Annotated in this window: 42 protein-coding genes, 2 tRNA genes, 3 rRNA genes and 1 pseudogene (1 of these 48 running past the window's edge); 32 read left to right on the forward strand and 16 right to left on the reverse strand. The window is 41.3% G+C overall.

Translation table 11 applies throughout. The features are described from left to right. The 5 genes from dnaA to cybC all read left to right on the forward strand — a co-directional run bounded on the left by dnaA (nt 1) and on the right by cybC (nt 6,692). On the forward strand, nt 1–1,404 hold the full coding sequence (gene dnaA / locus ACN19N_RS00005; RefSeq protein ID WP_005219063.1) for a chromosomal replication initiator protein DnaA: 1,404 nt from the start codon (nt 1–3) through the stop codon (nt 1,402–1,404). 90 nt (nt 1,405–1,494) lie between these two features. Then, nucleotides 1,495–2,643 carry a DNA polymerase III subunit beta gene (gene dnaN / locus ACN19N_RS00010; RefSeq protein WP_420001730.1) on the forward strand — a complete coding sequence of 383 codons (1,149 nt, stop codon included), beginning with the start codon at nt 1,495–1,497 and terminating at the stop codon, nt 2,641–2,643. 27 nt (nt 2,644–2,670) lie between these two features. After that, nucleotides 2,671–3,753: a DNA replication/repair protein RecF gene (gene recF / locus ACN19N_RS00015; protein WP_420001731.1), complete on the forward strand. Its 1,083-nt coding sequence runs from the start codon at nt 2,671–2,673 to the stop codon at nt 3,751–3,753. A gap of 48 nt (nt 3,754–3,801) precedes the next feature. Then, entirely contained in the window at nt 3,802–6,270 is a 2,469-nt protein-coding gene (gyrB, locus tag ACN19N_RS00020) for a DNA topoisomerase (ATP-hydrolyzing) subunit B (RefSeq protein WP_420001732.1), read from the forward strand. Nucleotides 6,271–6,305: 35 nt separating this feature from the next. Continuing rightward, nucleotides 6,306–6,692: a cytochrome b562 gene (gene cybC / locus ACN19N_RS00025; RefSeq protein WP_293735377.1), complete on the forward strand. Its 387-nt coding sequence runs from the start codon at nt 6,306–6,308 to the stop codon at nt 6,690–6,692. A 109-nt stretch (nt 6,693–6,801) separates the two neighbouring features. On the opposite strand, the gene ACN19N_RS00030 is transcribed toward cybC, so the two are convergent. Further along, the gene (locus ACN19N_RS00030; RefSeq protein WP_293735375.1) at nt 6,802–7,359 is read right to left on the reverse strand and encodes a VTT domain-containing protein; all 558 of its coding nucleotides are present in this window, start codon (nt 7,357–7,359) and stop codon (nt 6,802–6,804) included. Nucleotides 7,360–7,670: 311 nt separating this feature from the next. Further along, nucleotides 7,671–9,599 (reverse strand): ATP-binding cassette domain-containing protein, encoded by a 1,929-nt coding sequence (locus tag ACN19N_RS00035; RefSeq protein ID WP_420001733.1) that lies wholly within the window; start codon nt 9,597–9,599, stop codon nt 7,671–7,673. A gap of 212 nt (nt 9,600–9,811) precedes the next feature. Here ACN19N_RS00035 and ACN19N_RS00040 point away from each other — a divergent pair, with 212 nt between their 5' ends. From ACN19N_RS00040 to erpA, 6 genes are all read left to right on the forward strand, one after another. Continuing rightward, complete coding sequence (locus ACN19N_RS00040; protein WP_420001734.1) at nt 9,812–10,819, forward strand: putative solute-binding protein; 1,008 nt, start codon at nt 9,812–9,814, stop codon at nt 10,817–10,819. Between the two features lie 51 nt (nt 10,820–10,870). Next, a complete protein-coding gene (locus tag ACN19N_RS00045; protein WP_420001735.1) occupies nt 10,871–11,884 on the forward strand; it encodes a putative solute-binding protein in 1,014 nt (337 codons plus the stop codon). Between the two features lie 209 nt (nt 11,885–12,093). Next, complete coding sequence (locus tag ACN19N_RS00050; protein ID WP_269229241.1) at nt 12,094–13,095, forward strand: putative solute-binding protein; 1,002 nt, start codon at nt 12,094–12,096, stop codon at nt 13,093–13,095. A gap of 215 nt (nt 13,096–13,310) precedes the next feature. Next, on the forward strand, nt 13,311–14,318 hold the full coding sequence (locus ACN19N_RS00055) for a putative solute-binding protein (protein WP_269229242.1): 1,008 nt from the start codon (nt 13,311–13,313) through the stop codon (nt 14,316–14,318). A gap of 284 nt (nt 14,319–14,602) precedes the next feature. Then, the gene (locus tag ACN19N_RS00060) at nt 14,603–15,607 is read left to right on the forward strand and encodes a putative solute-binding protein (protein WP_269229243.1); all 1,005 of its coding nucleotides are present in this window, start codon (nt 14,603–14,605) and stop codon (nt 15,605–15,607) included. A gap of 122 nt (nt 15,608–15,729) precedes the next feature. Continuing rightward, nucleotides 15,730–16,065, forward strand: a complete 336-nt coding sequence (erpA, locus tag ACN19N_RS00065) for an iron-sulfur cluster insertion protein ErpA (protein WP_005158950.1) — start codon at nt 15,730–15,732, stop codon at nt 16,063–16,065. 50 nt (nt 16,066–16,115) lie between these two features. On the opposite strand, the gene ACN19N_RS00070 is transcribed toward erpA, so the two are convergent. Continuing rightward, entirely contained in the window at nt 16,116–17,243 is a 1,128-nt protein-coding gene (locus ACN19N_RS00070; RefSeq protein ID WP_420001736.1) for an anhydro-N-acetylmuramic acid kinase, read from the reverse strand. 61 nt (nt 17,244–17,304) lie between these two features. Here ACN19N_RS00070 and tyrS point away from each other — a divergent pair, with 61 nt between their 5' ends. The 8 genes from tyrS (at nt 17,305) to ACN19N_RS00110 (ending at nt 25,574) form a co-directional block, all read left to right on the forward strand. Next, nucleotides 17,305–18,537, forward strand: coding sequence for a tyrosine--tRNA ligase (gene tyrS / locus ACN19N_RS00075; protein WP_293735357.1), 1,233 nt, complete (start codon nt 17,305–17,307; stop codon nt 18,535–18,537). 498 nt (nt 18,538–19,035) lie between these two features. Beyond that, nucleotides 19,036–20,572 (forward strand): 16S ribosomal RNA (locus ACN19N_RS00080). A 59-nt stretch (nt 20,573–20,631) separates the two neighbouring features. Further along, nucleotides 20,632–20,708, forward strand: a tRNA-Ile gene (locus ACN19N_RS00085). A gap of 36 nt (nt 20,709–20,744) precedes the next feature. Beyond that, nucleotides 20,745–20,820 (forward strand) — tRNA-Ala (locus ACN19N_RS00090). A 436-nt stretch (nt 20,821–21,256) separates the two neighbouring features. Continuing rightward, nucleotides 21,257–24,147 (forward strand): 23S ribosomal RNA (locus ACN19N_RS00095). 174 nt (nt 24,148–24,321) lie between these two features. Then, nucleotides 24,322–24,436, forward strand: a 5S ribosomal RNA gene (gene rrf, locus ACN19N_RS00100). Together the 16S, 23S and 5S rRNA genes with 2 tRNA genes alongside form the textbook arrangement of a ribosomal RNA operon. 115 nt (nt 24,437–24,551) lie before the next feature. Beyond that, complete coding sequence (locus ACN19N_RS00105; RefSeq protein ID WP_420001737.1) at nt 24,552–25,244, forward strand: tetratricopeptide repeat protein; 693 nt, start codon at nt 24,552–24,554, stop codon at nt 25,242–25,244. Between the two features lie 18 nt (nt 25,245–25,262). After that, nucleotides 25,263–25,574: an ankyrin repeat domain-containing protein gene (locus ACN19N_RS00110; RefSeq protein WP_420001738.1), complete on the forward strand. Its 312-nt coding sequence runs from the start codon at nt 25,263–25,265 to the stop codon at nt 25,572–25,574. 279 nt (nt 25,575–25,853) lie between these two features. On the opposite strand, the gene ACN19N_RS00115 is transcribed toward ACN19N_RS00110, so the two are convergent. After that, the gene (locus tag ACN19N_RS00115) at nt 25,854–26,549 is read right to left on the reverse strand and encodes a TIGR04219 family outer membrane beta-barrel protein (protein WP_269238768.1); all 696 of its coding nucleotides are present in this window, start codon (nt 26,547–26,549) and stop codon (nt 25,854–25,856) included. A 132-nt stretch (nt 26,550–26,681) separates the two neighbouring features. Between ACN19N_RS00115 and ACN19N_RS00120 the strand changes: the two genes are divergently transcribed. The 3 genes from ACN19N_RS00120 (at nt 26,682) to ACN19N_RS00130 (ending at nt 30,130) form a co-directional block, all read left to right on the forward strand. Beyond that, a complete protein-coding gene (locus ACN19N_RS00120; RefSeq protein ID WP_293744005.1) occupies nt 26,682–28,124 on the forward strand; it encodes an aldehyde dehydrogenase family protein in 1,443 nt (480 codons plus the stop codon). Between the two features lie 373 nt (nt 28,125–28,497). Further along, nucleotides 28,498–29,976, forward strand: a complete 1,479-nt coding sequence (locus tag ACN19N_RS00125; RefSeq protein WP_269238766.1) for a sodium-dependent transporter — start codon at nt 28,498–28,500, stop codon at nt 29,974–29,976. Nucleotides 29,977–29,986: 10 nt separating this feature from the next. Then, complete coding sequence (locus ACN19N_RS00130) at nt 29,987–30,130, forward strand: methionine/alanine import family NSS transporter small subunit (protein WP_241334418.1); 144 nt, start codon at nt 29,987–29,989, stop codon at nt 30,128–30,130. A gap of 40 nt (nt 30,131–30,170) precedes the next feature. On the opposite strand, the gene rsmB is transcribed toward ACN19N_RS00130, so the two are convergent. Together rsmB and fmt are read right to left on the reverse strand one after the other, a co-directional pair. After that, nucleotides 30,171–31,478 (reverse strand): 16S rRNA (cytosine(967)-C(5))-methyltransferase RsmB, encoded by a 1,308-nt coding sequence (rsmB, locus tag ACN19N_RS00135; RefSeq protein WP_420001739.1) that lies wholly within the window; start codon nt 31,476–31,478, stop codon nt 30,171–30,173. Beyond that, nucleotides 31,475–32,437 (reverse strand): methionyl-tRNA formyltransferase, encoded by a 963-nt coding sequence (gene fmt, locus ACN19N_RS00140; RefSeq protein WP_420001740.1) that lies wholly within the window; start codon nt 32,435–32,437, stop codon nt 31,475–31,477. The genes rsmB and fmt overlap by 4 nt, the downstream gene beginning before the upstream one ends. Before the next feature lie 210 nt (nt 32,438–32,647). On the opposite strand from fmt, the gene ilvD reads away from it, so the two are divergent. The 3 genes from ilvD (at nt 32,648) to ACN19N_RS00155 (ending at nt 36,402) form a co-directional block, all read left to right on the forward strand. After that, complete coding sequence (gene ilvD / locus ACN19N_RS00145; protein ID WP_420001741.1) at nt 32,648–34,477, forward strand: dihydroxy-acid dehydratase; 1,830 nt, start codon at nt 32,648–32,650, stop codon at nt 34,475–34,477. Nucleotides 34,478–34,641: 164 nt separating this feature from the next. After that, nucleotides 34,642–35,928: a hypothetical protein gene (locus ACN19N_RS00150; protein ID WP_269229254.1), complete on the forward strand. Its 1,287-nt coding sequence runs from the start codon at nt 34,642–34,644 to the stop codon at nt 35,926–35,928. A gap of 66 nt (nt 35,929–35,994) precedes the next feature. Further along, on the forward strand, nt 35,995–36,402 hold the full coding sequence (locus ACN19N_RS00155; protein WP_269229255.1) for a DUF4259 domain-containing protein: 408 nt from the start codon (nt 35,995–35,997) through the stop codon (nt 36,400–36,402). A 45-nt stretch (nt 36,403–36,447) separates the two neighbouring features. Here ACN19N_RS00155 and ACN19N_RS00160 read toward each other — a convergent pair whose 3' ends face one another. The 3 genes from ACN19N_RS00160 to ACN19N_RS00170 form a co-directional block, all read right to left on the reverse strand. Then, on the reverse strand, nt 36,448–37,743 hold the full coding sequence (locus ACN19N_RS00160) for a solute carrier family 23 protein (RefSeq protein WP_293744018.1): 1,296 nt from the start codon (nt 37,741–37,743) through the stop codon (nt 36,448–36,450). A gap of 293 nt (nt 37,744–38,036) precedes the next feature. Beyond that, on the reverse strand, nt 38,037–40,718 hold the full coding sequence (gene ppc / locus ACN19N_RS00165) for a phosphoenolpyruvate carboxylase (protein ID WP_420001742.1): 2,682 nt from the start codon (nt 40,716–40,718) through the stop codon (nt 38,037–38,039). Nucleotides 40,719–40,802: 84 nt separating this feature from the next. Beyond that, complete coding sequence (locus ACN19N_RS00170; protein WP_269229258.1) at nt 40,803–41,426, reverse strand: TetR/AcrR family transcriptional regulator; 624 nt, start codon at nt 41,424–41,426, stop codon at nt 40,803–40,805. A gap of 152 nt (nt 41,427–41,578) precedes the next feature. On the opposite strand from ACN19N_RS00170, the gene ACN19N_RS00175 reads away from it, so the two are divergent. The 6 genes from ACN19N_RS00175 to ACN19N_RS00200 all read left to right on the forward strand — a co-directional run bounded on the left by ACN19N_RS00175 (nt 41,579) and on the right by ACN19N_RS00200 (nt 49,248). Beyond that, on the forward strand, nt 41,579–42,679 hold the full coding sequence (locus ACN19N_RS00175) for an efflux RND transporter periplasmic adaptor subunit (RefSeq protein ID WP_269229259.1): 1,101 nt from the start codon (nt 41,579–41,581) through the stop codon (nt 42,677–42,679). A gap of 2 nt (nt 42,680–42,681) precedes the next feature. Then, entirely contained in the window at nt 42,682–45,810 is a 3,129-nt protein-coding gene (locus ACN19N_RS00180; protein WP_269229260.1) for an efflux RND transporter permease subunit, read from the forward strand. A 132-nt stretch (nt 45,811–45,942) separates the two neighbouring features. Beyond that, nucleotides 45,943–46,320 (forward strand): hypothetical protein, encoded by a 378-nt coding sequence (locus tag ACN19N_RS00185; RefSeq protein ID WP_269229261.1) that lies wholly within the window; start codon nt 45,943–45,945, stop codon nt 46,318–46,320. Nucleotides 46,321–46,463: 143 nt separating this feature from the next. Beyond that, complete coding sequence (gene dnaJ / locus ACN19N_RS00190) at nt 46,464–47,579, forward strand: molecular chaperone DnaJ (RefSeq protein ID WP_420001743.1); 1,116 nt, start codon at nt 46,464–46,466, stop codon at nt 47,577–47,579. A gap of 107 nt (nt 47,580–47,686) precedes the next feature. Further along, nucleotides 47,687–48,508 (forward strand): 4-hydroxy-tetrahydrodipicolinate reductase, encoded by an 822-nt coding sequence (dapB, locus tag ACN19N_RS00195; RefSeq protein ID WP_269238757.1) that lies wholly within the window; start codon nt 47,687–47,689, stop codon nt 48,506–48,508. A gap of 92 nt (nt 48,509–48,600) precedes the next feature. Further along, complete coding sequence (locus ACN19N_RS00200; RefSeq protein WP_269229264.1) at nt 48,601–49,248, forward strand: START domain-containing protein; 648 nt, start codon at nt 48,601–48,603, stop codon at nt 49,246–49,248. A 64-nt stretch (nt 49,249–49,312) separates the two neighbouring features. Here the strand turns inward: ACN19N_RS00200 and ACN19N_RS00205 are convergent, their stop codons facing one another. Continuing rightward, a complete protein-coding gene (locus ACN19N_RS00205) occupies nt 49,313–52,159 on the reverse strand; it encodes an ImpA family metalloprotease (protein ID WP_420001744.1) in 2,847 nt (948 codons plus the stop codon). Nucleotides 52,160–52,456: 297 nt separating this feature from the next. After that, nucleotides 52,457–52,855 (reverse strand): annotated as a pseudogene (locus ACN19N_RS00210) (hypothetical protein). 90 nt (nt 52,856–52,945) lie between these two features. Here ACN19N_RS00210 and ACN19N_RS00215 point away from each other — a divergent pair. After that, the gene (locus ACN19N_RS00215) at nt 52,946–54,373 is read left to right on the forward strand and encodes a PLP-dependent aminotransferase family protein (protein WP_269238751.1); all 1,428 of its coding nucleotides are present in this window, start codon (nt 52,946–52,948) and stop codon (nt 54,371–54,373) included. Here ACN19N_RS00215 and ahr read toward each other — a convergent pair. The 5 genes in view from ahr to mutY are tightly spaced (at most 35 nt apart) and all read right to left on the reverse strand, a layout consistent with a single transcriptional unit that may run on beyond the window. Continuing rightward, the gene (ahr, locus tag ACN19N_RS00220) at nt 54,370–55,395 is read right to left on the reverse strand and encodes an NADPH-dependent aldehyde reductase Ahr (protein WP_420001745.1); all 1,026 of its coding nucleotides are present in this window, start codon (nt 55,393–55,395) and stop codon (nt 54,370–54,372) included. The genes ACN19N_RS00215 and ahr overlap by 4 nt on opposite strands. A 34-nt stretch (nt 55,396–55,429) precedes the next feature. Next, nucleotides 55,430–55,984, reverse strand: a complete 555-nt coding sequence (locus ACN19N_RS00225) for a DNA-3-methyladenine glycosylase I (protein WP_269229269.1) — start codon at nt 55,982–55,984, stop codon at nt 55,430–55,432. Between the two features lie 35 nt (nt 55,985–56,019). Beyond that, complete coding sequence (locus ACN19N_RS00230; protein WP_269229270.1) at nt 56,020–56,265, reverse strand: hypothetical protein; 246 nt, start codon at nt 56,263–56,265, stop codon at nt 56,020–56,022. A gap of 9 nt (nt 56,266–56,274) precedes the next feature. Further along, nucleotides 56,275–56,811, reverse strand: a complete 537-nt coding sequence (locus ACN19N_RS00235) for a M23 family metallopeptidase (RefSeq protein WP_269229271.1) — start codon at nt 56,809–56,811, stop codon at nt 56,275–56,277. Between the two features lie 31 nt (nt 56,812–56,842). Then, nucleotides 56,843–57,671, reverse strand: partial view of an A/G-specific adenine glycosylase gene (mutY, locus tag ACN19N_RS00240; protein ID WP_420001746.1) — the 3' portion only. Its footprint extends 218 nt past the window's final position; the window shows 829 of its 1,047 coding nt (coding positions 219–1,047); its start codon lies beyond the right edge, outside the window; it ends in the stop codon at nt 56,843–56,845.

Genomic DNA, 57,671 nt, shown 5'->3' on the forward strand with positions numbered 1-57,671 from the left:
ATGCTCTGGACAGACTGCTTAACTCGCTTGCGACAAGAGCTCTCTGACAACGTCTTTGCGATGTGGATTCGTCCTTTGGTTGCTGAAGAAGTTGACGGTGTGATGCGTTTATATGCACCTAATCCATATTGGACACGTTATATTCAAGACAACCATTTAGAGTTAATTTCAATTCTTGCTGAGCAATTATCGGAAGGTCGAGTACGTCAGGTTGAAATCTTGGTTGATTCGCGTCCAGGTACTATTTTGTCTTCTCATGAGCAACCTGCAACCACGACTGCGGCTTTAAGTAACACCTCAACCACTCCAATTGTTCCTATTAAAGCTAAGAAAGAAACTGATTTGGTGCAACCAAGTCAAAATGTCACGAAAATACCAAAGAAAAGACAACTCAACCCATTATTTACATTCTCTTTATTTGTTGAAGGCCGTTCTAACCAAATGGCTGCTGAGACTTGCCGTAAGGTATTAACCCAATTAGGCGCATCTCAGCACAATCCTTTATTTTTATATGGTCCAACAGGTTTGGGTAAAACACACTTGATGCAAGCCGTAGGGAACGCACTTTTACAAGCCAAACCGAATGCACGTGTCATGTATATGACCTCGGAAAGTTTTGTACAAGACTTTGTCAGTTCATTGCAGAAAGGTAAGGTTGAAGAGTTTAAGAAAAATTGTCGTTCTTTAGATTTATTGTTGGTTGATGATATTCATTTGCTTGCTGGTAAAGAAGCAAGTCTTGTTGAATTCTTTTATACATTCAACGCCTTATTAGACGAATCTAAACAAATTATTTTAACTTCAGACCGTTATCCAAAAGAACTCACGGAACTGGATCCGCGTTTGGTTTCCCGATTCTCTTGGGGATTATCTGTTGGTGTTGAGCCACCAGATATTGAAACCCGTATCGAAATTTTGCTAAAAAAAGCTGAAAATAGTGGGGTAGATTTGCCACGAAATTGTGCTTTATTCATTGCACAACAAGTGGTCGCAAACGTTCGTGAACTTGAAGGTGCCCTCAATAAGGTGGTGGCCATCTCACGTTTTAAAGGCACTGCGATTGATTTGGATGTGGTGCGCGAGTCATTAAAAGATGTTTTAGCGATTCGTGCACGCACCATTAGTGTGGAAAATATTCAGCGTGTCGTCAGTGAATATTTCCGCATCCCATTAAAAGAATTAATTGGACCTAAGCGTACCCGTATTTATGCACGTCCGCGCCAATTAGCGATGGGGCTAGCTCGAGAGCTAACAGGGGATAGTTTTCCTGAGATTGGAATGGCATTTGGTGGTCGTGATCATAGTACCGTGATGCATGCCTGCGAAAAAGTGGTCAGCTTGCGAGAACAAGATCCAATTTTTAATGAAGATTATAAAAACTTACTTCGACTGTTACAAAGTTAATCTATTTTTCAGAGTTGCAAACTACTTTTAACTGCAGCATAGTACACTGCTAACATTCATATCAGCTTCTGTTGTAAGAGGAATAAAATCGTGCGTTTGAAAATCGCTAAAGAAAGTTTAATCAATGTTTTATCACATGTGGTGGGGGCTGTTGAGCGTCGCCATACCTTGAATATTCTTTCAAATGTCAAAATTCAAACCACTCAACAGGCCTTAACGATTACGGGTTCTGATTTAGAAGTTGAATTAGTCGCAAGCACAACTTTATCTGAAGGTGCTTGTTTAGAGGTAGGAGAAACAACAGTTCCTGCACGTAAACTCGTTGAAATCTGTAAATCCCTTCCGACAGCAGCCTTGATTGATTTGCAAATAACAGAAGACCAACGCTGTATTTTAAAATCAGGCAATAGCCGTTTCGTATTAGGTACCCTTCCAGCAGAAGATTATCCATTACTCACGACTGACAATAGTCAAGGTACTCAGGTTCAAGTCACTCAGCGTGAATTAAAACGTTTATTTGAAAAAACAGCCTTTGCGATGGCAGTTCAAGATGTACGTTTTTACTTAACCGGTACTTTGTTGGAAATTGATCAAAATCAATTGCGTACAGTAACAACAGATGGTCATCGTTTAGCTTTGTGTGAAGTTGCTGCTTCATCAACTGCATCTGCACCGATTCAAGCGATCGTACCTCGTAAAGCGGTTGGCGAGTTACAACGTTTACTGAGTATTGAAGATGAACAGTTGACCCTGTTGATTGGACGTGAATTGTTGAATGTCACCATCAATACGCCAAGCCGTGATAAAGAGCAGGGCGATATTACCGTGCGTTTCACCACGAAGTTAATCGATGGAAAGTTCCCTGATTATCGCCGTGTGATTCCTAAAAATGGTGATAAGCATGTCTCTATCGCTCATGATGTCTTTAAGCAATCTTTACAACGTGTTGCCATTTTAAGTAATGAAAAACTTCGTGGTGTTTTCTTGAATTTTAATCAAGATTCATTGCAGTTGCGTGCCAATAACCCAGAACAAGATGAGGCGGTCGAAGATATTGCAATTCAATATCAAGATGCACCTTTAGAAATGTCATTTAATGCGCAATATATCCTTGAAGTACTTGGTGTGCTGGATGGTGATGACGTGAAAATGAGCATGAGTGAAGCCAATCAGTCGGTGCTTGTTCAAGATCCAGCGCATCCTGATCAAACCTATGTCGTGATGCCAATGCGAGTTTAATGAAGATTGATGTTTGAGTTCTAAAGCATGCAAATCACGCGTTTAAATATCGAACGTGTACGTAATTTAAAGACGGTTGCACTCCATGAGTTGCAACCGTTTAATATTTTTTACGGCGCAAATGGTTCTGGAAAAACTTCAGTTCTAGAGGCTATTCATTTACTAGCAACAGGGCGTTCATTTCGCACCCATATTCCAAAACATTACATTCAATATGAAGCAGGGGATGCGATTGTTTTTGCGCAATCTGCCACTGAACGTATTGGTATGCAGAAGTTGGCTTCGGGCGAACAGGTGATTAAGGTCAATGGCGATACCATTGCGACTCAAGGTCAACTGGCAAAATTATTACCTTTACAGCATATCGATCCACAAAGTACCGATATTATTGATCATGGCGCAAAGCCAAGACGACAATTATTAGACTGGTTAATGTTCCACGTGGAACCTGAATTCTATTTTGCATGGCAGTATTATTCTCGCGCACTTAAACAACGGAATAGTTTACTCAAAACACGGCGTAATCTGACTTTGGCTGATTTAGAGCCTTGGAATAAAATGCTCAGTGATTATGGTGAAATGTTGCATTCACAGCGGGTCAGTATCGTTGAGCAATGGAACCAATTTTTCCATGAAGATTTAAAAATCCTGCTACCTAATCTTGAGATAGAACTGGAATACAATCCTGGTTTTCATACTGAGCAAGGTCTATTGCAAGACTTGGTTCAGCAGCATCAAAAAGATCTGGATCGGCGTTATACTGAGTATGGTCCGCATCGTGCTGATTTACGTTTAAAAACACCTTTTGGCAATGCTGATGATGTACTCTCTCGTGGGCAAAAAAAGTTGTTAATCATGGCATTAAAACTGTCACAAATTGCAATGCTACATGCGAGTAATAAGGAAACTGTGGTATTATTAGATGATCTGACAGCAGAGTTAGATGAGACCGCACAACAACGGTTAATTGAGCGATTGAGTCAGTTAGGAAGTCAAGTTTTTATGACCACCTTAGACCATGCGTCGGTATTAAAACACTTACAGGATTTGTCGATTTCTTTTCAATTATTCCACGTTGTTCACGGTCAAGTCAGTCTTGCTGCACTATAATTTTATTTCCTCATTTTTGGATAGATTAATATTTACTAGGGAGTAACCATGAGTTCAGAGTCTCAATCAGTCTCTCAAACAGAACAATCAAATGAAAAAGCTTATGATTCCTCTAGTATCAAAGTTTTACGTGGATTAGACGCGGTTCGTAAACGTCCTGGTATGTATATCGGTGACACTGATGATGGTACAGGTTTACACCATATGGTGTTTGAGGTGGTGGATAATGCCATCGATGAAGCATTAGCTGGTCATTGTGATGAAATTTTAGTCACGATTCATGAAGATGAATCTGTCAGTGTGTCGGATAATGGTCGTGGTATTCCAACAGATATTCACCCAGAAGAGGGGATATCTGCGGCAGAAGTGATTTTGACCATTCTGCATGCAGGTGGTAAGTTTGATGATAATAGCTATAAGGTGTCAGGCGGTTTACACGGTGTAGGTGTTTCAGTTGTAAATGCTTTATCAAAAAAATTACAACTTACGATTTATCGCGCTGGACAAATTCACGAGCAAGAATATCAGCATGGTGATTCACAATATCCATTACGTGTGATTGGTGAAACAGATAAATCGGGTACAACAGTTCGTTTTTGGCCAAGTGAGCTAACGTTTAGCCAAACTATTTTTAGTGTCGATATTTTGGCACGTCGTTTAAGAGAGCTATCTTTCTTGAATGCTGGTGTTCGAATCGTTTTGCGTGATGAGCGTGTCAATCTTGAGCATGTTTATGACTATGAAGGCGGTTTATCTGAATTCGTTAAATATATTAACGAAGGTAAACACCATTTAAACGATATTTTCCATTTTACCGTTGATGCTGATAATGGCATCGGGGTAGAAGTCGCGTTACAGTGGAACGATAGTTACCAAGAAAATGTACGTTGCTTTACAAATAATATTCCGCAAAAAGATGGTGGTACACACCTTGCAGGTTTCCGTGCTGCATTGACTCGTGGCTTAAACAGCTACATGGAAAATGAAAGTTTATTGAAAAAAGAAAAAGTTGCTGTGACTGGTGACGATGCACGTGAAGGTTTAACTGCAATTATTTCAGTGAAAGTACCTGATCCTAAATTCTCTTCACAAACCAAAGAAAAATTGGTTTCGAGCGAAGTAAAACCTGCGGTAGAGCAGGCCATGAACAAAGAGTTTTCTGCTTATTTACTGGAAAATCCACAAGCAGCGAAATCGATTGCAGGTAAGATCATTGATGCGGCGCGTGCGCGTGATGCAGCGCGTAAAGCACGAGAAATGACCCGTCGTAAGAGTGCATTAGATATTGCTGGTTTACCGGGTAAATTGGCAGACTGTCAGGAAAAAGATCCAGCATTGTCTGAATTGTATCTAGTCGAGGGTGACTCTGCGGGCGGAAGTGCGAAGCAAGGTCGTAACCGTAAGATGCAAGCGATTTTGCCGCTGAAAGGTAAAATTCTAAATGTCGAACGTGCACGTTTTGACAAGATGATTTCCAGTCAGGAAGTAGGTACTTTGATTACCGCTTTGGGTTGTGGGATTGGACGTGAAGAATACAATCCAGACAAATTACGTTATCACAAAATCATTATCATGACCGATGCGGACGTGGATGGTTCACATATTCGGACCTTGTTATTGACCTTCTTCTTCCGTCAAATGCCAGAATTGGTTGAGCGTGGATATATTTATATTGCACAGCCACCATTGTATAAGTTGAAGAAAGGTAAGCAAGAACAGTACATCAAAGATAATGATGCACTTGAAACTTATCTGATTTCCAATGCGATTGATGAACTTGCATTACATGTCAGCGCTGAAGCACCAGCGATTAATGGTGCGGCATTAGCGAGCGTTATTGCTGACTACCAAGTGTCGCAAAAGAGCTTACAACGCCTCACTCAACGTTATCCTGCAAGTTTGTTGGATGGTTTACTTGAGATTGATGCATTTAAAACAGATCACAATCATGAACGTGACTATGTTGAATCATGGGCTGAGCAATTACGTGTTGCAATTGAAACATTACAACCAAGCTTACGCCCTGAGATTACATTAGAAGCGTTTGAACGTGAAAATGCACAAGGTGAGAAATCAGCACATTATTGGCCACGTGTCACTGTCTATGTACACAACTTACCGCATTCGTATTTACTCGATGCTGGTCTGTTAAATTCTGCTGAATATGCGCGTTTACTGAAGAACTCGAAGAGCTGGTTCAAGTTGCTTGAAGAAGGCGCTTATCTGCAAAAAGGCGAGCGTCGTATTCAGGTAAGTAATTTCCATCAAGTATGGCAACACATTTTACAAGACTCGCGCCGTGGCATGATGATCCAACGCTATAAAGGTTTGGGTGAGATGAATGCTGAGCAGCTTTGGGAAACCACAATGGATCCTGAAAATCGTAATATGTTGCAAGTGACTATTGATGATGCGATTGAAGCAGACCGCATGTTCTCATGCTTAATGGGTGATGATGTCGAGCCACGTCGTGCATTCATTGAAGAAAATGCATTGAATGCAGATATTGATGCTTAATTAAGATTGAGCATTAATTTCTAGGGATGGAATAAATGAAAAAATTGATAATTAGTTTGCTGATCAGTTCTGCTGCTATCCTGAGTCAAAATACGATGGCAGCTGATTTAGACACAGATATGTGGGCTTTAGCTAAAAACTATAAAGCCTTCAAGAAAGCTGAAAATACATCAGATGCCTTAAAGTCGTTGGATGCAATGAGGTTTGCAGCCAATGATGCTAAACAGTTTGTTCCAAACAAGCTTAAATCTTTAGCAAAAGATGATGTTCAGGTCGTTGGGTATCAGGCTGGTTTAGATGCTTTAATTGCAGAAATTGATAAAACAGCAATACTGGTTCAAGCAAATCAGCTAGATCAAGCAAAAATTGAAGCAAAGAATTTACTTACAATTCGGGATGAAAATCATAAGAAATTTAAGTAAATTTATTGTTTAGATACATGATGATGCGTCATGAATAAGGCGATGGGTCGCAGCCCATCGCCTTGTTTTTTCTAAATGCTTCGTTTCACGTGGAACATCACTGGTTTTTTTATTTATCGACTAAATCACCGACTTGGATCAATGCATGCCCAAATAAATAACCAGCAGTAACAAGCACACTAATCCATAATAGCGCACCTAAGATATTATAAATTACGAAATGAGTATAATTCATAGCACTAGAACCAGCTGCTAAAGGTGCAAAAGAACGCGCAAATGGGATAAAACGAGCCAATAAAATGGTTTTTCCGCCATGTTTTAAGAAAAATGTGTTGGTTTTTTTTAGATATTCTTGTTTGATAAATCGAGATTCCATCTTAAAAATACGATCACCAAAATGACGACCAATGTGATAATTCACCATGTAGCCTAAAGCCGCAGCTATAAAAAGTAAGCTAATCATATAACCGAGATGCATAAACTCAATGACTGAACATAAAGCGCCTACGGTGAGTAAAAGACTATCGCCTGGTAAAAAGAACATAAACACAAAGGCGGTTTCTGAAAAGATAATCAAAAAGAGGATCGCATAAATCCATAAGCCATATTCTTGAATTAAAATGGGAAGAATATGTTCAAAGTTAAAAATAAAATCTAAAGAATTCATTCAGTTTGTATGATCCAAAATAGAGTACTCACCAAATTGAAGTACAAAAATATAAAATGAACTTAGTTCTCAATGCGCATTTAAAAGTAATAACTTTAAAATGATAGAGTTGAGTATATCTAGCCTGAACCTAAAGCTCAATTTTATGAGAAAATTCCAATTTAGACCTTATCTGAAATGATTGGCGGAATCATGACATTTTTAGCAGGATTCTTAGTATTTTTTAGTATCTTAGAAAACTGTAAGGTGGTCTTTTCCTCTGTGATGAGATAATGCCTAATTCATCATTGAGATAGAATTAGGCATTTTTTTTAGACTTCGAAAGAACTTTCTAGCTCTTCGAGTTCCATCATGAGTTCTAATAATTGCTCTTCATACTGTTCTAACTTTACTTTAAGCTCATTTTGTTCATCCATGAGTTTCATTAGATCATCTTTTCGATTGGCTTCGTATAAAGCACTGTCTGCCAAAGCATGTTCAATAGTGGCTAAGCGAGGCTGAACTTTCTCAATTTGCGCTTCAACTTTCTCAATATTTTTTCGAATAGGACGAGTTATTTCACGACGACGAGCCGCTTCTTTACGTTGCGCTTCTTTGTCTACTTTTGTTGCTGAGGTTTGAGGACTTGCTGTTTGCTGCTGTTGTGTATTTTGTGCATTGATTTGTTGTTGGCGTGCTTCACGTAACCATTTCGCATAGTCTTGTAAATCACCCTCAAATTCAGTGCATTGACCTGCATGAACCAAAAGTAAGTCATCACATACACTGGCAATTAATTGGCGTTCGTGTGAAACTAAGACCACTGCACCATCGAAATCTTGTAGAGCCATACTTAAAGCATGGCGCATATCTAAGTCTAAATGGTTGGTCGGTTCATCTAGAATGAGTACATTTGGACGTTGCCACACGATGAGGGCTAAAGCTAAGCGAGCACGTTCGCCACCTGAAAAACTTTCACACGGCGTATCCATACGTTCGCCACTAAAACCAAAACCACCTAAAAATGACCGTAAAGTAGCTTCACTGATTTTTCGATCAGCTATGCGAGCCAACTGTAGCATAGGGCTAGCATTGGCATCTAAGGCATCCATTTGATGTTGAGCAAAGTAGCCAATATTTAACAGTTCAGAAGCTTTTCGTTCGCCTGCGAGCAGTGGTAAATCACCCACTAAAGTTTTGATCAGCGTTGATTTACCCGCGCCATTCATCCCTAATAAGCCAATACGTGAACTTGGTGTGATTTGCAGACGAATCTTTTCTGCAATTATTTTGTCACCATAACCAATAGTCGCTGCATCTAGACTAAGGAGTGGTGAACTCATTTTCGTGGGTTCGCGGAAACTAAAGGTAAATGGCGTATCGACATGGGCAGGTGCAAGTTGTTGCATGCGTTCCAACTGTTTGATACGGCTTTGCGCTTGGCGAGCCTTAGTTGCTTGGGCTTTAAAGCGGTCAATATATTTTTGAATATGTGCGCGTGTTTCGAGTTGCTTTTCATAAGCTTGTTGTTGTTGTGCCAAACGTTCTGCACGAGTGGTTTCAAAGGTCGAGTAGTTCCCTGTATATAAGGTTAACTCTTGATTTTCGATATGCAGAATATGGTCGGTAATTGCATCTAAAAAGTCACGATCATGCGAAATGAGGACTAACGTTCCTTCATAAGCTTTAAGCCAATCTTCTAACCATAAAATCGCATCTAAATCCAAATGGTTAGTCGGTTCATCCAGTAACAGGAGATCTGAACGGCTCATCAAGGTACGTGCTAAGTTTAAACGCATCCGCCAACCACCTGAGAAGCTTGCGACATTTAAACGGATTTGATGGTCAAGAAATCCTAAACCTGCCATTAATTGGGCTGCTTTAGCCGGTGCTGCATAACCATGAATTTCATCAAATCGACCATGTAATTTGGCTAAATCATCATTACTCAGTTGATCTGGATGAGCTAATTTTTCTTGAATATCCCAATATTCTTCGTCACCAGACAAAACAAAATCAATTGCTGGCATTTCTAAGGCTTTAATTTCCTGAGCCATGTGCGCCACAGTCCATACCGCAGGACGGGTTAGATTACCTTCGTCAGCAACCACGCCACCTAAGAAAGCGGAAAAGAGTGTTGATTTACCTGCACCATTCACGCCAGTAAGACCAATTTTCCAGCCAGGGTGAAGCTGCATCGATGCTTTTTGAAATAGGACTCGCCCACCACGGCGTAAAGAAACTTGGTCAAATTGAATCATGAGTCTGCAAGGTCGCAAAGAGATAGCTGCATTTTAAGGTGATCGCCCATGAATGCAAATTTTTATATTACAGATCAAACTGATCGAATTAAATCATTCAATCAATAAAAAAATAGAGCAAAAGCTCTACTTTTGTCATGCAAATCAGATTATTATTTAGTTTATATGAAAAAATAAGTAACAAGACTAGAAAGATAGAAACAGGATTATGAATGAAGAATGGAATTCTTGCATTAGGGGCGATGCTACTTTTGGGTTTAAACACTCAGGTAAATGCCTCAACCACAATTTGTGTTTTCGATTTATTGGGTAAGTCTGGTGAAGCATACAAAGCCATGGAGGAATGGGCACTGGCTGCAAAAACATGGCGCGCTGACATTCATTTAATTAGCTATCAAAGTGAAGCACAAGCTGAGAATGATTTTGAACAAGGCAAATGCGATGGCGTATACATGACGTCTATGCGTGCGCGTAGTTATAACAAATTTGCAGGTTCTGTCGATGCGATTGGTGCTGTACCGAGTTATGCGATTGCACAAAAAGCCATTAGTTTTGCCTTAGATAAGCGTAATCAACGTCGTCTGACCAGTAGTATAGGTAATCAGGTCTACGAAGTTGTCGGTATATCACAAATTGGTCTGGCTTATATTTTCGTTAAAGATAAAAAAATGGATACCATTGAGCAAATCAAGGGTAAAAAATTTGCTGTTCTCGCCCATGACGAAGCACAGAAAATCGTTGTGAAAAGCCTTGGTGGGCAAGCGGTCCTTTCAGACATTTCCGATATCGCTAAAAAATTTAACAATGGCCAAGCCGATATTATGGCCGCACCAGCTTATGCCTATAAACCATTAGAACTCTTTAAAGGTTTGGGAAATGATGGGGCAATTATTACTTTTCCAGCTGTCAACATGACCATGGATTTGATTATTCGTCCTGAAAAATTCTCAAGCAACTTTGGTCAAAATTCGAGAAATTGGTTCTTGAATCGTTTGAATAATAATTTTGCATTAATCCAAAGAATCGAGGCTGAACTACCAGCGAAATATAAAATTAATCTGAGCAATGAAGACAAAATGCGTTATCAGCAAATTTTGCGTGAAGCTCGAATTGGTTTAATTAAAAAGGGGATTTACGACGCCAGTATGATGAACGTTTTAAAGCGTGCCCGTTGTACTGTAGAACGTACCAATTTTGAATGTACCCTCGGTGGAGAATAATTTTTTAGTTTTTTGTGTGTTTGATAATTTGATTTTTTGCAGGGAAACGAAATGAAAAAGGGGTTGTTTGTTTTGGCTGGCTTAGCACTTATGGGTATGAGTGCAACTGGTCAAGTTCAGGCTAAACAAAATGTATGTGTATTTGATTTACTTGGTAAAGCAGGTGAAACATTTAAAATTACTGAAGAATGGGCAATTGCAGCTAAAGGATGGCAAGCAGATATTCGTTTGCTCTCTTATCAAGATGAAGCAAAAGCGCAAAATGATTTTGAGGCGGGTAAATGTGATGCTGTTTATATGACCTCGATGCGTGCTCGTAAGTACAATCGTTTTGCAGGGTCGATTGATGCAATTGGTGGGGTTACAAATAATCATGTCGCACAAAAAGCGATTAGTTTTGCTTTGGACAAGAGAAATAAGCGTCGTTTATTGGCAAATGTCGATAATCAGAATTATGAAGTTGCGGGTATTTTACAATTTGGTTTGGCATATGTATTTGTACACGACCGCAATTTAAATACGATCGAAAAGGCAAAGGGTAAAAAGTTTGCCTACTTGCAATACGATATTGCACAAAAAGAGATTGTTGATAGTTTGGAAATGGTTTCCGTGCCTTCTGAAATCTCAGATTTTGTTAAAAAATTTAATAACTATCAGGTAGATGTGATTGCTTCGCCAGCTTATGCATATAAACCCTTAGAAATTGAGCGAGGAATTTCAAAAGGTGGTGCAATGTTTTCGTTTCCTGTAGTCAACATTACGGGTGATTTGATTATTCGTCCAGAGAAATTCCCAGCGAATTTTGCTGCACAATCAAGAGAGTGGTATGTTGATCAATTACCAAGAAGTTTTGCATTAGTGAAACGTCTCGAAAATGGGATTCCAAATAAATATAAGTTGAATCTTCCGAAGGAAGACGAAGTGCGTTACCAGAAAATTTTACGAGAAGGCCGTATTCGTTTAACCAAACAAGGAGTCTACGATCCAATTATGATGAGTGTATTAAAACGTGCTCGTTGTACAGTAGAAAGAACAAGTTTTGAGTGTTCTTTAGGAGGCGAATAATTCGCTTTTGTAATCTAAGTTAAATGGAGTGATTATTTTTGATAAATGATCACTCCATAAAACATTTGTGAAAATGTGATTTGGGTTGTAAAAAAACATAAAAAACCGGCTTATGTCGATAAATACACTAGGTTTTTAGGCAGAATTTGACTATATTTGTCTCAATTTGGCGTAAAAATATGCAAAAACAGCAAATAAGGGAAAACAAGATGAAAAAAGGAATTTGGGCATTGAGTGCTGCGACTCTATTTGTTATGACCACTCCTGTACAGGCAAAACAAGAAATTTGTGTATTTGATCTATTGGGAAAAGCTGGCGAATCTTACAAACTTGTTGAAGAGTGGAAGCTTGCCTCAAAAACATGGCAAGCTGATGTTGAGCTGATCCCTTATCAAGATGAAGAAAAAGCAGAGAAAGATTTTGATGCGGGTAAATGTGACGGGGTTTATATGACTTCGATGCGTGCTCGTAAATATAATAAATTTGCAGGATCGGTTGATGCTGTAGGCGCGGTGACTAGCAATGCGATTGCACAGAAAGCAATTACTTATGTGCTTGATAAGCGTAACCAACACCGTTTAACTGCAACAACCAATGGTGAAAAATACGAAGTTGTTGGTATTATTCAAGTTGGCTTAGCCTATATTTTCGTACGTGATAAAAATATAGATACGATTGAAAAGGCCAAAGGCAAAAAATTTGCGTATTTACATTATGATCAAGCGCAAAAAACGATTGTTGAAAGCATAAATCTTGTTGCTGTGCCCTCTGATATTTCAGATTTTGTGAAGAAGTTTAACAGTGGTCAGGTTGATGTAATTGCTGCACCAGCATATGCATATAAACCTTTAGAGATTAATAAAGGTTTAGCAAATGGTGCATTATTTAATTTTCCAGTTGTGAACATCACGGGAGATTTAATTATTCGCCCTGAGCAATTCCCGAGTGGTTTTGGTACCCAATCTCGACAATGGTTCGTGAACAAATTGCCAAGTAACTTCGCAATGGTACAGCGCTTAGAAGCGGGTATGAATGCGAAAAGAATTACATTGTCTAGTGAAGATAAAATTCGCTATCAAAAAATGTTGCGTGATGGGCGAATGAATTTGACCAGACAAGGGGTCTACGATGCCAGCATGATGAACGTCCTCAAACGAGCACGTTGTACGGTTGAACGCACTAACTTTGAATGTTCTTTGAGTGCCGAATAGTTATAGTTTTGTTCCTGAATTTATAAATTGATTAACAAAAGTCATCACTTATCACAAATATGTTTATGAAAATAAGTGAATGAGATAAAACAGGACAAAAAGTAAACATTATTGACATAAAAATAGAGCACAAGCTCTATTTTTTTTTGAAAAACATGATTAATATTTGCTTCGAACAAGGAGACAAACATAAAGTTTGTGGAAGGATGAAAAATATGAAAAAAATTGCGTTAGCTATTGCAGCAACTTCAATCTTAGGTGTATCTGCTTCTACTCAAGCAGCAATTGATGTGTGTGTATTCGACTTATTAGGAAAGTCAGGTGAATCATACAAAATGATGCAGGACTGGGCACTTGCAGCAAAAGGCTGGGGCGCTGATGTAAACCTTCTTGCGATTACAGATGAACAAGTCGCTGATAATAACTTTAAAGCGGGTAAATGTGCTGCTGTAGCAATGACAGCGATGCGTGCTCGTCCATATAACAAGTTTGCGGGTTCTATTGACTCTTTAGGCGGTGCGCCAAGTAATGAGATCGCTCAACGTGCGATTACTTATGTTCTAGATGAACGTAATGCTGCAAAAATGGTAACTAACCTTGGTGGTAATAAATACGAAGTTGCTGGTATTGCTCCATTAGGCGCTGCTTACATTTTCGTGCGTGATAAGAGTATTAACTCAATCGAAAAAGCAGCGGGTAAAAAATTCGCAGTATTGGGTTATGACGATGCGCAAAAAATTATGGTACAACGCGTAGGAGCACAAGCGGTACTTTCTGATATTTCTAACTTTGCTGCTAAATTTAACAATGGCCAAGTAGATATGGTAGGCGCTCCTGCTTATGCATATAAGCCATTAGAGTTGAGCAAAGGCTTAGGCGCTAATGGTGCAATGTTTAACTTCCCTGTATTACAAGTGACTGCGGATCTTGTGTTACGCCCAGAAAAATTCCCAGCTGGTTTTGGCCAAAAATCTCGTGATTATTTTGTGAAGCAACTTCCAAAAGCTTTCGCAATGATCAAGCGTTATGAAGCTGAAATCCCAGCAAAATACAAAATGAACTTAACTGCTGAAGACAAGTTAAAATATCAAAAATTAATGCGTGATGGTCGTTTAGAAATGACTAAACGTGGTATTTATGATGCTGGTATGATGTCAGTATTGAAGAAAGCACGTTGTTCAGTAGACAAAGCTAACTTTGAATGTGCATTACCAGGTGAATAATCATCAAATGCTATAAAAGTAACTTAAGGCCTAGATTTTTCTAGGCTTTTTGTTTTTAAGTGCTTGTCATTTAAGTCATTGTCTTTATGTGAAAATATCGCAATCATACCCATATAAAAACAAATGAAATCGATAAGATTTAAAAATATGTTTTAATCAGGAAGATTAAAAACGACTGTATTTAAACATATATTCATTTGAAGACCCTATCAGGATAGAACGTTGCTCTTCATATACATAAATGTTTCGCAACAAAACAATATAGATGCAAAGGAAAAAATAATATGCAATGGTTTAAAACACTCCTACTCGTAACGGGTATAGCAGCAGTATCTGCTGGAGCTCAAGCAAAACAAACAATGTGTGTATTTGACATCGTAGGCAAAAGCGGTGATGTGTATGCATTAATGAAAGATTATCAGCTTGCAGCTAAAACTTGGGGTGCAGATATTGAACTCAAAGTGGCAACGAATGAAGCTGTAATTGCTGAAGATTTTAAAGCAGGGAAATGTGATGGCGTCAGTATCACAGGCATGCGAGGCCGCCAATTCAATCCATTTACAGGCTCATTAGATGCAATTGGTGCTATCACCGACCTTAAGCTTGCTGTAAAAGTGATGCAAGGTTTAGCCAGTCCAACTTTTGCCAAAGCGATGGTCAATGGTAAATATGAAGTGGCTGGTGTAATTCCGATTGGTGATGCATATTTATTAGTAAACGACCGTAATATCAATACTGTTGCAAAAGCTGCAGGTAAAAAAATTGCGGTTTTAGACTATGATGAAGCACAAAAAATTATGGCTTCACAAGTGGGTGCTCAAGCTGTAAGTTCAGATATTACTAATTTTGGTGCTAAATTTAATAATGGTCAGGTTGATATTATTGGTGCACCTGCTGCCGCGTTTAAACCATTAGAACTTTACAAAGGTTTAGGTACTAAAGGGGCAATTGTCAATTATCCAATTTTACAGGTAACAGGTAACTTAATTATTCATCCTGATAAATTCCCAGAAGGTTTTGGTCAAAAATCAAGAGAATGGGTGAAGGCACAATTGCCACGTGCTTTTGGTATCTTGGGTAAAATGAAAGCGGATATTCCACAAAAATACTGGATGGAAGTACCTCCTGCTGATAAACCTGGCTATCAAAAATTAATGCGTGAGGCACGTATTAACCTTACAGCAAAAGGAATTTACGATAAGCGTATGATGAAGTTGTTATGGCAATTCCGTTGTCGCGAAGATGCCAAAAATTTTGAATGTGCTTTACAGGAAGAGAATTATAAATAATCTGTTAAAAAGTCCTTAATCGCACTTTAAACTTCAAATACAGACCCGATATTGAGTATGCTATACTGAATATCGGGTCTTTTATTTATGAAAGACGTATTGAAGTCTGAGGAATATCTACCATGAATGCCCAAGCTCTTGAATTGTCAGATAATGCTGCCAACAAAGTTCGCCAATTACGCGAAAGTGAAGGGAATAACGACTTGATGTTACGTGTTTATGTAACGGGTGGTGGATGCTCAGGCTTTTCTTATGGTTTTAATTTCGCTGAAAGTGTTAATGAAGATGATGCTGAATTTACCAATGGCGACGTTAAAATGTTAGTTGATTCACTTAGCTATCAATACTTAGTTGGCTCAGTGGTTGATTATCTTGAAGGGCTTGAAGGTTCTCGCTTCGTGGTACAAAACCCGAATGCAACGACAACTTGCGGTTGTGGATCATCTTTCTCGATTTAATAGATTCTAATAATAAAAAAGCTTCTCAATTTGAGAAGCTTTTTTATTATTTACACCATCGTAATTGTACCCAAAATACGATCACCTGATGCGCCTGTTACAGCGGGTAAATTACCGCTAAGTTGTTCAACGAAACGCATGGCTAACCATGCAAACGCCGTCGCTTCGACCCATGTCGGTGCCAAACCAAGGGCATCCGTGGTTTGTACTGACCAATTGTGTTTGCGTAAGCGCCAACGTAATTGTTCCAATAAATAAGAATTATAAGCACCGCCACCACAAACGTAGAGTTCGCCTGTTTCCATGCTAGAACGATAGACTGCTTTTTGAATTGCCCTTACGGTAAGTTTCAGTAAGGTCGCTTGAATATTTTCAGGCGTATCTTCTAGTTCGTCATAGGTTAAATCATTGCGCCAATCGATCAGTTGATCATCTAACCAATCAATATTAAAGTCTTCGCGACCTGTACTTTTTGGAGGTTCTTTCGAAAAGTATTCGTGTGAGTGCAGTCGATCTAATAGGGAACGTATTGGATGGCCATAAGCAGCCCAGTCGCCATTTTCATCGTATGGATGCCCTGTATGACGATGACACCATGCATCCATTAACATATTTGCAGGGCCTGTATCAAAGCCATAAACACCGTCAAGGTCATTTGCAGGCAACATACTGACATTGGCAATACCGCCTAAATTCAAAATGACACGATGGATACTGTCATGCTGAAACAATGCTTGATGAAAAGCTGGTACTAAAGGAGCACCTTGCCCTCCTGCGGCCATATCACGACGCCGAAAATCAGAAACGACAGGGAGTTGAGTAATTTCAGTGATGATATTTGGATCACCAATTTGTAAGGTAAAGCCATGCTCAGGGCGATGACGAATAGTTTGCCCATGAGAACCAACCGCCTTGATTTGATTACGATCTAAATTGTTCTTTTCAATCAGCGTATTGATGCCATGTCCAATCATTTGTGCCAAAGCGACATCGGCTTTACCCATACGATCAATTTCATTGTCGTCCGGAAGCGTTAAAGCCATTAATTCATCACGTAATTCAGGCTCAAAAGGCACAGTCAGCGTGGCATGTAGTGTTAAAGGGTCAAATGAACTTGCAACAATATCAACACCATCCATGCTCGTGCCTGTCATTACACCAATATAGATCGCGCTCATATACAACTTATCCTGCAAGATGCTGAAAAAATGTTAGTATATCGCACAAATTGAATAACTGATGTGTTTAGGTTTTGTGATGTCAAATTTCTTGCCAGCCGAAGAACAGCTTGCTCTCATTCAACGAGGCACGCACGAGATTATCTCTGATGAAGATTTATTGAAAAAACTGAAAGAGAATCGTCCACTCCGTGTAAAAGCAGGCTTTGACCCAACGGCTCCTGATTTACACTTAGGACATACAGTTCTAATCAATAAATTAAAAACCTTCCAAGATTTGGGACATGAGGTTACTTTCTTGATTGGTGATTATACCGCCATGATCGGTGATCCAACGGGTAAAAGCGCAACGCGTCCGCCGTTGTCGCAAGAGCAAGTACTTGCCAATGCCAAGACTTATCAAGAACAAGTTTTTAAAATTTTAGATCCAAAGAAAACCAAAGTTCGTTTTAACTCAGAATGGTTTAGCCAAAAAACTGCGGCTGATTTAATTCAATTGGCAAGTCAGCAAACAGTATCACGTATGTTAGAGCGTGATGACTTTACTAAGCGCTATAATAACCATCAACCGATTGCGATTCATGAGTTCCTCTATCCATTGGTACAAGGTTATGACTCGATTGCGCTTGAAGCGGATGTTGAGTTAGGTGGTACAGACCAAACCTTTAACTTGCTCATGGGGCGTACTTTACAAGGTCGTTATGGTCAAGAATCACAAGTCTGCATTACTGTACCAATCCTTGAAGGTTTAGATGGTGTCAATAAGATGTCTAAATCTTTAGGCAACTATATTGGTGTATTTGACACCCCAGGTGCAATGTATCAAAAAATCCTGTCTATGCCAGATAGCTTGATTGAACGTTACTTTGATCTACTGAGCTTTAAGTCACTTGATGAAATCAAAGTCTTACTTGATGAAATGGCTGCGGGGCGTAACCCACAAGAAATCAAACGTATTTTGGCGCTTGAGTTGGTTGAACGTTTCCATGATGCAGAAGCAGCGGAAAATGCACATAAGAGCGCAGGTAACCGTGTAACTGAAGGTGAAGTGCCAGAAGATACCCCAGAAGTGACGATTTCTCGTGCTGAGTTTGGTGGTGAGTTATTTATTGCAACGATTCTTCGTGTTGCAGGTTTAAACCCAAATGCAGCTGCAGCGAAAGACGCCGTGGGTCGTGGTGCAGTAAAAGTTGATTGGAATGTGGTTGATATGAGCTACTCTGTAAAAGAAAATGTCACTTTAATCATTCAGTCAGGTAAAAAAGCCATTGCACGAGTGACTTTCACTGACTAAATCAAAATGAAAATAATAAAAAGCAGGCCATGAGCCTGCTTTTTATACATAAATAGCTGATAAAAACAACGAAAACACTGGTTTTGTAGAAAAAAGAAACATGCAAAAGAAAATAATAAAAAATGGGGTTGCACCTGATGTGAAATACTGTAGAATGCACATCCATCGGCGGTGATGCAGATAAAAACTTGTTGAGAAACAAGGGTTTGGCTAGAAGAGTTAGATTCTTGGATTGATTGGTGGGTTTTAAAAATATCGAAATTACCTGTTGACTTTAGTTTATATTAGAGTAACATAGCCGACCTAGCTTGATGATGACGAATCATCGAGAAGATCATTAAGAGAATAGAAGAACAACTTGTGTGGATTTTTACTGGTTGATCGATCGAAAATATTTCATTGATTGAATGGTAGAAATTTCTCGAAGTTTATTTGAGCGAATTTTTAGTCAGAAAATTGATGAGCCAAGATTTGTAGCCATAAGCTACTAATGATTTTAAACTGAAGAGTTTGATCATGGCTCAGATTGAACGCTGGCGGCAGGCTTAACACATGCAAGTCGAGCGGAGATGAGGTGCTTGCACCTTATCTTAGCGGCGGACGGGTGAGTAATGCTTAGGAATCTGCCATTTAGTGGGGGACAACATTCCGAAAGGAATGCTAATACCGCATACGTCCTACGGGAGAAAGCAGGGGATCTTCGGACCTTGCGCTAAATGATGAGCCTAAGTCGGATTAGCTAGTTGGTGGGGTAAAGGCCTACCAAGGCGACGATCTGTAGCGGGTCTGAGAGGATGATCCGCCACACTGGGACTGAGACACGGCCCAGACTCCTACGGGAGGCAGCAGTGGGGAATATTGGACAATGGGCGGAAGCCTGATCCAGCCATGCCGCGTGTGTGAAGAAGGCCTTTTGGTTGTAAAGCACTTTAAGCGAGGAGGAGGCTACTAGTATTAATACTACTGGATAGTGGACGTTACTCGCAGAATAAGCACCGGCTAACTCTGTGCCAGCAGCCGCGGTAATACAGAGGGTGCGAGCGTTAATCGGATTTACTGGGCGTAAAGCGTGCGTAGGCGGCTGATTAAGTCGGATGTGAAATCCCTGAGCTTAACTTAGGAATTGCATTCGATACTGGTCAGCTAGAGTATGGGAGAGGATGGTAGAATTCCAGGTGTAGCGGTGAAATGCGTAGAGATCTGGAGGAATACCGATGGCGAAGGCAGCCATCTGGCCTAATACTGACGCTGAGGTACGAAAGCATGGGGAGCAAACAGGATTAGATACCCTGGTAGTCCATGCCGTAAACGATGTCTACTAGCCGTTGGGGCCTTTGAGGCTTTAGTGGCGCAGCTAACGCGATAAGTAGACCGCCTGGGGAGTACGGTCGCAAGACTAAAACTCAAATGAATTGACGGGGGCCCGCACAAGCGGTGGAGCATGTGGTTTAATTCGATGCAACGCGAAGAACCTTACCTGGCCTTGACATACTAGAAACTTTCCAGAGATGGATTGGTGCCTTCGGGAATCTAGATACAGGTGCTGCATGGCTGTCGTCAGCTCGTGTCGTGAGATGTTGGGTTAAGTCCCGCAACGAGCGCAACCCTTTTCCTTACTTGCCAGCATTTCGGATGGGAACTTTAAGGATACTGCCAGTGACAAACTGGAGGAAGGCGGGGACGACGTCAAGTCATCATGGCCCTTACGGCCAGGGCTACACACGTGCTACAATGGTCGGTACAAAGGGTTGCTACCTAGCGATAGGATGCTAATCTCAAAAAGCCGATCGTAGTCCGGATTGGAGTCTGCAACTCGACTCCATGAAGTCGGAATCGCTAGTAATCGCGGATCAGAATGCCGCGGTGAATACGTTCCCGGGCCTTGTACACACCGCCCGTCACACCATGGGAGTTTGTTGCACCAGAAGTAGGTAGTCTAACCGCAAGGAGGACGCTTACCACGGTGTGGCCGATGACTGGGGTGAAGTCGTAACAAGGTAGCCGTAGGGGAACCTGCGGCTGGATCACCTCCTTAACGAAAGATTGACGATCGGTAAGAATCCACAACAAGTTGTTCTTCGAAGATGTATCTGAGGGTCTGTAGCTCAGTTGGTTAGAGCACACGCTTGATAAGCGTGGGGTCACAAGTTCAAGTCTTGTCAGACCCACCAAATCTGAAAGATATATCGTTCATTAAGTGATAAGCTGGGGACTTAGCTTAGTTGGTAGAGCGCCTGCTTTGCACGCAGGAGGTCAGGAGTTCGACTCTCCTAGTCTCCACCAAATTTGAGGATAAACAAAGCAACGCTTTGTCCGAGAATTTAAGCAAACAGCTATGCTGTGCGCAGGCACACATAGGATGAAGCTTGGAGCTAAGAAGATTATAGAGTTTAGTGAATACAGTCTAATTTGACTGGTTTATTAATCTCTGTGATTTATCACAGTTTACTGCAAGCTGACGAGGCTGTAGTTAATCATTAACAGATTAGAATTTGAGTCTGAAATAAATTGTTCAAACTCGATTAAATAGGAAGATAACAAGTAATTGTTAAATTAATATTTAATCTGAGAACTAGCAAAAACACTGAATCAAGCGTTTTGGTATATGAATTTAGATTGAAGCTGTATGGTGATTAAGTTCACAGACAACGAATAGTAGCAATTAAGTTTGCAACGCTAACACTGACTTGTATGTGTTAACGACTGTTTGGGGTTGTATAGTCAAGTAATTAAGTGCATGTGGTGGATGCCTTGGCAGTCAGAGGCGATGAAAGACGTAATAGCCTGCGATAAGCTCCGGGGAGGCGGCAAATATCCTTTGATCCGGAGATTTCTGAATGGGGGAACCCACCCGCTATAAGGCGGGTATCATAAGCTGAATACATAGGCTTATGAAGCGAACGAGGGGAAGTGAAACATCTCAGTACCCTTAGGAAAAGAAATCAATTGAGATTCCCTTAGTAGCGGCGAGCGAACGGGGAGCAGCCCATTAAGTTGTGTGTGTTTTAGTGGAACGCTCTGGGAAGTGCGAACGTAGAGGGTGATATTCCCGTACACGAAAGGGCACACACAATGATGACGAGTAGGGCGAGGCACGTGAAACCTTGTCTGAATATGGGGGGACCATCCTCCAAGGCTAAATACTCCTGACTGACCGATAGTGAACCAGTACCGTGAGGGAAAGGCGAAAAGAACCCCTGTGAGGGGAGTGAAATAGATCCTGAAACCGCATGCATACAAGCAGTGGGAGCCGACTAGTTCGGTGACTGCGTACCTTTTGTATAATGGGTCAGCGACTTATATTCAGTAGCAAGGTTAACCGAATAGGGGAGCCGTAGAGAAATCGAGTCTTAATAGGGCGTTTAGTTGCTGGGTATAGACCCGAAACCAGGCGATCTATCCATGAGCAGGTTGAAGGTTGGGTAACACTAACTGGAGGACCGAACCCACTGTCGTTGAAAAGCCAGGGGATGACTTGTGGATAGGGGTGAAAGGCTAATCAAGCCTGGTGATAGCTGGTTCTCCCCGAAAGCTATTTAGGTAGCGCCTCGGACGAATACCATTGGGGGTAGAGCACTGTTTCGGCTAGGGGGTCATCCCGACTTACCAAACCGATGCAAACTCCGAATACCAATGAGTACTATCCGGGAGACAGACTGCGGGTGCTAACGTCCGTAGTCAAGAGGAAAACAATCCAGACCGCCAGCTAAGGCCCCAAAATCATAGTTAAGTGGGAAACGATGTGGGAAGGCATAGACAGCTAGGAGGTTGGCTTAGAAGCAGCCACCCTTTAAAGAAAGCGTAATAGCTCACTAGTCGAGTCGGCCTGCGCGGAAGATGTAACGGGGCTAAAACTATGTGCCGAAGCTGCGGATTTGACATTAGTCAAGTGGTAGGGGAGCGTTCTGTAAGCCGATGAAGGTGTATTGAGAAGTATGCTGGAGGTATCAGAAGTGCGAATGCTGACGTGAGTAACGACAAAACGGGTGAAAAACCCGTTCGCTGAAAGACCAAGGGTTCCAGTCCAACGTTAATCGGGGCTGGGTGAGTCGACCCCTAAGGCGAGGCCGAGAGGCGTAGTCGATGGGAAATTGGTTAATATTCCAATACTTCTGTGTAATGCGATGAGAGGACGGAGAAGGTTAAGTCAGCCTGGCGTTGGTTGTCCAGGTGGAAGGTTGTAGGCATGTATCTTAGGCAAATCCGGGGTACTCTATGCTGAGAACTGATAGCAAGCTGTACTTGTACAGTGAAGTGGCTGATACCATGCTTCCAGGAAAAGTCTCTAAGCTTCAGTTACACAGGAATCGTACCCGAAACCGACACAGGTGGTCAGGTCGAGTAGACCAAAGCGCTTGAGAGAACTCTGCTGAAGGAACTAGGCAAAATGGTACCGTAACTTCGGGAGAAGGTACGCTGCTGACGGTGATGGGACTTGCTCCCTGAGCTATTGGCAGCCACAGAAACCAGGCCGCTGCAACTGTTTATTAAAAACATAGCACTCTGCAAACACGAAAGTGGACGTATAGGGTGTGATGCCTGCCCGGTGCTGGAAGGTTAATTGATGGGGTTAGCGTAAGCGAAGCTCTTGATCGAAGCCCCAGTAAACGGCGGCCGTAACTATAACGGTCCTAAGGTAGCGAAATTCCTTGTCGGGTAAGTTCCGACCTGCACGAATGGCATAATGATGGCGGCGCTGTCTCCAGCAGAGGCTCAGTGAAATCGAAATCGCTGTGAAGATGCAGTGTACCCGCGGCTAGACGGAAAGACCCCGTGAACCTTTACTGCAGCTTGACATTGAACTTTGACCTTACTTGTGTAGGATAGGTGGGAGGCTTTGAAGTTGGAACGCTAGTTCCAATGGAGCCGTCCTTGAAATACCACCCTGGTAATGTTGAGGTTCTAACTCTGCCCCGTAATCCGGGGCGAGGACCATGTCTGGTGGGTAGTTTGACTGGGGCGGTCTCCTCCTAAAGAGTAACGGAGGAGTACGAAGGTGCGCTCAGCGTGGTCGGAAATCACGCGTAGAGTATAAAGGCAAAAGCGCGCTTAACTGCGAGACCCACAAGTCGAGCAGGTACGAAAGTAGGTCTTAGTGATCCGGTGGTTCTGTATGGAAGGGCCATCGCTCAACGGATAAAAGGTACTCTGGGGATAACAGGCTGATACCGCCCAAGAGTTCATATCGACGGCGGTGTTTGGCACCTCGATGTCGGCTCATCTCATCCTGGGGCTGAAGCAGGTCCCAAGGGTATGGCTGTTCGCCATTTAAAGAGGTACGCGAGCTGGGTTTAGAACGTCGTGAGACAGTTCGGTCCCTATCTACCGTGGGCGCTGGAAATTTGAGAGGATCTGCTCCTAGTACGAGAGGACCAGAGTGGACGAACCTCTGGTGTACCGGTTGTGACGCCAGTCGCATCGCCGGGTAGCTATGTTCGGAAGGGATAACCGCTGAAAGCATCTAAGCGGGAAGCCTACCTCAAGATAAGATTTCCCTAGGAATTTATTCCTCTAAAGAGCCGTTCGAGACTAGGACGTTGATAGGTTGGGTGTGGAAGCACGGTGACGTGTGAAGCTGACCAATACTAATTGCTCGTGAGGCTTGACTATACAACACCCAAACAGTTGTTGTATTCAAGATAAATTCAATACATAACTTGATTTAGTGTGAAAACTAGTTAAAATGCTGAACACAAAGTTAGACTCAATATCTAATCCGTTAATAACTCATTTGGAAAAAGCCTTGGCATAGATAAGACCAAAGCAAGTATCCATAAACAGTTTGCTGGCGACAATAGCAAGAGTGAACCACCTGATCCCTTCCCGAACTCAGAAGTGAAACCTCTTAGCGCTGATGGTAGTGTGGCGTTTGCCATGTGAGAGTAAGTCATCGCCAGCTTTTAAATAATAAACACCCCCAACCTAACAGTTGGGGGTGTTTTTTATTGGGGCAGAATAAATAAATTGGCTTGTGTTAATATCCCTCTATATTTGTCTAGGGAGATGGAGTAGATATGAAAAAAGGCTTGTTGGTATTGGTTGTTAGCTTATTAGTTTCAAGTATGGCTTTTGCAATCAATGACTTGGATACAGGTCTAAAAGCTTATTATCAGAAGAATTATAAAGTTGCTTTTGACAGTTTTGAAAAATCAGCAAAGACGGGAAACGTTCAGGCAATACACTATTTAGCAAGTTTGTATTTTCAAGGCTTAGGTGTCCCCAAGAATGTAGAGAAGGCTTTTAACTTATTTAATCAATCTGCTCAAAAAGGTTATGCTCCCTCCTTAGCAAATCTTTCGATTATGTATTATGAAGGTATTGGAGTACAAAAAAATCCGGAAAAGGGTTTTGAATATACTGAAAAGGCTGCGAATGCAGGAGATTTGCAATCTCAATTTAATTTAGGTAATGCTTTTCGCAAAGGGAACTTTATTAAACAAGATTATACTAAAGCTGCTTTTTGGTATGAAAAATCAGCAAAAGCTGGCTATTCTTTTTCTCAAAATGAGTATGGTTTATTATTTGCTCAAGGTTTAGGCGTTGAACAAGACTATTATAAAGCTTACGCATGGATCAGTGTTTCAGCTGAAACCGAAAATGATCAGGCAATTAAAAATTTGAAGAATTTTACTCAAATTTTTAATATTCAAGAAATGAAGAAGGCTAAGGAGCTAGCTGATCAGTATAAAACACTTTATCTTAAATAAAAAAATTAGGTATTTCTGATGAAACTCAACTCTTTTTCTCCACTGCCTGAAGATGATGAAGAACTGCATCTTCCTGAGCTAGTGTATTGGGCATCCCTTGGTGATGTGGAACAAGTCGAGCAATTATTGGTAGAGGGAATAGATCCAAACCAGATCGATGATGAAGGTTATAGCGCGCTTCAAGCTGCTGCCGAGAATGATCATTTAGCAGTGGTGAAGCTACTGGTGAGCAAAGGGGCTAATGTCGCTTATAAAGGTGAATACACCGCCTTACAGCTTGCTGAAATGGCAGAAAATACCGATGTGGTTGCGTATTTAAAAAGTCTTTGAGTCACGTATAAAAATGACAGATAAAAAAGAAGCCCCATCATCCTGACGGGGCTTCTTAGTATTCAGTTTCTTGTCGTTTATATTCCTTATGAACGACCGCTTCCTGCGTATCTTGTTATTTTCAATGAGACTTCCTGTCACTCTATGATTTGTATGATATGTGAAAACTTTAGAATGGGATATTCGCCAATCGCTGCGATTGTTGTAGGTTTTGGCTTACATCGATGCGGCAGAATAAAAAACGGAATCAGAAGCTTCCGTTTCTCATCTTATTACGATTTAGAAATGAACATCTAAACCGATATAAGGACCTTTAAAATTAAATTTAAGATCGTTTTTTTCGTAGTCATCTAATTTAATGTCTAAGATACGGTAGCCAGCTTTCAAGCCAACATCGACCAATAGATTATCAATAAAGTTGTATTGTAATTCGGTTTGTGCATCAGTAATTTTGGTATCATTGATGTTGCTATATAACAATTCAGCTTTAGCACTCAAGCCTGTAAATGGTAATTTTACCCCTGCTGATCCATAGATCACAGGAACAGTTTTATCGATGTCTGTTTTGCTTAAACCGAGTGTTTTAACATCACCATTTAAACTGGTTGCACCTAAACCAACATCTGCATTTACGATGGTATCCAAGATTTCATAATATAAAATGAAATCGGTATGGTCTATGTTCAAGTCATAAACTGGCCGACCTGCAACTTCATTTTCAGTTTGTGATTTTAAATTCACATAGCGAATTTTTGCATTTGGAATCAGTGGAATCGGGTGCTCAAATGCAAGCGAAACCTGTGCAGATCCCTTACGATCAAGGTCTTGATCTGGTGCAGATGTTTGTGCAGCTACATTGGCTTCACCGTTGTAATTCCAGTAGCTGAGATCGCCTTTTACACCAATCATATCTGCTTGTGCTAGACTACACAGACTTGTCCCTAAAGCTAAGATTGATATTTTTAATATTTTCATTTGATTGTCCTAATTCATATCAAAAACCGTAATGAATTGTTGTGAATTCATCAGTGATTGGGCGAATCATATAGTGATAATTGAAAATATACAGTAGTCTAATTTTAAATTTTGATAATGGGATGAAGAATAATGACCGATGCACAAAATGTTGTGGATTATCCTTTGTATGTTGCAGGAAAAGCAGTAACGACAGGTCAATGGTTAGAAGTTCATGATAAATATACTAATACGGTCTATGCTAGAGTTGCGTTAGCAGATGAAAAAGTGTTGGAAAAAGCAATTTCTGCATCAGTTAAAGCTGAGGTAGATATGGCGACTCTTAAGCCATTTGAAAAACAAAAAGTTCTATTACATTGCGTTAAACGTTTTAATGAATTACGTGAAGAATTGACAGAAATATTGATTGTTGAAGGGGGTAAGCCGCGAGGTGCTGCAAGTGCAGAAGTGGAACGTCTGATAAATACTTTCCAATTGGCTGCAGATGCGGTCACACAACTTGATGATGGTCGAATGTTGCCTTTGGCAGTAACGCCTGCGGCTGCTCGTTTTCGAGGTATGGTTAAGCATGTGCCAATTGGTGCAGTTTCGCTGATTAGCCCATTTAATTTCCCTTTAAATCTGGTGGCACACAAGATCGCACCTGCAATTGCAGCAGGTTGTCCATTTGTATTGAAGCCTGCGAGTTTGACACCGATCAGTGCATTAATGATTGCCAAAGTTTTGGCGGAAACTGATTTACCCAAAGGCTCATGGTCAGTGTTGCCTTGTGATCGCCAAGCAGCGGATATTTTGGTAACAGATGATCGATTTAAATTACTCAGCTTTACGGGGTCAGATCAGGTTGGTTGGGACATGAAAGCGCGTGCAGGGCGTAAGAAAGTTACTTTGGAACTGGGTGGGAACGCTGCGGTTCTGATCGATGCAGATACCGTGATTGATGAGGCGCTGATTGATCGTTTGATCAGTGCCGCTTATGCACATGCAGGGCAAGTCTGTATCAGTGTACAACGGATTTTAGTTCATGCTGATCTTTATGTGGAAGTGAAAAAGAAACTGATTGCTAAACTGAAAAAAATTAAAGTAGATGATCCAAAGCTCAATACCACATTAGTAGGTCCGATGATTAAGGAAGCTGAAGCTGTTCGCTTGAAAAAATGGGTTGATAAAGCCGAGAAAAAAGGGGCAAAGGTTCTGACGGGAGGACATTTACAAGGGGTATTATTTGAACCAACCTTACTGGAAAATGTTGATCCCAAGCTAGAAATTTATAAGGATGAAGCATTTGGCCCGATTGCTATTTTAGAAAAATTTAAAGAGTTTGAGCAGGGTATTAATACAATTAATCAAAGTCGTTTTGGTTTACAGGCAGGGGTATATACGCAAAATCTGAATAAAATGCTGTATGCATGGGATCATTTGCATGTTGGTGGAGTCATCATTAATGATGTGCCTACATTCCGTGTCGATAACATGCCTTATGGTGGCGTGAAGGATTCTGGATTAGGTCGCGAAGGAATTCACTCAGCGATTCGTGATATGCAAGAAGAACGCTTGCTCGCAATTAAACAATAAAATAGAAGTTCAAGCGGAGTTCTGGCTTCGCTTGATTAGTTTATATACTTGATTTTATAAATTGACTGTAAGGTCAAAATTTCATTCAGTTAAAAAATAATCAGTTATTTAAAAAACATAATTTTTCAGACAGAAATTACAGTAAAAAGAAATAAAAACAGGTATTGTTCGGCTATTAAAAAGCAGAAAAACAAAATCCAATCTTTAAGGAAGATGGTTTGGTTTTTGCTTGTTTGTTCATGAAAGTGAGAGGCCCACAAGGTTGGAATTTCATGCAAGCAAAACGATATTTTTTATGGCACTTTTCATGTCTGTTGGATAATAAAACCTAACGCAGTATGAAAAATGCCAGCAGTAAATTTTTAGGTGTTATATGGCAGATTCTCGTGAAAACTGGACATCACGATCTGGTTTTATTATTGCAGCTGTTGGTTCGGCTGTAGGTTTAGGTAATATTTGGCGCTTTCCTTATGTTGCCTACGAAAATGGTGGTGGTGCGTTTCTTATTCCGTATTTACTCGCACTAATTACGGCTGGTTTACCTCTTTTATTTTTAGATTATGCGACAGGTCATCGTGCGCGTAATTCACCTCCAAAAGCTTATAGAGCGTTATTTAAAGGTGGTGAAACATTAGGTTGGTGGCAAGTCTGTGTCTGTATCATTATCGGTTTGTACTATGCCAGCGTACTGACATGGGCGGGAAGTTATGTGTATTTCTCGATTGGTCAGGCGTGGGGCAGTGACCCAGAAAGTTTCTTCTTTAATACGTACTTACAGACCTCTAAAGCAACTGGCTTTGATTTGCAGTTTGTCAGTCATTTATTTTGGCCGATCGTTGGTATTTGGGCATTAACATTAATTATTCTTTATGGTGGCGTTAAAAAAGGCGTTGAATTATCAAATAAGATTTGCATGCCTTTATTATTCGTTCTGTTCACAGTTTTGGTGATTCAATCATTACGTTTACCTGGTGCAGCTGAAGGCTTAAATGCATTTTTCACTCCGAACTGGTCTGCAATGATGGATTATAAAGTGTGGTTAGCTGCTTATGGGCACACTTTCTTCTCATTATCTGTTGGCTTCGGGATCATGGTGACATACTCCTCTTACTTAAAGCCGAAAACCAATTTAACAGGCTCGGGTTTGATCGTTGGTTTTGCTAATGCTTCAACTGAGATCTTGGCAGGTATTGGTATTTTTGCAGCATTGGGTTTTATGGCTCATGCGGCGGGGAAAGAAGTACATGATGTTGTCAGTGGTGGTATTGGTCTAGCATTTATTGCCTTTCCAAAAATCATTTCAAGCTTGGGTGCAGGTGCAGATTTATTTGGTCTATTGTTCTTCTCTTCGCTTTTTGTCGCAGGTATTTCTTCCATGGTCAGTATCTTGGAAGTACCGATTGCAGCCATGCAAGATAAGTTAAAATGGAGTCGTAAGAAAGCAGTAACCATCATTGGTGGTGGTAGCGCATTTGTTTCAGTTATCTTATTCTCAAGCGTAAATGCGATTAAACTGGTGGATATTGTGGATCACTTTATCAATAACATCGGGATTATTGGTGGTGCATTATTATCCATCATCAGTGTGGCTTGGTTTAAGCGTTCAGCTTTAATCGAACTTCGTGATCATGTGAACCGTATTTCGACGATTCAATTGGGTAAAGGTTGGGATTTCACTTTAACTGTGATCACGTCTTTGATCTTATTAACCACATTGAGCATGACTGTGTTTAACTTGGTCAAAAATGGTTACGATACGTATAGCATGAGCTTGCAAGGTGTCTTTGGGTGGGGCAGTGTGATTTTCTGTGCTGTCGTTGCAGTTATACTCAGCAAAATGAAAGATCGCTAGGAGCGCAGTTATGAATACTTCAGCAATCGTGATGATGATCATTTCAATGGTGTTTTTATGGGGCGGACTTGCTTTGTCTATCCTACACTTGATGAAACATCCAGAAGAGCTTGATGACGTTCTGGAAGAAGTCAAAGACCAACATACGCTGTAAATTAATTTAAAAAAAGCAGGCTTTCAGCCTGCTTTTTTTATTACGCCACTTTTTTAATATGGCAATAATAGAAACCATCGCCAGAGTGCGCAGACGGTAATAATTGACGACCATAAGTCTGCTCAATCCCCCAATCTGCATTGATTTTGATTTCTTCTGCATCCGCATGTTCTGCAAAGAATGCCGCCATTTGCTGCTCATTTTCAGCCTTTAGAAGCGAGCAGGTGATATACAACAACGTCCCACCAACTTTGAGCTGTTGCCACATCTGCTGCAAAATCTGTTGCTGTAAGGCCACTGTTTGCGCGATATCGGTTGATTGTCTTAACAGACGAATATCGGGGTGGCGACGAATCACACCTGTTGCAGAACAAGGCGCATCCAGCACGATACAATCAACCAGTTCCTGTGCCTGCCACGTGGTGGCATCAGCGGTAATAATTTCAACATTGTCCTGATCTAGGGCAAGACGTTCTAAATTTTCAGAAACACGCAATAAACGTTTGGCATCATGATCAAGTGCAATCAATTTTTTAGGATTAAAGCGCTCAAGGATATGTGCGGCTTTACCCCCTGGTGCAGCACAGGCATCGACAACAACTTTATTATCTAAGTTCGGTAAAAGCGTCGCGCACAATTGTGCATGTTCATCTTGAACAGAAAAACCACCTTCTTCGAAACCGGGTAAATGGGTAATATTGCCCGTTTGCTCCAAAACAATGCCAACATCTGAAAGCGTGCAAGGACGAGCATCAATCTGCTCTTCGTCCAAGATCTCTAAATATTCGTTGCGACTGACTTGGCGTTCATTGATGCGGAGAGTTAGTGGAGCGACTTGTTTTAAGGCTTGGCATAGAGTCTCTGCTTGCTCAGGCCAATCTTTTTTAAGTCGCTTGAATAACCAACTTGGTAAACCATGCGTATTATTCAACGCTGTTTCAAACTCAGCTGTTTCACGTGAAACACGACGCAGAATCGCATTGACCAAACCACTCATTGGTTCGAAACCGAGTTGCTTAGCCGCATTTACCGTTTCTGAAATCGCAGCATGTACAGGAATACGGGTACATAAAATTTGATATAAACCTAGATATAAACAACTTTCTAGTGCTTCATTGTCTAATGGTTTCGTAAGCAATGGTAGAGTAATTGCTTTTAAAGAAAACCATTGGCGTAAACACCCTAAAGTAAGCTCGTGATATAAACCACGGTCACGTTCAGAAACAATATTGATATGTTGATTTAAAACAGAAGCCAAAGATTGCCCATTTTGAACAGCCAAAAGTGTTTTAATCACTTGCGCACGCAGGTTCAAATTTTTTGTAGATGATTGATTCGATTGGCTCATGGGAGAATTTGTCCAAGATGTAATTTCTGGGTTTGGCTAATTTGAACTGGATTGAGGGCTTTAGCACCTGGCCATTGCAAACTGGTTAAGCACACTGCGCTATTGTCGCCACAGGCAACATGTACGCCTTGTTTATCAATTCCTATGATTTCCCCCAATTGAGCATCCGTTTTACTGTGTTCAGAAAGGATCGAATTCCAAACCCTTAAAGCATTGTTTTCATCCAGTTGGATAAAAGCCACTGGCCAAGGATTAAAAGCACGAATATTACGATCGATTTGAACTGCATCTACAGTCCAATCGATACGGGCTTCGGCTTTGACTAATTTATGTGCATAAACGGTCAGTGCTTCATCTTGTACTTCACGTTTTTCAATAAAATCCTGCAAGCTTTGTTCAGATTCGAGTACGGTACAAATCGCTTCTGCACCTTGAAGCGCCAATTTGTCATGCAGGCTAGCAGACGTATCTTCGGCGGTGATTGGGCAGTAGGTTTTATACATCATATCACCCGTATCTAAGCCTGCCGCCATTTGCATGATGGTGATGCCCGTTTCAGTATCACCTGTTGCGATTGCACGTTGAATTGGTGCAGCACCACGCCAGCGGGGTAATAGTGAACCATGGATATTTAAACAGCCATATTTAGGGGTATCTAAAACCGCTTGCGGTAAGATTAAACCATAGGCTGCAACCACCATCACATCAGCACCTAGAGCAGCAAGTTCTTGTCGAGCTGCCAAGCCTTCTTCGGTAGACGCTTTAAAATTCAAAGGTTGGTAAACGGGTAAATCGTGTTCAAGTGCCAATTGTTTAACAGGCGATGGCGTTAATTTTTGACCACGTCCTGATTTACGGTCAGGCTGGGTATAAACAGCAATAATTTGGTGTGATGTTTTTAATAATGCCGCTAATGCAGTTGCTGCAAATTCAGGTGTACCAGCAAAAATGATTTTCACAAATGGAATCCAAATAAAACTTATCGCAAATTATAAGCGAAAAAGCGATAAGCCCCTAATTCAGGGCATGAATTGCTTTTGAGCAAAAAAAGATAGGCCTGTTGGTCATCTGTTAAACGATAACTTGTAGTATGATGCAAAGAGCTCAGTATCATTTCGCCAGAGAGAATGTCCTATTCTTCTCGAGCACAAACTTGTTGGGAATCAAAAATGCCTGATTATCGTTCGAAAACATCAACACATGGAAGAAATATGGCTGGCGCGCGCGGTTTATGGCGTGCGACAGGTATGAAAGATGAAGATTTTGGCAAACCAATTATTGCGGTGGTCAATTCATTTACCCAATTTGTTCCTGGACATGTGCATCTTAAAGATTTAGGGCAACTGGTTGCACGAGAAATTGAAGCTTCTGGTGGTGTCGCAAAAGAATTTAATACCATTGCCGTTGATGACGGGATTGCCATGGGCCATGACGGGATGCTGTATTCACTACCATCACGTGATTTAATTGCCGATTCTGTAGAATACATGGTCAATGCCCATTGTGCCGATGCAATGGTGTGTATCTCGAACTGTGACAAGATCACACCGGGAATGCTGATGGCAGCAATGCGCTTGAATATCCCAGTGGTGTTCGTGTCTGGCGGTCCTATGGAAGCGGGTAAAGTCAAATTCCGTGGTAATGAAAAAGCCATTGACCTTGTTGATGCCATGGTCGTTGCAGCAGATGAAAGCTATACCGATGAAGAAGTTGCAGCATTTGAGCGTTCGGCATGTCCAACTTGTGGTTCATGTTCGGGTATGTTTACTGCAAACTCAATGAACTGTTTAACTGAAGCTTTGGGTTTATCATTGCCGGGTAATGGTTCTATTGTTGCAACACATGCCAACCGTGAAAAATTGTTCTTAAAAGCGGGTCGTTTAGTAGTTGAACTGGCGAAACGTTATTATGAACAAAATGACGACAGCATTCTGCCACGTTCAATTGCAACCAAAGCAGCATTTGAAAATGCGATGACTTTGGATATTGCAATGGGTGGTTCTACCAATACCGTATTGCATTTGCTTGCTGCTGCACATGAAGCAGAAGTTGATTTCACTATGGATGATATCGACAATTTATCTCGTAAAGTACCTGTATTGTCTAAAGTTGCACCTGCAAAGTCAGATGTGCATATGGAAGATGTACACCGTGCTGGGGGTATCATGGCGATCTTGGGTGAACTCGATCGTGCTAACTTACTGAACACCTCTTGCCCAACGGTACATGAACCTACTCTGAAAGATGCCTTAGACAAGTGGGATATTATCCGCACTGAAGATGCTGATGTTTATGAGTTCTATCGCTCATCACCGGGTGGTGTTCCAACTCAAGTGGCATTCTCACAAAACCGTTATTATTCAACTTTGGATGGTGACCGTGAGAAAGGTGTGATTCGTAATGCTGAACATGCTTTCTCTAAAGACGGCGGCTTGGCAGTCCTTTACGGTAACATTGCTTTAGATGGCTGTATTGTGAAAACTGCGGGTGTGGATGAGTCGATTCTTAAATTCACCGGTACAGCGCGTGTTTTTGAAAGCCAAGATTCAGCGGTTGAAGCGATTTTAGATCATAAGATCGTGGCAGGTGACATCGTTGTCATTCGTTATGAAGGCCCACGTGGTGGTCCAGGCATGCAGGAAATGTTGTACCCAACCAGTTACTTGAAGTCGAAAGGTTTGGGTAAGGACTGTGCATTGATTACTGATGGTCGCTTCTCTGGTGGTTCTTCAGGTTTATCAATTGGTCACGTGTCTCCAGAAGCAGCGGAAGGTGGTGCAATTGGTCTGGTTGAAGATGGTGATACCATCCAAATCGATATTCCGAATCGTACCATTCACCTTGATGTAGATGATGCAACGATGGCACATCGCCGTACAGCTCAAGAAGCCAAAGGTTGGCATCCAGAGGAAGAGCGTAAGCGTAAAGTTTCAAAATCTTTGAAAATTTATGCTTTGCATTCAACCAGTGCTGCGAAAGGTGCTGTACGCGTTCTGTAAACTATTGCTAAGCGACAATGTTTATCATCCCTCTTTATTACGATAAAGAGGGACTTTTTTCTGATTTTATAAGATACTCATTATACTTATTTGCTCACTTGTTTGAATTCAAGTTAGAGAAAGCTTATCCATTCATCACTTTATAATCATTAGAGGCGATCGACATGTCTTTGTTACGTCGTTGGTTTGATCCCATCCGATCGAGTTGGTTCTATCAAAAACCTTCTCGTCAGGCGGTGTTGCCCACGGAACAGGGTTTAAGTATTTACCTGCGTTTAGACGATGTTTATAGCTATCTTGCAGTACAACAGCTTGATCAGCTCAATGAAATTTTGAGTGATGAACTAAAACCTTTAAAAGTGATTATTTCAAGACAGGGTGCTGAGCCTCCTAATGGTATGTCAGAACAAGATTGGCAGAGTTATTGTTTAAATGATGCTAAAACTCTCGCCAAACAACATCGGTTTGGTTTCGATGAAACCCCTGAAATACCTAGTCCAGAAGCATTACAACAAGCAGAAATAATTCTAAAAAATACTCCTCTTAGAGAACAAAGTTTTTTACATTTACTCGAAGATGTATTCCACATGTTATGGCAACAACAATATGGGAAATTACGTACTCTTTATGCGATGGCAAGTCAGCATCAAACACCTCAAGATTATCCTGAACGTATTTTTAAAGATGTGCCTGTTGCAGCCAGTTACTTCGAATTTGGTGAGCGTAAATATCAGGCCGTTGATGATCTATTACGCCTTACACGCCGTTTGAAACAACAAAAATTACTCACCGGAAATCCAATTTTTCTGATAAATCATATCGAATGGCGTGAGCATCTCATTAATGACGGTGAGTCACTGACAGAAGTCCAAAGCTTACATCCAGAATTAGATCTGTATATTGCGCTTGAAGACCCTATGAGTTGGCTATTATTGGCTTATATCAAAGAAGAATTGGCCAATTATTATAATATTCAATTGAGCGTTTATCCGCTGAGCTATCATGGGCGAGATTGGTTTGACTGGAGTTTGGCGACCCGTGTTTCCAAACGTACACAGGTCGCATTCACCCCATTCTGTCGGCCTACCAAAGAAGCGACTTATGAAATGGCAAAACTATTTTATAGCGTGCCTGAAGAAGAACAGATCGATTGTATTCATGAGATATTGCAAGGTGTTTGGACGCGTGGCAAAGATCTTTCTTTCAAAACCCACTTTCAACGTATGCAGAAGCGTTTAGAGATTGACAACATTACCGAACAAGATGTTGAAGCTTTGTTGAAACAGAATGATGAACTCTGTCAGCAAAAGCATCAGCCAGATTTTCCTGTATTGGAATTACGTATAGATGGGCAAAGTTATGTGTTTAATAGCTTGTATCGGGTTTGGATGATTGAAAGTATCATTAGTAATGTACTTGAAGAAAAATATAAGCAAGAGAGTGAAGAATAGTTGATTTTCCTCAATAAAAAGCTTTAATAGGAATTGCTTGAAAAAACTAATAAATAGGAAATAAAGATGGGAACTTGGTCACATGAACCATTTGGGAATGACACGGCAAATGATTGGGCTGACGAATTAGAAGATGCGACTGATTTTTCAGTCATTGAAGCTACTTTACAGACGGCATTGGATGAAGGACAAGAATATCTTGATGCAGATGTTGCGATGGAAGCTCTAGCTGCGATAGAAGTGCTTGCCAAGAGTCTGGGTCATGGTACTCAAACAGATGTTTATACTGAGAAAGTAGATGAGTGGCTTGAGTCAGTTTCACTGAAACCAAGCGCAGATTTATTACTACAAGCTCAGCAAGTACTTGTTTTGGTTTTGTCAGATCAGTCTGAATTAAAAGATTTATGGCAGGAAGCGGATGATTATGAGATTTGGTTAGCCAGTATCCAACAGCTCAAAGATGCGCTTCATTAAGTACATCGAAGAATAAAAAAGGCAGCCTTAGCTGCCTTCAATTTTTTAGTTTTTGTCTTTTAAACTGAATAACAAGTTTAAGAAAATTGCCGCAAAAGTTGCGGTTCCAATTCCCCCTAAATTAAAGCTACCAAACAGTAATTCAAAGTTACCTGCACCTAAAATAATGGTGACAGATGCAACAATAAGGTTTTTATTATTAGAAAAATCGACTTTATTTTCGATCCAAATTTTAGCACCTGCAATAGTGATTAAACCAAATACTACGATCGAAGCACCCGTGAGGACTGCTGTCGGGATAGTACTAATCACTGCACCAAATTTTGGTGACAGCCCCAAGAAAATTGCAAATACGCCAGCGATTACAAACACAATCGTAGAATAAACACGGGTCACTGCCATCACACCAATATTTTCACCATAGGTGGTCATCCCTGGTGCGCCAACACTACCCGATAACGTTGTGGCCAAACCATCCGCAACAAAAGCTTTACCCAGTTGAGGTGTAAGATCTTCGCCTGTCATTGAACCGACTGCTTTGATATGACCTAAATTTTCAGCCACTAAAATTAAGGCAACAGGCGCAATGATTAAAATGGCATTCAGATCAAAAGTTGGGTGTGAAAAAGTTGGGATACCAAACCAAGGTGCGGCTGCGATTTGTGAGAAATCAATCGGTTTACCAAATCCTAGAATATTTGTTGCAACCACATATACGGCATAAGCAATCAATAGACCGACCAACAATAACAAGCGCTGTAATAGACCTTTGGTAAATACGGCGATGATGCCCATGCTTAATACAGTGATGAGTGCCATCCACATTTCAAAAGGTTGTCCAGCAACGCCTTTAATAGTAACGGGTGCAAGGTTGAGACCAATAATCATCACCACAGCACCTGTGACGACAGGTGGCATGAGTTTCTCAATCCAGCGTGTTCCTGTCAGCATCACAGCAAAGCCGATCAAGGCATAAAAAATACCACAGGCAACAATGCCCCCAAGCGCAACGGCTAGGTTTGGGTTAGCACCTGATCCTGTAACGTGACCTGTCGCTGCTGCAACAACACCGATAAAGGCAAAGCTTGAGCCTAAATAACTTGGAACACGTCCACCCGTGATCAAGAAGAAAATAATGGTACAAATCCCTGACATTAAAATGGCAAGGTTCGGGCTAAAACCCATGAGGAGGGGTGCAAGTACAGTGGCACCAAACATTGCAAATGCGTGTTGTACCCCTAATACCGCACTTTGTAAGGGCGGTAAATATTCGTTTGTCGCAACAGGGCGATGATCAATCTTTCCCTGATACGGCTGCCATTTTGGAAACCAATTTGACATAGATGAGACTCATTATGTGATATCAGCCAGTATGATACCCTGTCTTAAAACGAGCTTTCATCTATTGATCTTTGAGAATGTCGTTAGATAATCCGTTGAAGTTTAATATTTTTACCTTTTGGTAAAATTAGTTTTAAAATAAACTATCGTATTTATTATTTATTTTTTTCTAAATTATTTGAAAAGTTAACTATCTTATTTAAAAAATATTTTCTAATTTTTTTCTAAAAATGGAATGTTTTGCCAATCTTGCCATCAACACGTGTGATTTATGTTGATGGCAAGGCTCTTATTTAGCCGGTATTGCGCAAACCTGCGGCAATCCCTGCAATACTCACCATTAAGGCATGATCGACAGGGCTATGCTCGGTTTGATGCTCGGCTAAATACAGACGACGGCGTTTCATCAGCTCTGCTTGTAATAAATGCAGAGGCAATAAATATGGTTTACGCACCTGCATGGATTGATCCAATACTTCATTATTACTCAGAAGTTTGGATTCACCTTTGAGACGTAACAGCGTATCGACGGCATTTTGTAAGCGTTGGCGTAGCTCAATCCCTAGAACTTTTAAGTCCTGATCTTGGGTGAGATGAGATTCATAGTACAACGCAATATCTGCATCAGATTTGGATAAAACCATTTCCAGCATATCAATTAAAGTTTGGAAATACGGCCACTGTTCAAGCATTTCATTTAAGGTGTTTTGGTGTTGTCCATGTACCTGATTGATCGCCGTGCCTGTACCCAACCAAGCGGGCAGCATTAAGCGGATTTGTGTCCATGCAAATACCCAAGGAATCGCTCGAAGAGATTCTATGCCACCACTGACTTTTCGTTTGGCTGGGCGTGAACCAAGCGGTAGCATTTGTAATTCTAACTCAGGCGTGACTGTGCGTAGATAACTGACAAAATTCGGATTTTCACGCACAGTTTGGCGATAGACCTGTACTGATAAATCAGTCATTTGATTCATCAAATCACGCCATTGTTTCTTTGGCTCTGGCGGTGGCAATAACGTTGCTTCTAAAGTCGCTGCTGTATAGATTTCCAAATTTTGTAGCGCGATGCCTTCTAAACCAAATTTAAAGCGAATCATTTCACCCTGTTCAGTGACACGAATTGCACCTGAAATCGAACGTGGTGGTTGTGAGAACAATGCTTGTTGGGTTGGCGCACCGCCGCGACTGATTGAACCGCCACGACCATGAAACAGAGTCAATTGCACCCCATGTTGTCGAGCGACAGCGGTGAGTTCTTCTTGCGCACGATATTGTGCCCAGTTTGCCGACATAAAGCCTGCATCTTTCGCAGAGTCCGAATAGCCAATCATCACCTCATGTTTGCCTTGAATATGCTGTTTGTACCAATGCATATTGAATAAGGTACTCATAGTTTTGGCTGCGCCGTCGAGATCCCTTAATGTTTCAAATAAGGGCACCACTCGAAGAGGATGTTGGATACCAGCTTCTTTTTGTAAGAGTAAGACAGCTAAGACGTCACTTGGATATTCTGCCATCGAAATAATATAGGCACCCAAGCTCTCAGCTGGTTGTTCAGCCAAAGTGCGCATGGTGGCAAACACTTCCAAAACATCAGGATGCTGAATCAAGCTGCCTTCTGGTTCATTGATAAACTTAGGTAATAACGGACGTTTGCTTTGTAGTTCCTGAATGAGGAAGTTCTGACGGGCTTGCTCCGTCCACGATTCAAAGTTACCCAAACCTAAATATTCGGTAATCGCTGAAATGGCTTGACGATGCCGCCCTGATTCTTGGCGAATGTCGAGTTTGAGTAATTCAATCCCGAAACAATTCACACGATAAATGAAATCGAGTAATTGCCCATTGGCGATTTCAGCTAAGTTACTGTCGATCAGTGAGCGATAGCAGAGTAATAAGGGCTGTAATAATTCATCTTTATTTCGAATGATCTGGCTATCATCGGCTTCTAAGCCTTGTAAGCGTTGACCCAAGCAATAACGTGTTGCTTTCAAGCGTTCACGGGTTTCGCGTAAATATTCACGATAGGGTTCAGGGTGTTCATAACCGAGTGCTTGAGTGAGTTCATCCGAACAGCTTTGAATTGACAATTCCCAGCGTAGATTTTCAATATCACGTAGATATAAATCAGCAGCTTGCCAACGTGATAACCATAATACTTCTTGTGTCACTTGATGAGTCACATTGGGATTGCCATCACGATCACCGCCCATCCATGAGGCAAAGCGAATGGGTGCAATATTGAGTGGCAAATACTGTTCACAATGCTGCTGGGTGAGTTCATTCAGCTCACGAATAAACTTGGGTACAGCATTCCATAAGGTTTGTTCAATGGTGGCAAAGCCCCATTTCGCTTCATCGACAGGGGTCGGGCGATGTTGGCGAATTTCGTCTGTCTGCCAAGCTGAACTGACCAATTGTTTCAGGGTGGCGATGGTTTGTTGACGCTCACGTGGAGTGAGTTTTTGCTGATCCAGTTGAGATAGACAATCGGTAATATCATCATATTTTTGAATCAAGGTACGACGACTGACTTCAGTTGGATGCGCTGTGAGTACCAATTCAATTTTTAAATCGCAGATTTGTTCGAAGAGTTGTTTTTGATTGATCTGTTCAGTTTTGAATTTTTCAAATAAATGTGACAAAGGATTTGGATTAGGGGCTTGTTCGTCAAACTCAGCCTGACGACGATTACGCACCACATGATATTGTTCCGCGATATTGGCAAAATTAAGAAAATGTGAAAATGCACGAGTCAGCGGTAAAATTTCTTCATCTTTCAAGCCGAGAAAAAGTTGTTCGAGCTGTTTTTCTGCTTCAACTTGACCGTCACGAGCACCTTTGGCTAATGTACGGATTTGCTCAATTTGATTAAACAAATCTTGCCCAGCGTGTTGCTTTAAGGTCTCTCCAAGTAGATTGCCCAGTAAACGGACATCTTCACGTAATGGAGCTGTGATTTGTTGAATCATTCTATTTCTCCTCATGGTCTCTTTCGACTATAGCGCGATTGAGAGACAATCCAAGTGGAGAACGTAAATAAATGTGAATTTTATCTAATTTTTAGGTTGATATTTAAGCAAAAAAAATTCCATTGCTTGTTCAATCATCTGCTCGATTTCCATAGTGGTTGGAACGGGATCTAAGCCAAGCAAGACTTTATGATGACGTATGCCTAACAGCAATGACATGATGAGGTCAGTCAGTTTAAGTGGCTCATCTGCCCGAATGAATTTAAACGCAATCGCCTGCTCAAAAAAATCACACCAAACATTACACATCCGCGTATGCGATGCATCAAAAAATTGTTGTGTAAGTGGACTTTGTTCAGCGGCAAGTTCAAACAAGAGACAATCTAATTTAAGCGCCTCAGGCAAATAAATAATGTTTAAGGCTCGATGACACATTAAATACAATGCTTGCCCAAAATCGGACTCAGCTGTCAGTTCAAATTGTTTCGCTCGAATCGATTCTTCACAGCTTTCTTCAATCGCGCAGATAAATAAATTGGCTTTGTCTTGAAAGTGGTTATACACCGTGAGTTTGGTGACACCTGCTTCTTTTGCAATCTGATTCATATTGGTCGCGTGGTAGCCCATTTTTAAAAAAATAGATTTCGCAGCCTGTAAAATTTTGGCTCTCTTTTCTAAATCTTTAGGACGACCACTGTGAATTTGCACGTTACCTTTCTCTTTAATTCAATTAAAAATCACAATGCTAGATTTATTTTTTAATTAGTGTACTCATGAGTATATTAATTAAAAAATAAACAATCTATCATAATGTGCATATTGTGCCTTAAAAAATCAATTTGAATAAGAGCGAAACAGAGATGAATCTGCTAAATCATGTAATTGTGGGGTTGCTCGTACTCAGCAGTGTCACTTTAACGGCATGTCAAAAAGAGGTTCCCAAGACAGAGGAAATTCCTTATGTCATGGTGACGCAGCCGAATACGAATCATATCGATCAAAAAAGTTATGCAGGCGATGTTCAAGCCAAGCAACAAACGGCATTGGCATTTCGTGTCGGGGGACAAATTACCGAACGTTATGTTGATGTGGGTGATCGGGTCAAAGTCGGACAGGTTTTGGCTAAATTAGATGTGAAAGACGCACAATTGCAAATGAACGCTGCCAAAGCACAATTGCAAAGTGCTGAAGCCGCAGCAAAAATTGCTGCTGAAGAATATCAGCGTTATCAACAGTTATTACCTGTCAATGCAGTGAGTCGCTCACAATTTGATGCGGTGAAAAATCAGTATGAATCTGCGCAAGCAGCTTTACAGCAAGCGCGTTCTAATTATGAAGTGTCTTCAAATCAAACGGGCTATAACCAACTTATTTCGAATAAGAATGGGGTGATTACACAACGTCAAATAGAGGTTGGACAGGTCATCGCAGCAGCACAACCTGCCTATCAACTCGCCATTGAAGGCGAGCGAGAAGTCGTGTTTGGCGTACCTGAGCAAGCCGTTAGCAGCATTAAAGTGGGTCAACCTGCTTGGGTTACGTTGTGGTCTCAGCCTGATGCTCGTTTTGCAGCGAAAGTTCGTGAAGTGTCACCTGCCGCAGATCAATCTCGAACCTTCACAGTTAAAGTTTCATTATTGGAAGGGCAATCGAGCATCCAGTTGGGGCAAAGTGCGCGAGTAATTTTTGTCGCAAATGAAAATAATGTGTTGAGTGTGCCTTTATCCAGTGTCACTGCCAATAATCAACAAGCGTATGTTTGGGTGGTCAATGCCAATCAAACCTTACGTAAAGTCCCTGTGACGTTGGGCACTTATGGGCGTGATAGCGTACCGATCCTTTCAGGTTTGAAAGCTTCAGATTGGGTCGTGGTGGGTGGTGTGCATCTATTACGTGACCAGCAAAAAATCCATCCTGTAGATCGTGATAATCGCGAAGTCACCGTTAAAACGGGAGGTTAAGCATGAAATTTAACCTTTCAGAATGGGCGCTGAAGAATAAGGGCATTGTTCTGTATTTTATGCTGTTACTCGGCATTGTCGGAATTATGTCTTATTCCAAGCTCTCACAGAGTGAAGATCCTCCCTTTACGTTCAAAGTGATGGTGGTACAGACCTATTGGCCAGGGGCAACTGCTAAAGAAGTGTCGACACTCGTTACCGATCGTATTGAAAAAGAATTGATGACCACGGGGCAGTATGATCGCATCATGGCGTATTCACGCCCTGGTGAATCGTTGGTGACCTTTGTTGCTAAAGACAGTTTGCCATCGAGCCAGATTCCTGATATTTGGTATAACGTCCGTAAAAAGGTCAATGATGTACGTTCACAGCTACCGAGTGGCGTGCAAGGGCCATTTTTTAATGATGAATTTGGCGATACCTTCGGGAATATTTATGTCCTGACGGGTAAAGATTTTGACTATGCGGTAATGAAAGAATATGCCGATCGTTTGCAACTACAACTGCAACGGGTCAAAGATGTCAGCAAAGTCAATCTCGTTGGTCTGCAAGATCAGAAAATCTGGATTGAATTATCCAATACCAAAGCTGTTCAGCTCGGTGTCCCCGTGACTGCAATTCAGGAAGCGATACAAAAGCAAAATGATATGGCAGGTGCAGGTTTCTTTGAAACAGGTACCGACCGTATTCAAATTCGTGTCAGTGGGCATTTACATAGTGTCGATGACCTGAAAAAAATGCCGTTGTTGGTCGGGAATAAAACCATTCAATTGGGTGATGTTGCTGAAGTCTATCGTGGTTTCAGTGAACCTGCTCAGCCTCGTATGCGTTTCATGGGCGAGAACGGTATTGGGATTGCGGTGTCGATGCGCAAAGGTGGAGACATCATTGCACTGGGCAAAAACCTAGAAACTGAATTTAATAGCTTACAAAAGAGCTTACCTTTGGGCATGAAACTGCAAAAAGTTTCAGATCAGCCTGTAGCGGTACAACGCAGTATTCAAGAATTTTTAAAAGTACTGGCTGAAGCGGTGATTATCGTTTTATTGGTGAGTTTCTTCTCGCTCGGTTTCCGTACAGGGTTGGTCGTTGCATTGTCGATACCGTTGGTACTGGCGATGACGTTTGCAGGGATGAGCTTATTTGATGTAGGGCTACACAAGATTTCTTTGGGTGCATTAATTCTTGCACTGGGTTTGTTGGTCGATGATGCGATTATCGCTGTTGAAATGATGGCGATTAAAATGGAGCAGGGTTACAGCCGACTGAAAGCCGCAGGCTTTGCATGGCAAACCACCGCGTTTCCAATGTTGACAGGAACGCTGATTACTGCAGCAGGTTTCCTTCCAATTGCTACAGCTCAATCAGGCACAGGTGAATACACACGTTCTATTTTCCAAGTCGTGACGATTGCATTGATCGTTTCATGGATTGCTGCGGTTTTATTCGTACCTTATTTGGGCGAAAAATTACTGCCTGATTTCACCAAGCAAAATCAACAAGCGGCGTGGTATTTACGCCTATGGGCAAGGTTACGTAAGCAACCAGCACCTGTCGTTGAGGCACATGCTGGGCATCATGATCCATATCAGTCAAAATTTTATCAATCTTTCCGTGGTGTCGTTGAAATCTGTATTACCTATCGTAAGACAGTGATTGCAGTGACCGTTGGCATATTTGTGTTGTCAGTGGCGATGTTTAAATTCGTTCCACAGCAGTTCTTCCCAGCATCAAACCGTGCGGAAATTTTGGTTGATTTAAAATTAGAAGAAGGCGCATCACTGGTTGCGACTGAACAGGCAGTGCATAAGGTTGAGCAATTCCTTGCGAAACAAAAAGGGATTGATAACTATGTAGCCTATGTCGGTACAGGGTCACCACGTTTCTATTTACCTTTGGATCAACAGCTTCCACAAGCCAGTTTTGCTCAATTTGTGGTATTGGCATCGTCTTTAGATGATCGTAATGAAATTCGCCGCTCTTTAGAGAAACAAATCAAGCAACTCTTGCCACAAGTACGTACCCGTGTGTCTTTACTTGAAAATGGCCCACCTGTGGGTTATCCATTGCAGTATCGTGTCTCAGGTGAAGATTTGGCAACGGTTCGGGCAGAGGCACAAAAAGTTGCTAAAGTTGTAGGTGAAGACCTGAATACCACCAATGTCCATTTGGATTGGGGTGAGCCAAGTAAAATTATTGCGATTGAAATTGACCAAGACCGTGCCCGTCAAATGGGTGTTTCTAGTGTTGATTTAGCCAATTTCTTGAATGCTTCGGTGACAGGCTCAGTGATGAATCAATATCGTGAAAAACGTGAGTTGATTGAGATTCGTCTACGTGGTGATAAAACTGAACGTGCAGAAGTGGCTTCTTTGGCAAGCTTAGCTGTGCCAACCACCAAAGGAACAACCGTACCTTTGGCACAGATTGCAAAAATTGAATCGCGCTTCGAAGAAGGCTTGATTTGGCATCGTAACCGCCTACCAACGATTACGGTTCGTGCCGATATTCGAACCAATTTACAGCCTGCAACCGTGGTTCAGCAGTTAGCAGATAAAATGCAAACTTTACGTGCGGATTTACCAAATGGCTATTTGCTTGAGGTGGGGGGTACGGTTGAAGAATCTGCGAAAGGTCAAAATTCAGTCAATGCAGGTATGCCATTGTTCTTGGCTGTGGTGATGACCTTGTTGATGATTCAATTGCGGAGTATGTCACGTGCAACGATTGTTCTGCTGACAGCACCACTTGGCTTAATTGGAGTGGTTGCATTCTTACTCTTGTTTAATAAACCATTTGGTTTCGTGGCGATGCTTGGGACGATTGCATTGTCAGGGATGATTATGCGGAACTCGCTGATTTTGATTGATCAAATTGAACAAGATATTCAGGCAGGGTATGCTCCGTGGGATGCGGTGATTGGTGCAACCATGCGCCGTTTCCGTCCAATTGTATTGACGGCATTGGCTGCGGTACTGGCGATGATTCCTTTATCACGCAGTCTTTTCTTTGGTCCGATGGCGGTTGCGATTATGGGAGGCTTAATTGTTGCGACCTTATTGACCTTATTTTTCTTACCTGCATTGTATGCAGCATGGTTCAAAGTGAAGAAAGCAACACCGCTATCGTAATTATTTTGTGAATAAAGGTGCGAAATATTGAAAATTTCAATATAGTAGCACCTATATTTGAAGACCAAAAAATAATTGAATTTCATTGCATGATTGGTTTGGCAAAATGCGATGAATGAGGTGATCTAGAGCATGGGGCAAGACAATGTTGAGCAGCATCGCCGTTACGTGGCGATTTCTTATGTGTTCATGTTTCTTGCATTATTTACAATCGTGTTTGCAGTATTTGCATACCTATTAGCGCGAAAAGTTGCGATTGTGGATAATGCTGAAGTATGGATTCATGCACATGCCCTTTGGATCATGCGTAACGTGCTGTTATTTACCATGATCATTTGCTTTGCTGCGTTATGGTTTATTCCATTATTCTTTTTTGCATGGGATAGTGCATTGTGGGTAACAGGCATGACGGTCGCAGGTGTGATTTTCAGTGCAATCGCATGGTTGTTTTTGTTAAATGCATGGATCAAAGGTGTTGCTAAGTATTTTAAAAATAAAGCGGTATTCTAATTTTATCGCTTTTTTATTGTGCTAGGCCTTGTAAATTTAGAGTAGTGCCCTTATTAAGGCTCTGTTGACTTTGTTAATAAAATGTCAACAGAGCTTATTTATTTGTAGAGATTGAACCAATTCCGTGAGGAGCATCGCCAACCATGGCTAAACGTGATTATTATGAGGTTTTAGGCGTTTCGAAAACCGCAAGTGATGATGAGATTAAAAAAGCCTATCGTAAGTTGGCGATGAAGTATCATCCAGATCGTAACCCAGACAATACTGAAGCAGAAGATAAGTTCAAAGAAGCTGCAGAAGCCTATGAAATCCTGTCTGATGGCGAAAAGCGCAGTATGTACGATCGCGCTGGTCATAGTGCTTTTGAAGGCGGTTTTGGTGGCGGCGGTGGCTTCGGTGGTGGTTTTAGTGCAGAAGACATCTTTAGCCAGTTTGGTGATATTTTTGGTGGTGCTTTCGGTGGTGGCGGTGGTCGCCAACAGCAACGCCAACGCCGTGGTTCAGATCTTCGTTATGTGATGGAATTGACGCTTGAAGAAGCTGTCAAAGGCGTAAAAAAGACCATTACGTTTACTGCACCTGCACCTTGTGATAGCTGTGATGGTAAAGGTTCTAAGAATCCAAATGATGTTGAGACGTGTCGTACCTGTCATGGTGCGGGTCAAGTGCGTATGCAGCAAGGTTTCTTCTCGGTTCAGCAAACCTGTAGTACCTGCCGTGGTCAAGGCAAAATGATTAAGAATCCATGTAACACTTGTCATGGTTCAGGTGTTGCAGACCGTCAACAAACGCTTGAAGTCACTATTCCTGCGGGTGTGGACAACGGCGATCGTGTTCGCTTAACAGGTAAAGGTGAAGCGATTCGTGATGGTCAAGCGGGTGATTTATACGTTGAAGTCGTAGTTCGTGAACATGAAGTCTTCCAACGTGACGGTGCAGATCTATATATGGATGTGCCAGTCAGTATTGCTGATGCTGCATTAGGCAAAGAAATTGAAATCCCGACGCTTGATGGTCGTGTCAGCTTAAAAATCCCAGAAGGTACTCAAACAGGTAAGTTATTCCGCTTACGTGGTAAAGGTGTTCGTCCTGTACGTAGCAGCATGGTCGGTGACTTATTGTGCCGTATCGTGGTAGAAACACCTGTGAATTTAAACAGTCGCCAACGTGAATTGTTGAAAGAATTACAAGCGTCGTTAGATGGTGATGGACATGCCTCATCACCAAAGAAAAAGTCATTCTTTGACTGGTTTAACTGATGTTGAAAAAACCTGCTTCGGCAGGTTTTTTTATGGGAATTTTTTAGCGTAGGCATAGAGTTTTGCTATAGTAGCCCAATTGTTTAAATAAAAGACTAGGAAAAATTATGTCGACTTCTCCACGCATTGGAATCTTGGGTGCAGGCGGACGCATGGGGCGTATTCTGATTCAAGCAGTACAACAAGCAGGCTACCAACTCGCAGCAGCTGTTGAACGTCCAGAAAGCAGTTTGGTGGGTGCAGATGCAGGGGAACTTGCAGGGATTGGCAACATCGGCGTCAAGATTGTGGGAAGTTTAAGTGAAGTTTTAAAAGACTGTGATGTCGTGATTGATTTCACGGCGCCTGTTGCCACTGAACAACACTTAAAGTTATGCCGTGAGGCAGGTGTTGCAATGGTGATCGGCACTACAGGCATGTCGGATGAACAAAAGGCTTTCTTAGATGAAACTGCAACACAGACTCCAGTCGTTTATGCTGCTAACTATTCAGTTGGTGTGAATGTTTCAATCAAATTATTAGAGCTCGCAGCGAAAGTGTTTGGTGATACCGTTGACATCGAAATCATCGAATCACATCACCGTCATAAAGTGGATGCACCATCAGGTACCGCATTTATGATGGGTGAGGCGATTGCAGATACCTTAGGCCGTGACTTGAAAACGGATGCAGTGTATTGCCGTGAAGGTCATACAGGCGCTCGTGAACGTCAAAGTATTGGTTTTCAAACTATTCGTGGTGGCGACATCGTCGGTGAACATACCGTGATGTTTATTGGTGAAGGTGAGCGTGTTGAAATCACACACAAAGCGACCAATCGAATGAATTTTGCTTCTGGTGCTGTGCGCGCGGCTGCATGGGTTGTTGGTCGTGAAGCACGTAAATATGATATGAAAGATGTTCTTGGCTTTAATGATATTGAAGTTTAATCTTTCTTTTTTCGCCTAAAGAGCTTGTTGAGCATCTAAAAAATGTGCTGTTCAAACAAGCTCTCACAATGACTAAAACAATTGAGCATGACATGAATAAAAAGCATATTGTTCTTGCTGCACTGCTAAGTGCGACCAGCTTGGCTACTAGTGCCGCAGAAGCACCTAAACTGAGTTTACATCGTAATAATATTAAAGTTTGGACTTACCAAACAGAAAATAATCCTGTTTTCCAATATAGAGCAGAAACCACTTTTGATGTGCCATTAGAACGGGCTGTTGCTGTGGTACTGGATGTTGAACGTACGCCACAATGGGTACCTTATGTTGCGAAAGCACAACTCTTGTCTCGTGATGAAAAGAAAGGTGAATTTACCCTATATATGTTGTTAGATTTTCCGTTTCCTTTAAAAGACCGAGATGTGGTGATTAAAGGTAAAATGATTAAAAATGCAGATGGTAGTATTAGTATTAAAAATAGTACAGTGAAGAATAGTTATCCTGAACAGCCTGATGTGATTCGTCTAACTCAGTATACGGGGGATTGGACATTTCAACGGCTCGCCAATAATAAAGTCAAAGTCATGACCAGTGGTTATGCCGATCCAGCAGGTTCGATCCCTCTCAGTTTTGTAAATATGTTTGTGCAGCAGCAACCGTATCAAATGCTAATGAGGATGAAGAAAGAAATTTATAACCCATTATATGCTCAGCCTAAGTTACCCGATATGTTGAAATAAACAGAGTGATTGATCATAAGAAAGCGGCTTTTATGCACTAAAAGCCGCTTTGTATTGTGATTTGTTATTTATAAGGATAATTTGGAACGGAGCCTGTTGCAGGCAAGGTTAACCAAGTGCCTTCATTTAAATGGTTAGACCGATTTACAGGTTGTGCATAGAACGTGAGGGGGGCTGTTGGTAAGTTCAGCATTGCAATCGACGCTCGTGCGGTATCTGTGACAGATAAACCATAGAACTGAAAAATATCTTTTAAGTCATAACCCATAATCTTTGAGCTCAGCACGTAGATCAGATCAGGACGACTCAAGTTTTTGCTGCTAAATGCACCCAGACCTAACTGATTTTTCTCTGCGATAGAGGCTTTGCTCAAATCAATCTGATTGTATAAACGCTGTGAAATATTGAGTAAGCGAATAAACTCCAATACCCCTTGTGCGTCGGGTTGAGCCTTGCCCTGATGTAATTTGGTATAATTGTGTGCTAGTTGTAGATGAAATGCTTGTTTGGCATTATCATTACCTTGCCATAAGCGTTTTTCCATATCGATACGGAGTGCTTCACCAGCCAAACCTGTATCACGGTTGCTTTTGATGTAGCTGTACAATTCCGAATGATTAAAGTTATTGCCATTATTATCTAAAGCATAAATTTCATATTTACGCAGCATACTTAAGCCTGCCAAAATATTATTGTTACACTCCACACCGCAACCAATCGTATTGCCATTTTCGCTAGATGGGAAGGTCATGGTGAGCACAGCTTGAACGGTATTGTGCCCCAATTCGTGCGCCCAACCCCAACCAATATCGACTCCTGTAGAGCCATCGGATGGATTACCCGAACATAAGAAGCCGCAGGTTGCAATCCAGCCAACAAAATGCTGTACGTTTGGCGCACGATGCAGAGCACTGGTGCAATCCCAATTCAAAGCGCGACAAGCCTGTTGAGTACTGTTATCTAGCGGCATATTGTTATAACCATTGGCAATATGGTTACTGTCATAAATCACGGCTTTAATTCGACTAATATATTCGTCTGGACTTAAATTGCCAATTGCATTGAGGGCATAGGCATTGGTTTGCTGAATTTCACCACCAACAAATTTAAAGGTATTCCAACCAAAGGTTTTGCTTTGCAGCACTTGAGTTGCCGCATTTTTTTCGGCGCTGCTCATTTCTTGGGTAAAGTCGTAATGTGCGTATTTGGCACTGCCCTTGATTTTCAAGGTGATGATGCTGCCTGCTGTGGCATTGCGATAATTCAGCATCAAAGGGCCGCCGAATGGACTAATAAAGGCATTATCCTGTTGCGGCAATAATTTGACAGGATAGCTGTTTGGACGCAATGGGCGTTTATAACCTGCATCATCAAATGGGCTGCCCCAAGTGCGTAAATAACTAGTTTGTATTGAAAGATCGGCTGCTTGTGCATCGACAATTTGAATTTGTACAGCCTTGGCTGGGATACTGGCACGACCAATACTCGTCATACCACTACCTTGTGGAATTGTCACGGTAATGGTTTCCCAATCACTGCTGACGGGCATATTCTGTGCTGCTGTAGGCATATAATCCCCAGCGCCATAGCTCGATGCACGAGTATTGGTACGGTTATAATCGACCCAAGCATCAGATGCATAGGTATGCATAAAGGTGGTTGCATCACTGGTTTTTTTCAAACCTGTATAATTTACGGTTGGTCGCCATAAATCGGCAATCAGCACGAGAGCCTTGAGGAGCTCATTTTTATTCTGTGTACTAAAAGCAGATAAACTCTGAGCATTAAGCAATTGTAAGAGATTAGATTGGTTTAAAATGCTCTTAATTAGCGGGTTATTATTGTTCAATTCACCCAAAGTCGTGGTGCTTGGATCAATCAGATATTGTAGGACCTGAATGCTGTCTTCAATTTGGTTAATTCGTTGCCAACGCTCTTCTAGAGTTGCGGTTTTAGCGATGAGCAGCGTATTTTTGTTGCGGAAAAAATTATGATTAACTTGAAGTTTTAATGCATTGAGTACTTTTTGGCTATTGGTTTGAGTTTGCCAAGTTGAGGCTTGGAAATAAATTGGTTTGCCTGCTGCCATGTATTTTTCGATGAGAGATTGATCAAATTTTTCTGTTTCGATACCTTGCCCAAGAACAATCACATCCAACGCTTGCCAACAGCTATTAGCAGGGTCTAGTACATTACAGTTTGCGTCACGAACCGTTGCACCCAGTTGTTTTTCCAAATAATTTTTAGTCTGTACTGCCGATGTGCCTCTTACACTAATGGTTAAGGATTTTCCAGCCAAGGATTGATGCGCATCACCTGTAATGAGCCAACGCAAGCTGTTGTTCATCACTTCGCTAAACTGTATATAATCGCTATTATTTTCCAGTATTTTATTAAACATTTCCTGACCATAAGCCAATACCCGGCTTTGATCAATTCGACTAATAACGCCTAGACCACAGCCTTTACCTGCTTGCAGACTTAAGGCATCTTCACAGACGGCGTCCCCCATAGCGAATGGTATGCTTTGACTAAGATCGGTCGGATACAGATTTAAAGAAACGTTACTAGGTACTTGTAAAACAGGTTGTATGGCTTGATTGTTGGTATTGGAATAGAGAGCAGTGAGCAGATTTTTTTGCCAGTCACGTTGTGTCTCTGCCTTAGCCAATGCCCATTTTAACAGTGCAGGTGTATCTTGTGCTGTGAGGTTCGCTGTACTGCCTGTACGTAAAGCTTCATTGATACGAGTATTGACTGAATTATCAGGTTGAATGCTGTCAGGCGGTTGCGTTGATTCAGGTTTTGTTGTGGTACTGTCATTGCTGCCACCACCACAAGCAGTTAGCCCTAGTGTCAAAGAAAGTGCCAAGAGTGTGTTGCGTAAGACCAAAGTGTGTTCTGTCACCATAATTCCCCAAGATTAAAATAACAACGAGCAAACTGGCATATTGTTATACATATGCTCTGAGAGAGATTATAAGAAAAAACGGTCATATTTTTTAACTAACTATCGGATTATATTGAATTTTTATACATATTGTTTTGCAGAAAAATAGTTTTATGTGATCTAAGTACAATTCGAACAAGCTGATATTTGCATGGTGTGCTGATATGAGAAGCGAAATAAATTGTGAAAAGCCGATGGGCGATGTTTGTTTATCTACACGATTTCAAGCCCAACGGTATGCCACAACCCTAACGCATATTATTTGATCATGTGATTGATTTTACTGGGTTTGCCAATAGCTGTTTCGGCAAGTTTGAGTTCTAAAACTTGAACAAGTTGTCCAGTCGGTTATTGTACTGCAACTTTGACCTGTTGCTGTTGTTGCGTGCATTCAATTTTGACCGTTGGTAGAAAGTTACTTGAGAGCATCAGGCCATTTTCATTGGGCTTCTTATAGGTCAGTTTGATGACACGGGTCTGCTCAGGGGCTTCACTTTTCTCCATTTTCCATAATTCATAGGTCGATTGGTTTTGAATTTGCAGATATCCCTGTGAGAGTGATTTACACACTTGTTGTTGCTGATAAGTGGACTGGTCAGTCAGATTGCAGCCTGTAAAAAAAATTGTAGAAAATATAAATAAGATATTGTTTTTCATGCTCTTATCCTTTGTCAGTTGATTTTTATAGCTTAACGGTGTTGTATTAACCAATACAGATACAGAAATTTATAAAAAAGCAGTACAGATATGACTTTTCAATATCAACGCCTAGCAGATCAACTGGCTCATAAAATTTATCAACATGAATTACAGCCACAGCAAAAGTTGAGTTCTTTAAGGGAATTTGCTCGTCAGCAAAGTATTAGTTTGAGTACCGCACAACAATGCTACGAACTGTTAGAAGCGAAAGGACTGATTTATGTCAAAGCCAAGTCAGGCTATTTTGTAAGTTCAAGACAATATCAAAGTGCTGCTCCTAAAAGTCCAAGCTTTGAGTCCAAAGCACGGCAAGTCTCGAATTTAGACTTACAAAATCAGATTCAAACAGCATCGATTCAAAATCATTTAACCCCTTTAGGGGCTATTCAGTTGTCGCCCCATTTAATTCCTGTAGATGGGCTACGTCGTTCCCTACAGCGTGCGCTTAAACACTGTCAGCCTGAAGATTTTTTATATTGTAATAAACAGGGGCATGAGCAGTTACGTAAGGCTTTATCAGACCATTGGCGTGAAGATGGAATTTATGTCGCTACGGAAGATATTTTTATTACCAATGGCTGTATGCCAGCTTTGTCCCTGTTAATTCAGCAGATCAGTCAGGAAGGGGACAGTATTTTAATTCCAACACCTACTTTTAACGGTCAGTTGCAAATGTTGGCAAGTCTTAAGCGTAAGATTATTGAGATTCCAGCAGATCATCGAGGTATTGATCTTGAACGTCTTGAGTTTTTTATGAAACAGGGCGATGCCAAGCTGTGTTTACTCACTGCTAATTTTCAAAATCCATTGGGCTACTGTTTAAGTCATTCACAGAAGCAAAAAATTGCTCAACTCGCACAGCAATACCAATGTTTTATTTTAGAAGATGATATTTATGGTGAATGCAGTTTCCAAAAAGAGAGACCTTTGCCGATTCGTTATTGGGATCAACAAGGCTACGTAATTTGGTGTGGTTCAGTCTCGAAGTCACTGTCTACGGCCTATCGTGTAGGATGGTTTTGCTTGGGACAACAATTGCAACACTTACGACCACAACTCTTATCAAATAACGTCGGTGTAAATACACCCTTACAGTTAGGCTTGGCTGATTTCATTTATAGTCGTGGTTATCGTGAGCATTTGGATGAGTTAAGACCGAAGTTGATGCAACAAGTCGAACAGTATCGTGCTTATATTTTGGAAGTATTTGATGGGATTTCAATCGCCTTGAGTCAATCAGAAGGTGGTTATGCTTTGTGGTTGCAACTACCAGAAAATATTACAGGCTTAGAGTTATATTATTTAGCGCAGCGCCAAGGGATTAATATCGTACCAGGGGAAGTATTTGGTGAAGATCAGCGTTATCAGCACTTCATCCGCTTAAATGCAGGGCATGCGTTGACCACCGAAATCCGCCAAGCAATTCAACAGTTGGCGGATTGGGTGAGAGAGCGTATGTCGTCGATTTTAAATTAATCAAAGTCTGCTTTAAGTACAATACGATAACGTGCTTGACCTGAATGAAGTCGTTCAATGGCTTTATTGAGTTGAGACATTGGAAATAGCTCAATTTGTGGTGCAATATTTTTACGTGCGGCAAATTGTAGTAGTTGGCGCAGTGCTAAAGGTGACCCAGTTGGTGAAGCTGTAACAGATTTGGCACCACTCATGATAGTACCTACAGAAACTGGAATAGGCTCTAAGGTAATACCCAAGAAATGCATACTACCATTCGGTGCCAATGTATTGAGATAGGATTGCCAATTCAGGGTTACATTGACGGTGCTAAGCAATAGATCAAACTTGCCACGTTGCGCTTTGATCGCTTGAGCATCACGACTATTTACCACATGGTCAGCGCCCATGGCTTTGAGCTCTTCAGTTTTGTCTGGATTTGAACTAAATGCGGTAATCTCGCAACCCCAAGCCTTAAGTAGCTTGATGGCCATATGCCCTAAACCACCAATCCCAATCACACCGACATGATGTGTTGCTTGAATCTGATGTTTAAGCAAAGGATCAAACACGGTAATGCCGCCACAAAGCAATGGTCCTGCACTTTCAGGATCCAAAGCCTCCGGTAGAGGAATGACCCATTGCCAACCTGCGCGAACTTTTTCTGCAAAGCCACCCGCATGACCAACGATAGTCGCAACGCTGCCACCGGTACATAAAACTTGATGACCACCAATACAAGGATCACATGCTTGGCAACTTTCAGCTGTCCAACCAATGCCAACACGTTGACCAAGTTTCAGTCCTTTGGCTTCTGAACCGAGTGCGATAATTGTGCCAATAATTTCATGTCCAGCGACAGCAGGATAAACGGATGAATGCCATTCATTATTGATCACAGACAAATCTGAGTGACATAAACCGCAGTATTCAACTTTAACTTCAACCTGATGTGGCTTTAATTCACCTGCATCAAATTGATAAGGAACCAATTGCTCGCCTGCTTTCATTGCAGCATAAGCACGAATTTGGTTATTGCTCATTCGATAACTCCTTGGAAAGGAAAATGAATTGATATTATTTAAAATGGCAGTGATTTTCGTGATCGTTGACCATTCCTACCGCTTGCATAAACGCATAACAAGTTGTGGGGCCAACAAATTTAAAACCACGTTTTTTCAGTGTTTTTGAAAGTTTTTGACTGAGTTCGGTTTGTGCAGGTGCATCACGATAGTGAATGACATCGTTATTTGGAGTCTGATGGTCAACAAAGGCCCATAGCCAATGAGATACATCACCAACTTCATTTTTGAGTTGCTGCCATGCAATTGCATTGTCTCGAATCGCTTTAAGTTTACCTAGATGACGAATTAATCCTGCATCACTCAGTTTGTCTTCGAGTTGATCATCAGTAAACTCTGCAATCTTAGTAATTGGATAGTGAAAGAAGTGTGAACGGTAATTCTCGCGCTTTTTTAGTACTGTAATCCATGATAATCCAGCTTGTTGACCTTCAAGACAAAGCATCTCAAATAATCGTTTTTCATCTTGTTCTACTTTGCCCCATTCTTTATCGTGGTAGTTAATATAGAGTGGATCATTGGAGCACCAGCCACAGCGTTGAATCGTCATATTTGATGCTCCCTATTGTTATTCATATAAAATCATTAAAGTGTGAATGCCACCCATTCATTTGGGCGAGTATCCCAATAATACAGTTCAGCTGTATTTAAATCAGTAAATTTAAGCCAAAAGTCTTTACCAGATTTATCTGCAAATCCTGTGCTAATCAGCAGAGCATCTTCGGTAATTTCCATAATCCAGCCTTGATAGCTTGTACCATTGATGATGATTTTTTGCTGATTTCCAGACTCTGCAAATTTAACCAGTCGTTCAATCAATGCTTCTGACATTCTATGTTCCTAACGTAAATATGAGTATGGATTGACTGCTCCACGCCCTTTGCCATTTAAATAAATACCATAATGTAAATGTGGGGCAGTCGCACGAGCATTGCCTGTATTGCCCACATAACCAATGAGGTCGCCTTTATGAACATAGTCTCCCACATTAAGACCACGTTTATGACCATCTAAATGGGCATAGTAGTGCCAAGAACCAGATGGTCCAAGAATCCAAATGATTTTGCCACCTAAATTATTATTACGTAAATCAGCGACTAACCCTTCGGTAGCACTATACACTTTCGTCCCACGCTCCGCCATGATATCAATCCCTTCGTGGTTACGTCCTTGGCTACGTGCAGCTCCCCAAGTATCTCGTAATTCACTTCGATTGATACCTTTGACTGGAACGGGCAAACGGCTATCTAAACGCAGATTTTTAAGTTTATTGATTTGAGTGGCTGGTAGGGGCGTAGGCTTACTAGGCGTTGTCGTACATGCAGAAATTAGAATAGCCAATAGACTAATCACGATAAATGGAATCGAAAGACGCACACAAACTCCTTGTGATTTCGATTTACAACAATTAAGTAGAGCAAGTCTTTTGTTTTGCTGTAATCAATTTTTTCATGGCGGTTGGAATGCCTTTGGCAATCGCAGCTTCTGGACTTAGCCATACTCCATTTAATTCGATACTGAGCTGTTCTTTTTGATCATGTTCCACGTGGAACAGTTGTTCATGCAGTATCCATGTAAAGTGAGTAAAACTATGACTAATCTGTAGTGATGATACTTGAGCTTGGAGCTTAAATTGCTGTTCAATCTGTTGTAATTCGGTTGCCTGTTCGATGATAGGCAGACAATACAAACCTCCCCATAGACCGTGGGCTTCACGTTGTTGCCAAAGCCACTCACGATCTGCTTGAATTAGGAGCACATTCGCCGTTTTAACAGGGACAGGTTTTTTTGCTTTTTTAAATGGGAGTTCTTGTTCTAAACCTTGTTGATAGGCCTGACAGTGTTGTTGCATTGGGCAGTATAAACATAAAGGCTTTTTCGGTGTGCAGACTGTAGCACCCAAATCCATGATTGCTTGGGTGTAATCATGGTTACGTTCTTTCGGACACAGCTGTTCCGCAATTTGCCATAAAGCACGCTCATGTTGTGGCTTAGATAGATCATCTTCAATCGCAAAAAAACGTGCTAAAACTCGTTTCACATTGCCATCCATAATGACGCCATATTGTCGTAAGCCAAGAGACATTAATGCACCAGCAGTTGAACGACCAATGCCTGGTAATTCAATCCACTGTTCTAATGTTTCAGGAAACTTTCCTTTCTGCTTTACGATTGCAGCGGCTTTGTGCAGATTGCGTGCACGGGCATAGTAGCCTAAACCAGCCCAATAAGGGGCA

This window comes from Acinetobacter sp. LF10, assembly GCF_048585715.1.
Lineage (GTDB): Bacteria > Pseudomonadota > Gammaproteobacteria > Pseudomonadales > Moraxellaceae > Acinetobacter.

Excerpts from the sequence above, each read along its gene's own strand:
- dnaA (WP_005219063.1), top strand. The coding sequence starts at position 1 with ATGCTCTGGACAGACTGCTTAACTCGCTTGCGACAAGAGCTCTCTGAC.
- recF (WP_420001731.1), top strand. The coding sequence starts at position 2,671 with ATGCAAATCACGCGTTTAAATATCGAACGTGTACGTAATTTAAAGACG.
- gyrB (WP_420001732.1), top strand. The coding sequence starts at position 3,802 with ATGAGTTCAGAGTCTCAATCAGTCTCTCAAACAGAACAATCAAATGAA.
- cybC (WP_293735377.1), top strand. The coding sequence starts at position 6,306 with ATGAAAAAATTGATAATTAGTTTGCTGATCAGTTCTGCTGCTATCCTG.
- ACN19N_RS00030 (WP_293735375.1), bottom strand. The coding sequence starts at position 7,359 with ATGAATTCTTTAGATTTTATTTTTAACTTTGAACATATTCTTCCCATT.
- ACN19N_RS00035 (WP_420001733.1), bottom strand. The coding sequence starts at position 9,599 with ATGATTCAATTTGACCAAGTTTCTTTACGCCGTGGTGGGCGAGTCCTA.
- ACN19N_RS00040 (WP_420001734.1), top strand. The coding sequence starts at position 9,812 with ATGAAGAATGGAATTCTTGCATTAGGGGCGATGCTACTTTTGGGTTTA.
- ACN19N_RS00045 (WP_420001735.1), top strand. The coding sequence starts at position 10,871 with ATGAAAAAGGGGTTGTTTGTTTTGGCTGGCTTAGCACTTATGGGTATG.
- ACN19N_RS00050 (WP_269229241.1), top strand. The coding sequence starts at position 12,094 with ATGAAAAAAGGAATTTGGGCATTGAGTGCTGCGACTCTATTTGTTATG.
- ACN19N_RS00055 (WP_269229242.1), top strand. The coding sequence starts at position 13,311 with ATGAAAAAAATTGCGTTAGCTATTGCAGCAACTTCAATCTTAGGTGTA.
- ACN19N_RS00060 (WP_269229243.1), top strand. The coding sequence starts at position 14,603 with ATGCAATGGTTTAAAACACTCCTACTCGTAACGGGTATAGCAGCAGTA.
- erpA (WP_005158950.1), top strand. The coding sequence starts at position 15,730 with ATGAATGCCCAAGCTCTTGAATTGTCAGATAATGCTGCCAACAAAGTT.
- ACN19N_RS00070 (WP_420001736.1), bottom strand. The coding sequence starts at position 17,243 with ATGAGCGCGATCTATATTGGTGTAATGACAGGCACGAGCATGGATGGT.
- tyrS (WP_293735357.1), top strand. The coding sequence starts at position 17,305 with ATGTGTTTAGGTTTTGTGATGTCAAATTTCTTGCCAGCCGAAGAACAG.
- ACN19N_RS00105 (WP_420001737.1), top strand. The coding sequence starts at position 24,552 with ATGAAAAAAGGCTTGTTGGTATTGGTTGTTAGCTTATTAGTTTCAAGT.
- ACN19N_RS00110 (WP_420001738.1), top strand. The coding sequence starts at position 25,263 with ATGAAACTCAACTCTTTTTCTCCACTGCCTGAAGATGATGAAGAACTG.
- ACN19N_RS00115 (WP_269238768.1), bottom strand. The coding sequence starts at position 26,549 with ATGAAAATATTAAAAATATCAATCTTAGCTTTAGGGACAAGTCTGTGT.
- ACN19N_RS00120 (WP_293744005.1), top strand. The coding sequence starts at position 26,682 with ATGACCGATGCACAAAATGTTGTGGATTATCCTTTGTATGTTGCAGGA.
- ACN19N_RS00125 (WP_269238766.1), top strand. The coding sequence starts at position 28,498 with ATGGCAGATTCTCGTGAAAACTGGACATCACGATCTGGTTTTATTATT.
- ACN19N_RS00130 (WP_241334418.1), top strand. The coding sequence starts at position 29,987 with ATGAATACTTCAGCAATCGTGATGATGATCATTTCAATGGTGTTTTTA.
- rsmB (WP_420001739.1), bottom strand. The coding sequence starts at position 31,478 with ATGAGCCAATCGAATCAATCATCTACAAAAAATTTGAACCTGCGTGCG.
- ilvD (WP_420001741.1), top strand. The coding sequence starts at position 32,648 with ATGCCTGATTATCGTTCGAAAACATCAACACATGGAAGAAATATGGCT.
- ACN19N_RS00150 (WP_269229254.1), top strand. The coding sequence starts at position 34,642 with ATGTCTTTGTTACGTCGTTGGTTTGATCCCATCCGATCGAGTTGGTTC.
- ACN19N_RS00155 (WP_269229255.1), top strand. The coding sequence starts at position 35,995 with ATGGGAACTTGGTCACATGAACCATTTGGGAATGACACGGCAAATGAT.
- ACN19N_RS00160 (WP_293744018.1), bottom strand. The coding sequence starts at position 37,743 with ATGTCAAATTGGTTTCCAAAATGGCAGCCGTATCAGGGAAAGATTGAT.
- ppc (WP_420001742.1), bottom strand. The coding sequence starts at position 40,718 with ATGATTCAACAAATCACAGCTCCATTACGTGAAGATGTCCGTTTACTG.
- ACN19N_RS00175 (WP_269229259.1), top strand. The coding sequence starts at position 41,579 with ATGAATCTGCTAAATCATGTAATTGTGGGGTTGCTCGTACTCAGCAGT.
- ACN19N_RS00180 (WP_269229260.1), top strand. The coding sequence starts at position 42,682 with ATGAAATTTAACCTTTCAGAATGGGCGCTGAAGAATAAGGGCATTGTT.
- ACN19N_RS00185 (WP_269229261.1), top strand. The coding sequence starts at position 45,943 with ATGGGGCAAGACAATGTTGAGCAGCATCGCCGTTACGTGGCGATTTCT.
- dnaJ (WP_420001743.1), top strand. The coding sequence starts at position 46,464 with ATGGCTAAACGTGATTATTATGAGGTTTTAGGCGTTTCGAAAACCGCA.
- dapB (WP_269238757.1), top strand. The coding sequence starts at position 47,687 with ATGTCGACTTCTCCACGCATTGGAATCTTGGGTGCAGGCGGACGCATG.
- ACN19N_RS00200 (WP_269229264.1), top strand. The coding sequence starts at position 48,601 with ATGAATAAAAAGCATATTGTTCTTGCTGCACTGCTAAGTGCGACCAGC.
- ACN19N_RS00205 (WP_420001744.1), bottom strand. The coding sequence starts at position 52,159 with ATGGTGACAGAACACACTTTGGTCTTACGCAACACACTCTTGGCACTT.
- ACN19N_RS00215 (WP_269238751.1), top strand. The coding sequence starts at position 52,946 with ATGACTTTTCAATATCAACGCCTAGCAGATCAACTGGCTCATAAAATT.
- ahr (WP_420001745.1), bottom strand. The coding sequence starts at position 55,395 with ATGAGCAATAACCAAATTCGTGCTTATGCTGCAATGAAAGCAGGCGAG.
- ACN19N_RS00225 (WP_269229269.1), bottom strand. The coding sequence starts at position 55,984 with ATGACGATTCAACGCTGTGGCTGGTGCTCCAATGATCCACTCTATATT.
- ACN19N_RS00230 (WP_269229270.1), bottom strand. The coding sequence starts at position 56,265 with ATGTCAGAAGCATTGATTGAACGACTGGTTAAATTTGCAGAGTCTGGA.